The 57,671-nt window shown below is 66.4% G+C and carries 44 protein-coding genes (1 of these 44 cut by a window edge); 32 read left to right on the plus strand and 12 right to left on the minus strand.

Annotation, left to right across the window (positions count from 1 at the left end; translation table 11 throughout):
• Positions 1-57: 57 nt before the first annotated feature.
• The gene (locus tag L0M17_RS06390) at positions 58-735 is read right to left on the minus strand and encodes a DUF1345 domain-containing protein (protein WP_241053011.1); all 678 of its coding nucleotides are present in this window, start codon (positions 733-735) and stop codon (positions 58-60) included.
• Between the two features lie 1,296 nt (positions 736-2,031).
• Between L0M17_RS06390 and mobF the strand changes: the two genes are divergently transcribed.
• Entirely contained in the window at positions 2,032-5,067 is a 3,036-nt protein-coding gene (mobF, locus tag L0M17_RS06395) for a MobF family relaxase (RefSeq protein WP_241053012.1), read from the plus strand.
• A 43-nt stretch (positions 5,068-5,110) separates the two neighbouring features.
• Positions 5,111-5,401 carry a hypothetical protein gene (locus tag L0M17_RS06400; protein ID WP_241053014.1) on the plus strand — a complete coding sequence of 97 codons (291 nt, stop codon included), beginning with the start codon at positions 5,111-5,113 and terminating at the stop codon, positions 5,399-5,401.
• Positions 5,402-5,602: 201 nt separating this feature from the next.
• On the opposite strand, the gene L0M17_RS06405 is transcribed toward L0M17_RS06400, so the two are convergent.
• On the minus strand, positions 5,603-6,403 hold the full coding sequence (locus L0M17_RS06405) for a PspA/IM30 family protein (protein ID WP_241053015.1): 801 nt from the start codon (positions 6,401-6,403) through the stop codon (positions 5,603-5,605).
• A gap of 66 nt (positions 6,404-6,469) precedes the next feature.
• Positions 6,470-8,494, minus strand: coding sequence for a TPM domain-containing protein (locus tag L0M17_RS06410; protein ID WP_372497994.1), 2,025 nt, complete (start codon positions 8,492-8,494; stop codon positions 6,470-6,472).
• Between the two features lie 306 nt (positions 8,495-8,800).
• Between L0M17_RS06410 and L0M17_RS06415 the strand changes: the two genes are divergently transcribed.
• The 4 genes from L0M17_RS06415 (at position 8,801) to L0M17_RS06430 (ending at position 13,394) form a co-directional block, all read left to right on the plus strand.
• Complete coding sequence (locus L0M17_RS06415; RefSeq protein ID WP_241053016.1) at positions 8,801-10,525, plus strand: S1C family serine protease; 1,725 nt, start codon at positions 8,801-8,803, stop codon at positions 10,523-10,525.
• A gap of 334 nt (positions 10,526-10,859) precedes the next feature.
• Positions 10,860-11,660: an electron transfer flavoprotein subunit beta/FixA family protein gene (locus tag L0M17_RS06420; protein WP_241053020.1), complete on the plus strand. Its 801-nt coding sequence runs from the start codon at positions 10,860-10,862 to the stop codon at positions 11,658-11,660.
• A gap of 13 nt (positions 11,661-11,673) precedes the next feature.
• Entirely contained in the window at positions 11,674-12,630 is a 957-nt protein-coding gene (locus L0M17_RS06425) for an electron transfer flavoprotein subunit alpha/FixB family protein (RefSeq protein ID WP_241053023.1), read from the plus strand.
• A gap of 38 nt (positions 12,631-12,668) precedes the next feature.
• A complete protein-coding gene (locus L0M17_RS06430; RefSeq protein ID WP_241053025.1) occupies positions 12,669-13,394 on the plus strand; it encodes a PIG-L deacetylase family protein in 726 nt (241 codons plus the stop codon).
• 33 nt (positions 13,395-13,427) lie between these two features.
• Here the strand turns inward: L0M17_RS06430 and L0M17_RS06435 are convergent, their stop codons facing one another.
• Positions 13,428-13,895, minus strand: coding sequence for a tRNA (cytidine(34)-2'-O)-methyltransferase (locus tag L0M17_RS06435; protein WP_241053028.1), 468 nt, complete (start codon positions 13,893-13,895; stop codon positions 13,428-13,430).
• 31 nt (positions 13,896-13,926) lie between these two features.
• The gene (locus L0M17_RS06440) at positions 13,927-14,898 is read right to left on the minus strand and encodes a J domain-containing protein (protein WP_241053030.1); all 972 of its coding nucleotides are present in this window, start codon (positions 14,896-14,898) and stop codon (positions 13,927-13,929) included.
• An 82-nt stretch (positions 14,899-14,980) separates the two neighbouring features.
• On the opposite strand from L0M17_RS06440, the gene L0M17_RS06445 reads away from it, so the two are divergent.
• Entirely contained in the window at positions 14,981-16,189 is a 1,209-nt protein-coding gene (locus tag L0M17_RS06445) for a cysteine desulfurase family protein (protein ID WP_241053033.1), read from the plus strand.
• Between the two features lie 22 nt (positions 16,190-16,211).
• Here the strand turns inward: L0M17_RS06445 and L0M17_RS06450 are convergent, their stop codons facing one another.
• Entirely contained in the window at positions 16,212-16,349 is a 138-nt protein-coding gene (locus L0M17_RS06450) for a hypothetical protein (protein ID WP_241053034.1), read from the minus strand.
• 107 nt (positions 16,350-16,456) lie between these two features.
• Here L0M17_RS06450 and mnmA point away from each other — a divergent pair, with 107 nt between their 5' ends.
• The 7 genes from mnmA to L0M17_RS06485 all read left to right on the plus strand — a co-directional run bounded on the left by mnmA (position 16,457) and on the right by L0M17_RS06485 (position 25,032).
• Complete coding sequence (gene mnmA / locus L0M17_RS06455) at positions 16,457-17,605, plus strand: tRNA 2-thiouridine(34) synthase MnmA (protein WP_308196823.1); 1,149 nt, start codon at positions 16,457-16,459, stop codon at positions 17,603-17,605.
• Positions 17,606-17,821: 216 nt separating this feature from the next.
• Positions 17,822-19,456, plus strand: a complete 1,635-nt coding sequence (locus tag L0M17_RS06460) for an ABC transporter substrate-binding protein (RefSeq protein WP_241053037.1) — start codon at positions 17,822-17,824, stop codon at positions 19,454-19,456.
• A gap of 118 nt (positions 19,457-19,574) precedes the next feature.
• Positions 19,575-20,663 (plus strand): ABC transporter permease, encoded by a 1,089-nt coding sequence (locus L0M17_RS06465; protein ID WP_241053040.1) that lies wholly within the window; start codon positions 19,575-19,577, stop codon positions 20,661-20,663.
• On the plus strand, positions 20,663-21,727 hold the full coding sequence (locus tag L0M17_RS06470; RefSeq protein ID WP_241053042.1) for an ABC transporter permease: 1,065 nt from the start codon (positions 20,663-20,665) through the stop codon (positions 21,725-21,727). The genes L0M17_RS06465 and L0M17_RS06470 overlap by 1 nt, the downstream gene beginning before the upstream one ends.
• Entirely contained in the window at positions 21,724-23,442 is a 1,719-nt protein-coding gene (locus L0M17_RS06475; RefSeq protein WP_241053044.1) for a dipeptide ABC transporter ATP-binding protein, read from the plus strand. Before L0M17_RS06470 ends, L0M17_RS06475 begins: the two co-directional genes overlap by 4 nt.
• A gap of 93 nt (positions 23,443-23,535) precedes the next feature.
• A complete protein-coding gene (locus L0M17_RS06480; RefSeq protein WP_241053045.1) occupies positions 23,536-23,994 on the plus strand; it encodes a chorismate mutase in 459 nt (152 codons plus the stop codon).
• A gap of 3 nt (positions 23,995-23,997) precedes the next feature.
• Complete coding sequence (locus tag L0M17_RS06485; RefSeq protein ID WP_241053046.1) at positions 23,998-25,032, plus strand: uroporphyrinogen decarboxylase/cobalamine-independent methonine synthase family protein; 1,035 nt, start codon at positions 23,998-24,000, stop codon at positions 25,030-25,032.
• 24 nt (positions 25,033-25,056) lie between these two features.
• Here L0M17_RS06485 and L0M17_RS06490 read toward each other — a convergent pair whose 3' ends face one another.
• Positions 25,057-25,959, minus strand: a complete 903-nt coding sequence (locus tag L0M17_RS06490; protein WP_241053047.1) for a cytochrome c oxidase assembly protein — start codon at positions 25,957-25,959, stop codon at positions 25,057-25,059.
• Between the two features lie 208 nt (positions 25,960-26,167).
• Here L0M17_RS06490 and mtrA point away from each other — a divergent pair, with 208 nt between their 5' ends.
• The 7 genes from mtrA (at position 26,168) to secA (ending at position 36,552) form a co-directional block, all read left to right on the plus strand.
• A complete protein-coding gene (gene mtrA, locus L0M17_RS06495) occupies positions 26,168-26,842 on the plus strand; it encodes an MtrAB system response regulator MtrA (RefSeq protein ID WP_241053048.1) in 675 nt (224 codons plus the stop codon).
• Positions 26,843-26,854: 12 nt separating this feature from the next.
• Positions 26,855-28,693, plus strand: a complete 1,839-nt coding sequence (gene mtrB / locus L0M17_RS06500; RefSeq protein WP_241053050.1) for an MtrAB system histidine kinase MtrB — start codon at positions 26,855-26,857, stop codon at positions 28,691-28,693.
• On the plus strand, positions 28,690-30,450 hold the full coding sequence (locus L0M17_RS06505) for an LpqB family beta-propeller domain-containing protein (protein ID WP_241053053.1): 1,761 nt from the start codon (positions 28,690-28,692) through the stop codon (positions 30,448-30,450). The genes mtrB and L0M17_RS06505 overlap by 4 nt, the downstream gene beginning before the upstream one ends.
• Positions 30,451-31,328: 878 nt before the next feature.
• The gene (locus L0M17_RS06510) at positions 31,329-31,505 is read left to right on the plus strand and encodes a phosphoribosyltransferase family protein (protein ID WP_241053055.1); all 177 of its coding nucleotides are present in this window, start codon (positions 31,329-31,331) and stop codon (positions 31,503-31,505) included.
• Positions 31,506-31,679: 174 nt separating this feature from the next.
• Complete coding sequence (hpf, locus tag L0M17_RS06515; RefSeq protein ID WP_241053056.1) at positions 31,680-32,411, plus strand: ribosome hibernation-promoting factor, HPF/YfiA family; 732 nt, start codon at positions 31,680-31,682, stop codon at positions 32,409-32,411.
• 19 nt (positions 32,412-32,430) lie between these two features.
• Positions 32,431-33,768, plus strand: coding sequence for a winged helix-turn-helix domain-containing protein (locus L0M17_RS06520; protein ID WP_241056337.1), 1,338 nt, complete (start codon positions 32,431-32,433; stop codon positions 33,766-33,768).
• Between the two features lie 60 nt (positions 33,769-33,828).
• Positions 33,829-36,552, plus strand: coding sequence for a preprotein translocase subunit SecA (gene secA / locus L0M17_RS06525; RefSeq protein WP_241053057.1), 2,724 nt, complete (start codon positions 33,829-33,831; stop codon positions 36,550-36,552).
• Between the two features lies 1 nt (position 36,553).
• On the opposite strand, the gene L0M17_RS06530 is transcribed toward secA, so the two are convergent.
• On the minus strand, positions 36,554-37,048 hold the full coding sequence (locus L0M17_RS06530; RefSeq protein WP_241053058.1) for an Rv3235 family protein: 495 nt from the start codon (positions 37,046-37,048) through the stop codon (positions 36,554-36,556).
• A 46-nt stretch (positions 37,049-37,094) separates the two neighbouring features.
• Positions 37,095-37,829 carry a LysM peptidoglycan-binding domain-containing protein gene (locus tag L0M17_RS06535; RefSeq protein ID WP_241053059.1) on the minus strand — a complete coding sequence of 245 codons (735 nt, stop codon included), beginning with the start codon at positions 37,827-37,829 and terminating at the stop codon, positions 37,095-37,097.
• A 349-nt stretch (positions 37,830-38,178) separates the two neighbouring features.
• Here L0M17_RS06535 and L0M17_RS06540 point away from each other — a divergent pair, with 349 nt between their 5' ends.
• Positions 38,179-38,538, plus strand: coding sequence for a hypothetical protein (locus L0M17_RS06540; protein WP_241053060.1), 360 nt, complete (start codon positions 38,179-38,181; stop codon positions 38,536-38,538).
• Between the two features lie 41 nt (positions 38,539-38,579).
• Here L0M17_RS06540 and L0M17_RS06545 read toward each other — a convergent pair whose 3' ends face one another.
• Positions 38,580-38,804: a helix-turn-helix domain-containing protein gene (locus L0M17_RS06545; RefSeq protein WP_241053062.1), complete on the minus strand. Its 225-nt coding sequence runs from the start codon at positions 38,802-38,804 to the stop codon at positions 38,580-38,582.
• A gap of 178 nt (positions 38,805-38,982) precedes the next feature.
• Between L0M17_RS06545 and L0M17_RS06550 the strand changes: the two genes are divergently transcribed.
• From L0M17_RS06550 to L0M17_RS06565, 4 genes are all read left to right on the plus strand, one after another.
• The gene (locus tag L0M17_RS06550) at positions 38,983-39,624 is read left to right on the plus strand and encodes a CpaB family protein (RefSeq protein WP_241053065.1); all 642 of its coding nucleotides are present in this window, start codon (positions 38,983-38,985) and stop codon (positions 39,622-39,624) included.
• A complete protein-coding gene (locus L0M17_RS22665; protein ID WP_241053067.1) occupies positions 39,621-40,964 on the plus strand; it encodes a CpaE/TadZ family protein in 1,344 nt (447 codons plus the stop codon). Before L0M17_RS06550 ends, L0M17_RS22665 begins: the two co-directional genes overlap by 4 nt.
• A gap of 61 nt (positions 40,965-41,025) precedes the next feature.
• Entirely contained in the window at positions 41,026-45,891 is a 4,866-nt protein-coding gene (locus L0M17_RS06560; RefSeq protein WP_372497995.1) for an NAD-glutamate dehydrogenase, read from the plus strand.
• A gap of 75 nt (positions 45,892-45,966) precedes the next feature.
• Positions 45,967-47,439, plus strand: a complete 1,473-nt coding sequence (locus L0M17_RS06565; RefSeq protein WP_241053068.1) for a sensor histidine kinase — start codon at positions 45,967-45,969, stop codon at positions 47,437-47,439.
• 187 nt (positions 47,440-47,626) lie between these two features.
• Here L0M17_RS06565 and L0M17_RS06570 read toward each other — a convergent pair whose 3' ends face one another.
• Positions 47,627-47,875 (minus strand): WhiB family transcriptional regulator, encoded by a 249-nt coding sequence (locus L0M17_RS06570; RefSeq protein ID WP_043127419.1) that lies wholly within the window; start codon positions 47,873-47,875, stop codon positions 47,627-47,629.
• A gap of 245 nt (positions 47,876-48,120) precedes the next feature.
• Here L0M17_RS06570 and L0M17_RS06575 point away from each other — a divergent pair, with 245 nt between their 5' ends.
• A complete protein-coding gene (locus tag L0M17_RS06575; protein WP_241053069.1) occupies positions 48,121-48,549 on the plus strand; it encodes a hypothetical protein in 429 nt (142 codons plus the stop codon).
• Here the strand turns inward: L0M17_RS06575 and L0M17_RS06580 are convergent.
• A complete protein-coding gene (locus tag L0M17_RS06580) occupies positions 48,512-52,540 on the minus strand; it encodes an FtsK/SpoIIIE domain-containing protein (protein ID WP_241053070.1) in 4,029 nt (1,342 codons plus the stop codon). The genes L0M17_RS06575 and L0M17_RS06580 overlap by 38 nt on opposite strands.
• A 182-nt stretch (positions 52,541-52,722) precedes the next feature.
• Between L0M17_RS06580 and glf the strand changes: the two genes are divergently transcribed.
• The 5 genes from glf to L0M17_RS06605 all read left to right on the plus strand — a co-directional run.
• Positions 52,723-53,910 (plus strand): UDP-galactopyranose mutase, encoded by a 1,188-nt coding sequence (gene glf, locus L0M17_RS06585; protein WP_241053071.1) that lies wholly within the window; start codon positions 52,723-52,725, stop codon positions 53,908-53,910.
• Positions 53,907-55,913: a glycosyltransferase gene (locus tag L0M17_RS06590; protein ID WP_241053072.1), complete on the plus strand. Its 2,007-nt coding sequence runs from the start codon at positions 53,907-53,909 to the stop codon at positions 55,911-55,913. The genes glf and L0M17_RS06590 overlap by 4 nt, the downstream gene beginning before the upstream one ends.
• Entirely contained in the window at positions 55,910-56,767 is an 858-nt protein-coding gene (locus L0M17_RS06595; RefSeq protein WP_241053073.1) for an ABC transporter permease, read from the plus strand. Before L0M17_RS06590 ends, L0M17_RS06595 begins: the two co-directional genes overlap by 4 nt.
• A 2-nt stretch (positions 56,768-56,769) precedes the next feature.
• On the plus strand, positions 56,770-57,498 hold the full coding sequence (locus L0M17_RS06600) for an ABC transporter ATP-binding protein (protein ID WP_241053074.1): 729 nt from the start codon (positions 56,770-56,772) through the stop codon (positions 57,496-57,498).
• Between the two features lie 79 nt (positions 57,499-57,577).
• Positions 57,578-57,671, plus strand: the 5' portion of a protein-coding gene (locus tag L0M17_RS06605; protein WP_308196911.1) for a DUF6541 family protein. The gene runs 1,958 nt beyond the window's last position; only the first 94 of its 2,052 coding nucleotides appear in the window; it begins with the start codon at positions 57,578-57,580; the stop codon falls past the right edge of the window.

Below are 57,671 nucleotides of genomic sequence, written 5' to 3' on the forward strand. Positions count from 1 at the left end.
TTGGCTGCGGCGCCTGCTGCAGCAGGCGATGGAGAAGGGGCTCCACTGGCTGCGCGGTCAGTGGATGAGGACGGAGACGAGGTTGATGGTGGTGGCCAGCACGATCGCCCCCAAGAGGTAGGACAGGAGGGCCTGCCGCAGCACCGTCCCGCGAACCGGGTCCGTGTTCAGGTCCGTGTCCGAGACCTGGAAGGTCATGCCCACGGTGAAGGAGAGGTAGGCGAAGTCCATGTACCGCGGCGGCTTGTCCTCGTTGAAGTCCACCCCTGCCCCATCGCGGTAGTAGATCGAGGCGTAGCGGAGGGCGAACAGGGTGTGCACCAGGAGCCAGGACAGGGCGATGCTGCCCAGGGCCAGGGCCACGATAGCGTCCTTGGCATGCGCCTGAGCGCTTGAGGCCTCGAGCAGGATCAGGGCGACCCCGGCGAAGCTGGCCAGGGTGGCGGCCAGGACCAGGGCGTCGGAGAACCCGCGGCCGGGGTCCTCCCGGCGTGCGTGGGCCGCCGTGGCCGAGGCGTCGAGGCGGCCGATGATGGCCCAGACCCAGACCAGGTAGGTGGCCGAGGCGGCTGCCCAGCCCAGCGCGGGCGCGTACGCCCAGTTCTCCAAGACGCCCACTGCCACCGCCGCGGCCAGCCCGACGGCGAGCATCACCGCCAGCCTCAGCCGGGAATGGTGCGGGAGCGAGTCGAAGTTCCGGGTCCGATCCTCGAAAGCCGCAGAAGAAGCGCCCATAGCCCGATCATCGCACGGGTCAGGCCACCGAATCGCCGGCCCCTCCCGGCCCGCTGCCCTCCCGAGCAGCCGGTCCCGGCTCAGTCTCGGTGCTCTGAAGGCCGGCGAGGGAGGGGCCGGCGGAGCCGTACTCGTCCAGGAGGTTGAAGGCTGGGCCATCCAGCGCGCGGCACGGTCCGCCCCAGCAGACCGCCATTTACCGATCGCGGAAAGCCGCCAATGAGCGCTCGAATCTACATGCAGGACGAGGGAACGCTGCCTGTCACACGCTTACGCATCGCCGCATTGAGGTCGCACGGGCGGCGTTCTCGAAACTCATCTGCACTAACCTCGTCGCTCTGCTTGTACGCGAGTCGACCGAGGCCACCTGACACACGCGGGGCTCCCTATGCCGGAGACGGAAGGTGCTGAACGTTGAAGTCTTCGTAAGTCGGCGAGCACCCTCCGGCCCCGGCATATTCACCGCCTCCGGGAATGTGTCTCTGGGAATGTGTTATGTCTCAGGAGATCTCGGACACTCGGGCGTCAACACATCCCGGACAGTTCTGGGGTCTCTGGTGTGGACACTTCTGCGGTCGAATAGACCGAGTGCCCGAAGCCGAATCCACCAGTTGACCCCCGTATCCGACTCGCGATCGCGCGCTGGCCCGATGACGCCCCCAGGGGCACGGTCACGACGTTCTGCGCTGAGCATGACATCGCAAGGAGCACGTTCTACGCGCTCCGCGACCGCGCCAAGGAGGAGGGGCAAGCCGCCGTTCTCGCGCCGAAGTCCAAGCGTCCGAAGACCAGCCCCCGTACCATCGCTGTTGACGTGAGGCAGCAGGCGGTCCAGGTGCGTGCCGCGCTGGAACCAGGAACATCACCGAAGCGCTCCGCTCGAGAGACCAGCAACCGGACGGCGAATACCGCCGCACCGTTCGCACGGACGGCCGCGTGAGCGTCCGCAACGTCGTCTACGGGGATCGGCAATGAACACATCGGCGAAGAACTCCACATCCTCGTAGTCAAGGCGACCGTGACGTTCTGGAGCACACGCACCGGGGAACTCGTTGGCGAGCACCCGCTCCCCGAACCCGGCGTGAAACACGTCGGCTACGTTCGCTGCAACCGCGCAGCCCGCCCCGAAGTGTCCACGATGTCTTGAGACATGAAATGTCCGAGATGTCCTGATGCAGAACTGTCCGGTATGTCCTGAGACATCACAGGCTTCTTCTGAATGGACGCATGCTACCGCCGGTAGGCGCTGCGCACCTGTCCCTCACAGGGGTGAGGGAGGCGGGCGTGAAAGGCGGTGTGACGCTGTTCCGCGGGGACGGGGCGGCGGCGCGCCGGTACGTTGAATCCGATCGCTCGCGCGCCGACGAGTACTACCTCGCCGACGCGAGCGTTGCCGAGTTCGTCCAGCTCGGCCCCGGCGGCGAGGTCACGGCGATCCGTGACCTCGCCCCGGAGGCGTACGCGGCGTGGGTGGACTGGGCGCACCCGCTGACCGGGGAACAGCTGGGGGTCCCGCGCAGGCCGGGCAATGACCGTCAGGGGTCGCCGCGGTTCGCGGAGATGGTGGTCAATGCCCCGAAGTCCCTCTCCATCGCCGCGGCCCTGCACCCCGGGGTGTCGGCCGCACTCGACGTCGCGCAGCGGGACGCCGCCGCGGAGATCCGCCGCTGGCTCGCCATCCATTCGGCGACACGGGTCGGGCCTCGCGGCGCGCAGGAGGTCGTGCCGGTCGAGGAACTGCATACCGTCGCGGTCGCGCACCGCACGAGCCGTGCAGGGGACCCGCACCGGCACATCCACCTCCAGATCGGCGCCCGCGTGCGCGCGGCCGGTGCCTGGCGTGCCCTCGACACGGCGGCGCTGTTCGCGCAGCAGGGCGCAATCCGCGCGCTCGGCACCGCGGTGATCGCCGCTCATCCGGTGCTGGCAGGGGTGCTGGACCGGCACGGGCTGACGCTGGATCCGGTCACCGGCGAGGTCGCCGAGTTGCGGCCGTTCAATGCGGTGATGAGCAAGCGGGCCGCGCAGGTTGAGCGCAACCTCGACCGCCTGACCGCCGAATGGGAGGCCGCGCACCCCGGCGTGACGCCCGGGCCGGTGGTCGCCGCGCGGTTGCAGGCGAAGGCGTGGGCGCACGAGCGGCCCGCGAAGAAACCGGCCAGCCTCGTCGAGGAGGCCGCGTGGGTCGCCGAACTCCGCCAGGCCGGATACGACCCCGCAACCCTGACGCGACCGGCCCGGCCCACGGTGGTTGCGCTCGAGGACCTCTCGATCGAGAAGATCGCAGCCCGCGCCCTCGACCGCTGCGCCGCCCGCGCCTCGGCATGGACCATGCACACGGTCACCGAGCACATCACGCACCTGGTGACCGAGCACGGCGTGCAAGCAGCCGGCGACGAGCTGCGGGAGTTCGTCGGGCTCGCGACCCGGCTCGCCCTGGAGGACTGCTTCTCGCTCCTGCCGCCCGGCGAGCGAGCGCGGGAGCACGTCGCACACCTCACGAGCGTCCGCGTGGTCGGAGCCGAGACGAGGCTCCGCGACCTCCTCGCCGCCCGCGCCGACGCCGAGCCCGAGCGTCCCGACCTCGGCCACCTCGCCCAGGCCGACGGCCTCGATCCGGACCAGCGCGCCGCGGCCGCGGCTGTTGCCTCGGCGGATCCGCTCGTCGTCGTCGAGGGCGCGGCCGGTGCGGGGAAGACGACGATGCTCGCCGCCGCGATCGCCGCCTCCGAGCGTGACGGGCGCCGGGTGCGCGTGCTCGCCCCGACGAAGAAGGCCGCCCAGGTCGTGGCCGAGGAACTCGGCGTGCCCGCGGACTCGGTTGCCGCCCTCGTGCACGCGCACGGCTGGCGGTGGAACGACGACGGCGTCTGGACCCGCCTTGCCCGCGGCGCGATCGACCCCGAGACCGGACGCAGCTACGACGGCCCGTCCACCGCCGCGCGGATCGATCGTGGCGAGCGGATTGTCGTCGACGAGGCCGGGATGCTCGACCAGGACAGCGCCCTCGCCCTGTTCACCGTTGCCAGGGAGTCGGGAGCGAGCGTCGCGCTGGTCGGCGACCGCGCGCAGCTCCCGGCGGTGGGCCGCGGGGGAGTGCTCGACATGGCAGCCCAGCTCCGCGGCCGCATCTGGCAGATGACCAGCGTGCACCGCTTCGCCGATCCCGCCTACGCGGACCTCACGCTCGCGATCCGCGACGGCCACGACCCCGGCGCCGTGTTCGACCAGCTCGCCGTGCTCGGACTCGTCCGCATCCACGCGAGCAAGACCGACGCCCAGGCGCACATCGCCGGCACCGCCCGGGACGGCGAGGCGATCACTGTCGCGACCGTCGAGGAGGCCACCGCCCTCAACGAGCGCATCCGCGCCCGCCTAGTAGAGCAGGGCATCGTCGACGACGCTCGCACAGCCACCGGCAGCGACGGGCTGAGCATCGGCGCCGGCGACCTGGTCCAGACCCGACGCAACGACGCCCGGCTCGGGGTCGCCAACCGGCAGACCTGGACCGTCCAGCAGGTCGACGCCGACGGGTCGCTCTGGGCGCGCGAGGCGGGCACGGGCCGAAGGCACAGCACCAGCGTCCACCTCCCGGCCGGCTACGTGGCCGAGCATGCGCACCTCTCCTACGCGGCGACCGCCTACGGCGTCCAGGGCACGACCGTCGCGGCCTCGCACACGCTGCTCACCGACCAGACCAGCGCGGCGGCCGTCTACGTCGGCATGACCCGCGGCCGCCAGACGAACCTGCTGCACGTCGTCGCCGAGAACCCCGCCGACGCCCGGGAACAGTTCATCGCTGCGATGGAACGCGACCGCGCCGACCGCGGCCTCGCCGTCGCCGGCGAACGTGCGGCGGAGGCGATCCGCGGGCTCGCCGACGACGGCCCAGCCAATCGTGTACGAGACGAAATCGCCGCTCTCGTCGCCCGCGCCGAGGCCGCCGAGCGCACCGCCGCACAATGGGCCGAAGTCACCGACCTTCTCGCCGCGACGGGCACACGCCGCCCGACACTGTTCCTCAGGGAGGAAAGACTGGCCGCCATGGCCCGCGTATTCGGCGTCGAGCACGTCCGCCGGGCAGCCGCGCGGTACGAACGCGCCAACCCCGACCGCGAAGCCCCTCGTTGGACAAAGGCCGCCCAAGACGCGCGAACCGAGGCCGAAGCGCTGAGATCGTTGACCCCTCGCGACGCCGTCGCCCGCATCGAGCGCACCCATGCAGCCGAGGCGCGGAGGGTCGCTGCCAGCAAGGCCCAGCTGGCCGACGCCGGGGGCCCGACCATCCGACGTCAGACACCCGCCAGCGAGGCTGGCGGCCGGAGCCTCTGAGCAAGGCAGCGAACGAGGTGCGGCGAGGTGACCACAAGGGAACGTGGATGTGAGAACTCTCTTCGTAGACGACTCCAACGACAGCACCCTCAAGATCGCCGAGCGGGGCCCTGGAGCGCCGAGCGAGAGACCCTTGGACAACGGCGTCCAAAGCACCACCTTCCAAGACCCAGACGGTCAGAGCGCCCTCGGCCCTGAACTTCAAACGCTCTTGAAACTCACCCCCACAGCCACCCACGAGGACCCCTCCCACGAGGACCCCTCACCCGGCCCCGTGCCGTCATCGAATACTCACCTGATTGACCAGCAGCGAACCACGATCAACCCCATATAATCGAAGGCGTGATCCAACCGGATCACCTAGAAATCACGGGAAAACCGTGAGTATCCAGTCTCACTCGATACAAACCGCAACCTTGTATCAAGGCTTCCAGAGGTCGCAGGTTCAAATCCTGTCCCCGCAACCAAGTAAAAGGCCCGGACCGACAATGTCGGTCCGGGCCTTTTGGCGTTCTTGGGGCAGTTACGAGTCCTGTCAGAGTTTGTCGAAGTCGGCTTCGTCGACGACGGGGTCTGCGGCGTCCGCTGTCTGCGCGTCCTTCCCGGCGGAGAGGGCTCCCTGCGAGGATCCCTGCTTGAGGGCAGCGAGCCTGGCTTCGACCTCGGTCTGCTCGCCAAGATCCTCGAGCTGGTTGAACTGGGCGTCGAGGCTGCTGGCCGCCAACTCCTGCTGCCCGCGGACCTTGGCCTCCTCCCGACGGACCTTCTCCTCGAAACGGCTCACCTCGCTCGTCGGGTCCATGATGTCGATGCTCTTGAGGGCGTCGTTCACCTGAGTCTGGGCGGCCGCAGTCCGGCTCCGGGCCACGAGTTCGTTTCGCTTCGTGGTGAGTTCGTTGAGCTTGCCCTTCATCTGGTCCAGGCCGGTCTTGAGCCGATCGACTACTTCACTCTGGGACGCGATGGTCGGCTCCGCGGCCTTTGCCTCGTTCTCTGAGGAGATCTGGCGCTGTAGGGCCACCTTCGCGAGGTTGTCGAACTTCTGGGCGTCAGCGGCATTTCCCGCAGATCGGAACTCGTCGGCCTTCCGAGATGCGGCGAGCGCTTTGTTGCCCCAGTCCTGGGCGGCCTTGACGTCCTCGGCGTGGTCGTCCTGCAGCATGCGCAGGTTGCCGATGGTCTGGGCGATCGCGGATTCTGCCTCCGCGATGTTGTTGCTGTAGTCGCGGACCATTTGGTCCAGCATTTTCTGGGGGTCCTCCGCCTGGTCGAGCAGCGCATTGATGTTGGCCTTTGCCAACTGTGTGATGCGCCCGAAGATCGACTGCTTTGCCATGGTGTGGTGCTCCCTTCCCTGGCCCGGCATGAACGCCGCGGCCCGTTGTGGTCTGTTCTCTTTCGTTCAGAAGCTTCCGCCGTCGCCGCCGAAGTTGCCCCCGTCCCCGCCGAAGCCCCCGCCTCCGAAGCCTCCGCCGAAGCCGCCGTCACCGCCCCAGCCGCCGCCACCCCAGCCGTCGCCGTGGTGGCCGCCGCGCAGGATGTTGTCGATGAGGATTCCGCCGAGGATCGCCCCTCCGATTCCGCCGCCGTAGCTGCGTCCTCCGCCCATGCCGATCCCTCCGAACCCGGAGAACTGCTCGACGTCCTGCTGGGCAATTTGGGCTGCCTGCTGCGCAAGCGTGGTCGCCTGCTGCGCGTAGGCAAGTGCCGAGGTCGGGTCAGTCTGCGCGATGCTCAGCGCATAGTCGAGGTTGCGCTGCGCCTCTGCGAGCCGCGTGCGCGCCTCCGTGCCGACCCCTCCGCGACGTGCCTCGATGTAGTCGCTGGTGGCTCCGATGGTGTCCTGCGCAGTGCGGATCGCCTGCTGGAGAGCCGCAGCCGCCCGCTGAGCCTGCTGTTCTCGGTTGCGTGCCCCCGCCAGAACATCGTCGAGTTGTTGGTGTGCTTTCTCGATGCGCGTCAAGAGGGAGACAGGGTCGACCTTGGGTCCAGCGAGCTCTTGCTTGGCCTGAGCGAGGGCGGACTCGACGCCAGCGATCGGGCCGGCGAGCTCGGCATGCTGCTGGCCCTGGGCCATGGCTTTGGCTTGGGCGAGGTCGTTCTCGGTGTCGGCGATCGCGCCGTCAAGGCTCGTCCGCGCAGTGTCGAGGGCGGCTGAGGCCTTGTCGATCGCGTCGAGAAGGACACCGCTCTGATGAAGCGCCTCCTCTGCTGCCCGGACGGATACCGCTGCTGGCCCAGTCTCCTTGGCCGCGAGCTGCTGGCGTGCCTGAGCCGAGGCGGACTCGACGAAGGCAAGGCGATCCTTCGCCTGAGTGATGTTGTCGGACACCTGGCGGACGGCGGTCTCCGAGTACTGTGCGCTGAGGGCGGCCAAGGTGTTTTCGGCCCCGGCGAGTCGGGCGGTCGCCTGCTGGACGCCTCCGGAGACGTTGTCGAGGGCGGCAGGAGCCGTGCGCTCAAGTTCACGGAGCGCGTCGAAGTCTGCCTTCTGGTCGGAGAGCGACTGGATAGCAGCCTGTGAGCGGTTGATGATCTCGCCAAGCCAAGCGCGCTGTTGCTGCTCGGTGTCGGGAATGTGGTCATCGAGCTGTTGCTGAAGCTTGAAGGACTCGCTCAGTTGCGCCTTTGCATCAGCGAGTGCCTTCGTGAAGTTTCCCACGGCGTCTGCGCCATAGGAGGCCTCGGCGAAGCCAAGCTCCTGTTCGCTCGACTTGATGATGTCATCCGCCCGGACCAGGAGCGTGCTGGCGCGCTTGCGGAGTTCTTCGACGGGAACGCCGGCGAGCGGGTCGGAGGGGCCGGCTGGCGACGAGGTGCCGAGCGCGCGCGACTTCCTGCGGCGGGAGAGGGCATAGGCCCCGGCGGCTCCGGCGACGACGACGCCGGCGCCCACGAGGAGGGGAGTCGCGTCGATGCCCGACGAGACAGCCCCGCTGCCGCCGCCTGCGGCGTCGCCGACCGCCTTCGCGGTGTCGACGGCGGCCTGCGCGTAGTCCTTCTTGCCGTTGGCGAGGTTGGGTGTGATCGCGTTCTGGGCGATGGTGCTGATCTTCGGGTAGACCTTGGTGTTCGCCGTGCTGGCGACGAGCTCATACTGGCCCGCCTTCGCGACGGCGAGGAGCACATCGGAGGTTCCCATCCCCTTGTTCTTGGCCACGGCCTGTGCCCAGGCCGCACGGTCACTCGGGTTGGTGAACGAGTCGACGATCACGACGTAGAGGTTCAGCTTGTGCTGGGACAGGAGGTCTGAGATCGCCGCCTGCACATCGGATTTGCGTGTCCCAAGTGCGCCGCTCGGATCGACAATGTTGCTCCCGGAAGGAATTGCCACGGGGTCCGTGGCCCACGCGGGGGCGGCGGCCGGCATCAGCGCGAGCATCAAAGCGCCGACGGCAGTCAGGAGAGTCTTCAGCGTGGATCGCACTGCACAGCCCTTCACTCGGCTCCGGGATCGGTTGCCCCGGAAGGCCTCAGCGCCCCCAAACTCGGCCAAGTGCCGCGGGGCCGCTGTGGCGTGTCGTTTCGATTCTAGGGGCGGCTTTCTGCGGGAATCCACCGGTCGCCGGTGCGCCCCGAGCGAACAGGACGAACGGGCGACGACGTAGGATCGTTGGGCCTCTAGGTGGGGCTTCGGCTTTCGGCTGGCTTCCAGATACCTCTCAGAAAACAAATGAGTCGCGCACAGCATCGCGGTCCATAGTTGTAGGCAGGACACGAAAGGATGAGGAGCATGAGCGAAACCCCAGAGAGCCCGGCCCCGGACCGCGGCCAGGCGACAGAGGGCGGAGCGGCGCCGGAGCGTTCTAGCGTTGCCCCGCACGGTGCGGAGGGTCGGCCGGGCGCCGACACTACGCCGACGGCACCGATCCAGGGTTCCGGACAGCATTCGTCGGCGCAGAGCCAGGGCTCCGCGTCGCAGCAGGGCCAGCAGCCCTCATCGGCTTCCGCCCAAGGACAGTACGGCGCCCAAGGACAGTACGGTCAGCCGGCGCCCCGCTACGGCCAGTACGGTCAGCCGGCCCAGCCAGGCCATGCGCCCCAGCAGGGGCAGTACGGCCAGCAGGGACAGCAGGGCCAAGGGCAGCAGGGCCAGTACGGGCAGGGACAGCCGGGACAATCGCCGTATGGACGCCCGACGAATCCCTATGGGCAGCCGTCCGGCCCTTACGGCCAGCAGTACCCCTACGGGCAGGGCGGCCAGGGAGGCTCTTCCTTCGCCCCGCCCACGTCAGGTCGCTCGGGACAGCCGCGCCGGTGGGGCACGGGAGTGCTCGTCGCTGGCATGCTCGTGGCGGGGCTCGTCGGCGGCGGCGTCGCGGCTGGCGGTTACTCTCTTGTCGCCCCGCGTGCTGCGTCTGTCGGGACGACCCAGAACAGCCCCGTCATCGTCAACAACCAGAACAGCGTCAATGCTGTGACAGCGGCTGCTGCCAAGGCATCACCGAGCGTTGTCACGATCGGTGTCACGTCTGGCAACTCGCAGGGCACCGGGTCAGGAGTGGTCCTCGACAACGCGGGGCACATCCTGACCAACACCCATGTCGTGACGCTCGACGGGCAGGTGGCGAACCCGACCATCGAGGTTCGTACGAATGACGGCAACGTCTACTCGGCGACCGTCGTCGGCACCGACCCGCTCTCGGACCTCGCAGTCATCCAGATCAAGGGCGCGAACCTGACGCCGATCACGATGGGCGACTCGAGCAAGATCAACGTCGGCGACACGGTCGTGGCCATCGGCGCGCCACTCGGCCTCGACAACACCGTGACGGACGGCATCGTCTCGACGCTCAACCGGACAATCTCGGTCGCGTCGTCGGCCGCTCCGCAGGGCGGAAGCGACCAGTCGCAGGGCCAGGGCCAGGGGCAGGGCGGGCAGGGCTTCCAGTTTGCGCCTCCGTTCGGCCAGTCTCAGCAGTCGCAGGCTCAGAGCACGATCAGCATCAACGTGATCCAGACTGACGCGGCGATCAACCCGGGCAACTCGGGCGGTGCGCTCGTCAACACCAACGGTCAGCTTGTCGGGATCAACGTCGCGATCGCCTCGACTGGCAGCAGCACGAGCAGCACGAGCCAGAGCGGCAATATCGGCGTCGGATTCAGCATTCCGATCGACTTCGCCCAGCGCATCGCCCAGGAGCTGATCTCGACCGGCAAGGCGACGCACGGCCAGCTCGGCGTGTCCGTGCAGCCGGCCGCACCGAGCGGCAACTCGAACTCGACGTTCTCCGTCGGCGCCCAGGTCGCCCAGGTTACGAGCGGTTCGCCGGCCGACAAGGCCGGCATCAAGGCCGGCGATGTGATCACCCACTTCGGTGACTTCGCGATCAGCGATGCGAGTGGCCTCACTGCTGCGGTCCGTCAGACCGCGCCAGGCACAACTGTGAAGGTCACGCTGAACCGCAGCGGGCAGAGCAGGACTGTCGATGTCACGGTCGGCACCGCCTCGTCCTGATCACCGGGACCGAAGGTGCTGAGTAGCACCAAGAAGGCTCCGCTCGCGTTCCTCACAAGGACCGCGAGCGGAGCCTTCTGCCGTTGACGACGGTCCGGTTCTGCCGAAACGGGGAACCGTACCGCGTCGTTTCATGACATTTCGTGGCGTTCCGTGACGCTTCCGCGGGTTCGGGCAGTCCGCTTGGCCCTTCGCGTGTCACTGCCAACGCGTATGGTTAGCTAAGGTTCCGGGAGCGCGATGCGTGCCGGAGCCAATCGCGGTCTGACCGCGAAAACCAGCGCCATCGGGCGCCACCAAGCGACGGACGCAACACTACGGAAGGTCCTCAACCGTGGGAGACACCCTCAAGATCGTCGTGCTCGTCAAGCACGTCCCTGACGCGCAGTTCGACCGTCATATCGGTCCGGACCGCACGCTAGAGCGCTCGGAGAGCATTCTGTCGGAGCTTGACGAGTACGCGCTCGAAGCCGCGCTCCAACTGAGCGAGGCCCGCGGCGGCGAGAAGGCCGGCAACCAGGTCATCGCCCTCACCATGGGAACCCCGGACGCAGCCAACGCCCTCAAGAAGGCGCTCCAGATCGGTGCGTCGTCCGGTGTTCACGTGACGGATGAAGCTCTGGCGGCTTCGGATGCATGGGCAACGTCGCTCGTGCTCGCTGCGGCGCTCCGCGAGATCGGCGACATCGACCTAGTGCTCGCGGGCATGGCCTCGACGGATGGCGAGACGTCGCTCGTCCCGGCTCAGCTTGCCGAACGGCTCGGCCTCCCGCAGCTCACGTTCGCGTCGAGCCTCGAGATCGAGGGGCGAACGGCCGTAATCCGCCGGGACGGCGGGACGACCTCCGACACCGTCGAGGCGGACCTTCCGGCGGTCGTGTCGGTCACCGACCAGATCAACGAGCCGCGCTATCCGAACTTCAAGGGCATCCTCGCCGCGAAGAAGAAGAAGATAGCGACGTTCAGCCTCGCGGACCTCGGACTCGACGCGGGGCAGACCGGCTCCGCGGGTGCGCTCACTCGGGTTGAGCAGGCCGAGCCCCGGCCCGCGCGCACGGCGGGAACCATCATCACCGACGAGGGAGACGCCGGCATGAAGCTCGTCGACTTCCTGGCCGCCCAGAAGCTCGTCTAGAGGAGAGATGACCATGACTTCAACACTCGTCTACCTCGACGTCATTCCTGCCGAGGGCCTTGGGAAGCCGCAGCTCGAGCTCCTCGCCGCGGGCCGCATACTCGGCCCGATCTCCGCTGCGGTCGTCACGCAGCCGAGCGACGCCGTCGTGCGCGAGCTCGGCGAGCACGGCGTAGAGACCGTGTACACGCCCGGTGACGCGGATCTCTCGGGGTATCTTGTCGCCCCACAGGCCGCTTGGCTCGCAGCGGTCGCGTCGGCCGCTCAGCCGGGCGCCGTCGTCCTCGACAACTCCTTCGAGGGCAAGGAGATCGCGGGGCGCCTCGGCGTGCGGCTGGACGCGGGCGTCATCACCGACGTGGTCGCCCTTGAAGGGGACGGGACTGCCCACAAGACGGTTCTCGCCGGCTCCTACGAGGTCAGCGCAAAGGTTACGAGCCCGGTCGCCGTGTTCGCCGTCAAGCCAGGCGCAGCTGAGGCTGCTCCAGCGCCCGTCGCGGCGTCCCCTGCCGTGAAGGCGATTGAGGTCCCGGAAGGTGCGTTCGCCCGCGCCGCACGGATCACCGCCCGCACGGATCGGCCTCGAAGCGGCCGTCCTGAACTGACGGAGGCAGCGATCGTCGTTGCCGGTGGGCGGGGGACCGACGGCGACTTCGGGCCGATCGAGGATCTCGCCGACGCTCTCGGTGCCGCGGTGGGCGCCTCCCGCGCAGCGACCGACGCCGGGTGGATCAGCCACGACTTCCAGGTCGGGCAAACGGGCAAGACTGTCTCCCCCCAGCTCTATATCTCGGCTGGCATCTCCGGGGCGATCCAGCAGAAGGCTGGCATGCAGACCGCGAAGGTCATCGTCGCCGTCAACTCTGATCCCGAATCGCCTGTCTTCGAGATCGCGGACTTCGGGGTCGTCGGCGATCTGTTCAAGGTCCTTCCTCAGGCCACTGAAGAGATCAAGCGGCGTCGAGCCTAGTGGCCACTCCTCGGGTCGGCCTGCCCGGACCACAGGACGTGCGGAAGGTCCTGGCCTTCGGTGCGCATCCGGACGATCTGGACTTCGGCGTGGCCGGGACAGTCTCGGCGTGGGCGGCCCAGGGCGTCGAGGTGCACTACGGCATCATGACCGACGGCGACGCCGGCGGTTTCGACCCGGCTCACCGTGCTGAGATCGTCGCGATGCGCCGCGACGAACAGCGCGCGGCAGCCGCTCGCGTCGGGGTGAGCGAGGTGCATTTCCTCGGTTACCCCGACGGCTACCTCGAGCCCACGCACGAGGTGCAGCGCGACGTCGTACGCCTCATCAGGATGCTGCGCCCCGACATCGTCGTCGCCCAGCATCCCGAGCGCAACTGGTCGAGCCTCCAGATGTCCCACCCGGATCACCTCGCGAGCGGCGAGGCCGTGACGCGGGCCATCTATCCCGCTACCGAGAACCCGTACGCGTACCCGGAGCTCGAGGAAGCGGGATTCGCTGCCTACCGCGTCCCATGGCTGTGGCTGTACGGAGCCCCGGACGAGCGCATCAACCACGTCGTCGACATCACGCAGCAGGTGGAGGCGAAGCTCGAGGCGATTCGCGTTCATCTGAGCCAGCATCCCGATATCACGGCCACGGAACGCTTTGTCCGCGCCAAACTCGCGGCTACTGCGGCTGCCGGGGACCTTGAACCGGGCGCACTGGCCGAGGCCTTTCACATCGTCGCGGTTAATTCCCCGGAGACCATCGCTGGATTCTGACGCGCCTGCAGCGCCCGGGAGGCCGCGGGCCGCCTAGAGCTGCGCGCCGGCGTAGCCGTTCTGCCGCCACGCCTCGTACACGGCGATCGAGGCGGAGTTCGCAAGATTGAGGGAACGTCGCGCCGGGACCATGGGCAACCGGACGCACGCTGTGACTCTGGAGTCCGCGAGGACGTCCTCGGGAAGGCCCACGGATTCGGGGCCGAAGAACAGGACGTCGCCGGGGGCATATTGGACGTCGGCGAAGGGCGTGTCACCGTGCGAGGTGAACGCGAACACCCGCGAGGGCAGGAGGGCCGCGAACGCGTCGTCGAGGTTCTTGTGCACGGTCACCACGGCGAGGTCGTGGTAGTCGAGTCCCGCACGCCGCAGCTTCGTGTCCTCGAAGTCGAAGCCGAGTGGTTCGACGAGGTGGAGCTCTGACCCGGTCACAGCGGCGAGGCGAATGGCGTTGCCGGTGTTGCCCGGAATCTCGGGGGTGTAGAAGAGGATGCGGAACACGCCCTCCATCCTAGGCGCCGCAGGTTCCCGGCTAGTGCAGGCCTGTCAGCAGCCGGGCGAGAGCCGGCACGTAGACGACGTTCGGCTGTGGCCCCGAGGCGAGGAAGAACTTGAGTTCGCGCACGAACTTCGAGGCGTTGAGGGGCTTGATCCCGCCCGTCACGCTTCGGTGCACGTCGATGACGGGCTGGTGCAGGCTGGGGTCCGGAGTCTGGACGAGCACGAACCCGTGCACGTTGAGCTCGGAAAACACCTCCTGGAAGTACCGCACCTGGCTCGCGAGCAGAGGGGGAGCCGCGGCTCGGCCTCCATGGAGGAGATGAGTGCCGTCCCACGCGTAGTTGCCGACGGGGACGAGCATCGAGTCGACGAGCGCGAGCCGGTACCCCGCAAGCACTGCGTGCGCTACATACGAGCTTCCGTCGGGCGAACGGAGACCGTTGACGAGCCGGGCCGAGGGGATCTCCGCGAGGATGTTGCGTCGTATGAGGGCCGCCGTCCGCTGCTCTCGCTCGATCCTCGCCCCCGCGCCGAAGATCCCGCGTCGCCGCGGTTCGCCATGTTCGGGCCGCCGAGCCAGGTCGCGCGGCACCAGCGGCACGGCTCCCTCCGAGAACGGCGGCTCGTACACGGCCGGTTCGCCGGCGAGGTTTCGCTGGGGGCGGCTTCCAGGAGACCTGCGGTGGGCGGCGAATCCTGGGGTGGCGTACGACGGCGGGCGGGCGCCGCCGTCGTCCGTCCCACCTGGCCCCGCGCTCCAGGCGGGGGCCGCGGGCTCCTGTTGGGGGGACGCCGCGAAGTAGCTACGGTTGTATGACTCCCGACGCTGGGCGTCCGAGAGCACCTCGTAGGCGAGGGTGACGCGTCGGAATTCCGCCGGATCGCCACCATGGTCGGGGTGATGCACGCGGGCCGCGCGGCGGTAGGCGGCCTTGATCTCCTGGAGCGAGGCAGTGACCGGGACGCCGAGCACCTCGTAGTGGGAGGGCAGGCCAGGCGTCATGAGTCAATCCTAGGCGGCGCACTCGGCCGCTGTTCCCACACGGGCGCAGGGGCATCCTCGTGCGCGGGCCTACAGTTGAAGGGTGCCCGTGTATCTTGACCACGCTGCCACGACTCCCGTGACACCCCATGCCCTCGCTGCCTTCACCGAGGAGGCTGCCCGCGGAGGCAATCCGTCCTCTCTTCATGCAGCCGGCCAGCGGGCACGGCGCGCGCTCGAGGACGCGCGAGAGTCACTCGCGGCGTCGCTTGGTGCCCACCCGTCCGAAGTGATCTTCACGTCCGGAGGCACCGAAGCGGACAACCTCGGGGTCAAGGGAGTCTTCTGGTCGCGCCGAGACACAGATCCGCGGCGAAAGCGCATTCTGTGCTCCAGCATTGAGCATCACGCGGTCATGGACACGGTCGAGTGGCTCGAGCGGCACGAGGGGGCCGAAGCCGTCTGGCTTCCGTGCGATGCGAGCGGTACCACGAGCGTCGGCGCGGTCCGCGCCGAGCTCGAGCGTGACGCCGAGAGCATTGCCCTCATCGCAGTCATGTGGGCCAACAACGAGGTCGGCACTCTCCAGCCGGTGGCCGAGATCTCGGCGCTCGCGGCCGAATACGGTGTTCCCATGCACTCGGACGCCGTCCAGGCGTTCGGCCACGTGCCACTCGATTTCGCTTCATCGGGCCTCGCGACGATGGCGGTCAGCGGGCACAAGGTCGGCGCACCGGTCGGCGTGGGGGCCCTCGTTGTCCGCCGGGACGCGACGGTCACTCCGGTTCAGCACGGTGGCGGCCAGCAGCGGGGGCTCCGCTCAGGGACCCTCGACGCTGCGGGTGCTTCGGGGTTCGCCGCCGCGGCCACCGATGCCGTTGGGCGGGTCGAGCAGGAGGGTCCGCGCCTGGCGGCGCTTCGGGACAGACTCGTCGAAGGAGTGCGCGCCGCCGTCCCCGAGGCCCGTTTGAGCGGCCCGTCCGACGGCGCACTGCGGCTTCCCGGCATCGCCCACTTCACGTTCCCCGGGTGCGAGGGGGATTCGCTCCTCTTCCTCCTCGACATGATGGGCGTCGAGGCGTCGACAGGTTCGGCCTGTACCGCGGGGGTCCCGCGGCCCTCGCACGTCCTGCTCGCGATGGGGCTCGCCGAAGAGGAAGCGCGGGGTGCTCAGCGCTTCAGCCTCGGCTGGTCGTCCATCGACGACGACGTCGATGCGCTCCTCGCCGTCATCGGCCGGGCCTTCGAGCAGGCGCGCCAGGCCGGGATGGCCGGGCACGAGAGCACGATCAGGACGGCGTCGGTTCGTTAGGACTTCACGGCACGAACGGGCTTCACGCGAGGAGAGGGCCTCGCGCCGCGAGCTCAGCGAGCGGAACCGTCGGGTCGGCGAGGCGGGCCTCGTCGACGGCTGCCCTCGACGCGATGAGCGCTTTGAGGGCCTTCTGGGAACGCTGAGTGGTGACGTTCATGACAGCAATGTCTTCCTCAGTGGCCTTGCCCGCCGCCAACGATCACCATGCCATGTTCGTCCATGACCCGCCTCCGCATGGCCCGCCCCCGCCGCTAGAATAGACCGGTGCGAGTTCTGGCAGCCATGAGCGGGGGAGTTGATTCGGCGGTCGCCGCGGCCCGTGCCGTAGAGGCGGGGCACGACGTCGTCGGTGTCCATCTTGCCCTGTCCCGTATGCCGGGAACGCTGCGGACGGGCAGCCGCGGCTGCTGCACTATCGAGGACTCGAACGACGCGTGGCGCGCGTGCGACAAGCTCGGAATCCCCTTCTATGTGTGGGACTTCTCCGAGCGGTTCAAGGCGGATGTCGTCGACGACTTCGTCGCGGAGTACGCAGCGGGCAGGACGCCGAATCCGTGTATGCGCTGCAATGAGCGCATCAAGTTCGCAGCCCTCCTCGAGAAGGCACTGGCCCTCGGCTTCGACGCGGTCTGCACTGGCCATTACGCCAAGGTGATCCGCGACGCCGAGGGGAATCCCGAGCTGCACCGTGCTGCCGACTGGGCCAAGGACCAGTCCTACGTCCTCGGCGTGCTGACGCGCGAGCAGCTAGAGCACTGCCTCTTCCCGCTCGCTGACACCCCCACAAAGGCAGAGGTGCGCGCGGAGGCCGAGCGGCGCGGGCTCTCTGTCGCCAAGAAGCCGGACAGCCACGACATCTGCTTCATCTCCGATGGCGACACGCGCGGCTGGCTTGCCGACAAGATCGAGATGGTCTCGGGCGACATCCTTGACGAGAACGGGCAGAAGGTCGGCGAGCACAGCGGCGCCAACGCCTTCACGGTGGGGCAGCGTCGCGGACTCCGACTCGGCCGGCCCGCTCCCGACGGAAAGCCAAGGTTCGTCCTTGAGGTGCGCCCCAAGGACAACGCCGTCGTCGTAGGGCCCGAACAGCTCCTTGCAGTCGATGAGATCCGGGGGATCCGCATCTCCTGGGCGGGTGTTCCGCTCGCCGAGGCCGCGTCGGGGGAGGAGTTCGCGTGCGCGGCCCAAGTGCGCGCACACGGAGAGCCTCTGCCGGCCAAGGCGCGGGTGGTTCCTCGCGAGGAAGCGGGCGGCGTTGATGGGGCGGACGACGGCGTGCTCGTCGTCACGCTCGAATCGCCCCTCCGCGGGGTCGCACCCGGGCAGACCATTGTGCTGTATCAGGGCACGAGGGTGCTCGGCCAGGCGACGATCGACGCCGCGCGCTCGCTCTCGCGCCCCGCTCTCTGAGGCCGCTTCCCTTCCCGCTCTGAGCGCCGTCGTCGTCCTCCTCCACGGGGTTCTTGTCGCTGGTTGACCAGCAAGATGTGAATCTATCGTTTCAATCTCCTCAAACGAGGCTTTCAGATCGCCGAAAACGTGATTGAATGCTGTGTGCACTCGGGCTGTGCCCTGTATCACAGGCGACGCGAGCCCAGAACTTCGAAGAGAAGGTCACCAAACCCCATGCGCAAGACCACCTCAGCCGTACGGAGCACCCTAGCGCTCCTCGGCATCTCTGCGCTGGCTCTGACGGGCTGCACCGGCCCGTCCGGAGGCAGCTCGGCCCAGAGCGGCTCCTCGAGCGGCGGCTCGATCACCGTCGGAACGACCGACAAGGTCACGTTCCTCGATCCCGCCGGCTCTTACGACAACGGCTCGTTCATGATCATGAACCAGATCTACCCGTTCGTCATGAACTCGAAGCCCGGCAGCGCGGACCCCCAGCCCGACATCGCGACCTCGGCCTCGTTCACGTCCCCGACGGTCTACACGGTCAAGCTCAAGAGCGGGCTCAAGTGGGCCAACGGCGACACGCTCGATTCGACGGACGTGAAGTTCTCGTTCGACCGCCAGCTCAAGATCAACGACCCCAACGGCCCCGCCTCGCTCCTGGGCAACCTCGCGAGCGTGGACGCGCCGGATCCGACAACGGTGGTCTTCCACCTCAAGCAGGGCAACGATCAGACCTTCCCGCAGGTCCTCACGAGCCCGGCAGGCCCGATCGTCGACCACAAGGTGTTCCCGGCCGACAAGGTGATGAGCGACGACGACATCGTCTCGAAGAAGGCCTTCGCCGGTCAGTACACGATCACGACCTACCAGAAGAACCAGCTGGTGTCCTTCAAGGCGAACCCGGACTACCAGGGCTTGCTCGGAAAGCCCGCGACGGACACGGTCAACCTCAAGTACTATGCGGACTCGAACAACCTCAAGCTCGACGTCCAGCAGGGCAACATCGACGTCGCGTCGCGCTCGCTGACCGCGACCGACGTCGACAGCCTCGCCAAGGACTCCAAGGTCAAGGTCTACAAGGGCCCGGGCGGCGAGATCCGCTACATCGTGTTCAACTTCGACACCATGCCGTACGGCGCGAAGACCCCCAACGCCGATCCCACCAAGGCCCTCGCGGTCCGTCAGGCGATGGCCGATCTCGTCGACCGCGAAGCGATCGCGCAGCAGGTCTACAAGGGCACCTACACGCCGCTCTACTCGTACGTCCCGGACGGCTTCCCGGGCGCGACGACGCCGCTCAAGAGCATGTACGGGGACGGCAACGGCAAGCCGAGCATGGACAAGGCCAAGCAGGCCCTTCAGGCAGCTGGCGTCCAGACGCCCGTGAGCATCAACCTCCAGTACAACCCGGACCACTACGGCACGTCCTCTGGTGACGAGTACGCGCTCGTCAAGCAGCAGCTCGAGGCCTCCGGCCTGTTCAAGGTCAACCTCCAGTCCACGGAGTGGGTGACCTACTCGAAGGACCGCACGAAGGACGTCTACCCGATGTACCAGCTCGGGTGGTTCCCGGACTACTCGGATGCGGACGACTACCTCACGCCGTTCTTCACGGAGAACAACTTCCTGAAGAACCACTACTCGAACACCACTGTCCAGGACCTCATCTCCAAGGAGGCCACCAACCCGGACAAGTCGTCCCGAGAGCAGCAGATCGGACAGATCCAGGACGACGTCGCGAAGGACCTTGCGACGCTGCCGCTCCTCCAGGGCGCGCAGATTGCCGTGGCCGGAACGAGCGTCAAGGGCGTCGACACGACGCTCGATCCGTCGTTCAAGTTCCGCCTCGGCGTGCTCAGCAAGTAACCGGCCTTCGGCCCAGCCAAAGCAGCGGCGGGATGCCACAGCGTCCCGCCGCTGCTGTGCGGAGGAACCACCCTTCGGAACCACCCGCCAAGGAACCACCCGCTAAGGAAACACCCCCGTGACTGCACTCATAGAGACGCCCCCAGAGGCCGCGGGCGTACCCGCCCCGGCCGCCAAGCGCAAGGGCGGCGGACTCGCGACCTACCTCATCATCCGCTTCCTGCTGATCTTCCCCACGATCCTGATCCTCGTGACCATGGTCTTCTTCCTCATGCGGATCACGGGCGATCCGATCACGGCGGCCCTCGGCGGCCGCCTCCCCGCGGACCAGCTCGCCCAGCGCATCCATGAGGCCGGCTACGACCGTCCGATCATGGTCCAGTACTTCCAATACCTCGGCCAGATCTTCACCGGCAACTTCGGCCGCACCATCTCGGACAATCGCGCCGTGACCGAGATGCTCGCCACGTTCGGCTCGGCCACGCTCGAGCTGGCCATCAACGCCGTCGTCGTCGCCCTCATCGTCGGCATCCCGCTCGGAATGATCGCGGCGCACCGCCGCGACAAGACCCCGGACGCGGTGCTCCGCATCTTCGCGATCCTCAGCTACGCGACCCCGGTGTTCTTCGCGGGTTTGCTGCTCAAGCTGGTCTTCTCGGTGTGGCTCGGCTGGCTCCCGGTCGCAGGCCGCGCCTCGACCTCGACCGAGATCGCCCTGACAAGCCTCGCCCAGCCGACCGGCATCTACTGGCTCGACGCCCTCCGAAGCGGGAACATGGCTGCCTTCTGGGACGTCGAGTCGCACGCCATCCTCCCCGCGCTCGCGCTCGGCCTCCTCACGGCTGGCGTGTTCCTGCGTCTCGTGCGCACCAATCTGATCGGCACACTGGGCAGGGACTATGTCGAGGCAGGCCGCTCGCGTGGCGTGAGCGAGTTCCGTCTCGTCACGCGGCACGCGTACAAGCCCGCGCTCATCCCGATCATCACCGTCATGGGTCTGCAGATCGCGCTCCTGCTCGGCGGCGCCGTCCTGACCGAGACGACATTCGAGTGGAAGGGCCTGGGCTTCCAGCTCGCCCAGTACCTCACGGCCCGCGACTTCGTCGCGGTGCAGGGCATCGTCGTCCTGCTCGCCGTGATCGTGGCCGTGACCAACTTCATCGTGGACGTCGTCGCCGCGCTGATCGACCCGAGGGTGAGGTACTGATGACCACGCAGACCCTTCCGCAGCTCGAGCGGCGCGAGCCGCTCTGGACACGACTGCCCGTTCTCTCCCACGTCCGCAACAGCGTGGGCCTGCAGCGCGGGATGCTCATCGCGGGCCTGGTGCTCACGGTGGTCTTCCTGCTGATGGCGCTCCTCGCACCGTTCATCGCCCCCTACGGCTTCTCCCAGATCTCGGACGCCAAGGGTGATTTCCCCACGCAGGACCCGCCGAGCGCCCAGCACATCTGGGGCACCACTGTCGGCGGATTCGACGTGTTCTCCCGCGTCGTGTGGGGCGCTCAGACGGCGGTGCTCGTCATCGTTGTCGCGGTGGCCCTGTCGATCTTCGCCGGCGTCGCCCTCGGCCTCGCCTCCGGGTACATCGGCGGATGGCTCGATCGCGTCCTCGTTGTCGTCGCCGACGCCGTCTACGCGTTCCCGTCGCTTCTCGTCGCGATCGTCATGTCGATCGTCATCAGCCACGGGCAGTCGAGCCTGTGGGGCGGCATTCTTGCGGCCGCGATCTCGATCACGGTCGTCTTCATTCCGCAGTACTTCCGCGTCGTGCGCGCGGAAGCCATTCGCCTCAAAGCCGAGCCGTTCGTGGAGTCGGCGAAGGTCCTGGGTGCGTCGAGCTGGCGGATCATGGCGCGGCACATCTTCCGCAACGCGACACGGAGCATCCCGCTCATCTTCACGCTCAACGCCTCCGAGGCGATCCTGACTCTCGCAGGCCTGGGCTTCCTCGGCTTCGGCATCGAGCCTACGAGCGCCGCCGAATGGGGCTTCGACCTCAACAAGGCGATCAGCGACGTCACCGCCGGCATCTGGTGGACCGGCGTGTTCCCTGGCCTTGCAATCGTGCTGACGGTGCTCGGCCTCACGCTCGTGGGCGAGAGCATGAATGACCTCGCCGACTCGCGGCTGCGCACGCGCGGCCGCGGCCGCAGACAGCGCACGACGACGGCGGGCACCTCCGAGTCTGGGGCGCCGCAGACAGGTGCCGTACCGGGCTATGCGGCGAGCACCGAAGCATCAAGCGGCCAAGAAGGAGGCCAGGCGTGAGCGAACAGCTTGACGTGCGTCCCGCGGCACAGCCGGAGACCGTGCTGGACATCGATGACCTCGAGGTCTCGTTCGCAACGGATGCGGGGGAAGTCCGCGCCGTGCGCGGTGTGAGCCTGGACGTGAAGGCGGGCGAGGTCGTCGCCGTCGTCGGCGAGTCCGGCTCGGGCAAGACCGTGACCGCGAAGACGATCCTCGGCCTCCTGCCCGAGACCGCCACGAGCTCGGGCGCGGTGGTGATCAAGGGCCAGAACGTCGTCTCGATCACCGCCGCGAAGCTGCGCGAGCTGCGTGGCCGGGACGTGGCCATGGTGTTCCAGGAGCCCTCGACAGCGCTCAATCCCGTCTTCACCGTGGGCTGGCAGATCATGGAGGGCATCCGCGCCCACAGGGCGCGGCAGGGCGGGGGCGGAGAGGGCCACCGGGTGGGCCGCAAGGAGGCCCGAGAGCGGGCCATCGAGGCGCTGCGGAAGGTGGGCATCCCGGATCCGGAGAAGCGGGTGGACTACTACCCCCACCAGTTCTCGGGCGGCCAGAAGCAGCGCGTGGTCATCGCGGCCGCGCTCGCGCTCGATCCCGAGCTCATCGTCGCCGACGAGCCGACGACGGCGCTCGATGTCACCGTCCAGGCGGAGATCCTCGAGCTCCTGCGGGACCTGAGGGACCTGTACGGGACCTCGATCGTGCTCATCACCCACAACATGGGCGTCGTGGCGGACCTGGCCGACCGGGTCGTGGTCATGTACCAGGGCGAGGTGGTCGAGGAGGCGCCGGTCCGGAAGCTCTTCGCCGAGCCGCGCGAGGACTACACCCGCCAGCTCCTGGCCGCCGTGCCGCATCTCGGGCGCGACTCCGCCTCCGAGGGCGCGACCGAGCGGCTGCACCAGGGCGGGGAGGTCCTCGTCGAGGCCAAGGGGCTCGAGATCGTCTACCCGGGCCGGCTCGGCTCCCCCGCCTTCCGTGCCGTCGAAGGGGTTTCGTTCACGGTCTCCGCCGGCGAGGTGTTCGGACTCGTGGGCGAGTCCGGGTCGGGCAAGACGACGATCGGGCGCACGATCGCCGGGCTCAACCGGGCCACGGGCGGGAGCCTGAAGGTCCTCGGGCACGAGATGGTCGGGTTCCGCGAGCGGTCTTTCCGGCCGCTGCGGAAGGAGATCGGGTTCGTGTTCCAGGATCCGGCGGCCTCGTTCAACCCGCAGCTGACGATCGGCGAATGCGTCGCTGAGCCGCTCGTCGTGCACCTGCGCCCCCAGCCGGCCCAGCTGCGTCGGCGGGTCGGCGAGCTCCTCGAATCGGTGCAGCTCCCGGCGTCGTACGCGTCGCGGTACCCGCACGAGCTCTCCGGTGGGCAGCGCCAGCGCGCCTCGCTCGCCCGTGCGCTCGCGCTCGAGCCGCGCCTGCTCGTGGCGGACGAGCCGACCTCGGCTCTGGACGTCTCGGTCCAGGCCAAGGTGCTCGAGCTTTTCCGAGAGATCCAGGCCGAGCTCGGCTTCGCTGCCCTGTTCATCAGCCACGACCTCGCGGTCGTGGACCAGCTGAGCCACTGGGTTGGGGTGCTCTATAAGGGCAGGCTCGTCGAGCAGGGGATCGGCAGCCGCGTCATGAACAATCCGCAGGACGCGTACACGAAGCGGCTCATCGCCTCGCTGCCCGTCCCCGACCCCGTTCAGCAGGCAGAACGCCGCGTCGCGCACCGCGCACTGCTGGGCGGCTGATCCGAGCGGGAAACGGAGCGCGAGGACGACGACGGCGGCTGGCTAGCGCCGTCGTCGTCCTCGCGCGCCTGCTCGGCAACCTAGACTTGCACCATGACCGAGCAGCCCCGTGATGACGCCCGCCTCGACTCGGATGAGATCGAAGCCGGCGACGAATACGACCCGACCGCGAGTTCCCTCAAAGGCAACGTCGATCCCGCCGTCATGAAGGAGCTGCTCTCCATCCGTTCCAGCATCGACAATTTCGATGCGACACTTGTCTTCCTTCTCGCGGAGCGGTTCAAGGTTACCCAGCGGGTCGGCTGGCTCAAGGCCAAGCACCACTTGCCGCCTGCTGACCCCGACCGGGAAGCGGCGCAGATCGCGCGCCTCCGGCGCCTCGCAGAGGACGCCCAGCTGGACCCGGCCTTCGCGGAGAAGTTCCTCAACTTCATCATCAGCGAGGTCATCCGGCATCATCAGGCGATCTCGGAGGACCATCACGCGCGGCAGAGCCCTGCGGGCCCGGTGGACAGTCCCGCCGACGAGACTGGCCCGACGGATCAGGCCTGAGGAATGTCGTCAGAGGCGACCGCGCCGGCTCAGGTCACGGCCACTGCTCTCGGCGAGTGGCCCGGGACGGACCCCGTCGAAGCAGAGAAGGCCATTCGCGGCGAGCTCGGCAGCCCGCATCTGCCGTTCCTCGCCGAACTGCCCGAGCGTGGCGTAGGCTCCGACGCGGTGGGGCGCACCGCGAGCCTCCTCGTGGACCTCTATGCCGACGTGCAGCCGCATGGGTGGCGGCTCGTCGAACGTCCTGGGCGTGACGCTTCGAGGGCCGCGTCGGCGCTAGCGACCGATCTCAACGTGCTGGCCGATGTGGCTGGCGCCGAAGAGTCTCACGCCGAGGGGCTGCAGGTCCGAATACTGGGGCCGCTGAGCCTCATGGCGGGCCTGTACCTCCGCAACGGAGAGCGAGTTCTCGTCGACTCGGGGGCGCGACGGGACGTCGCCGAGTCGCTTGCGGCGGGGGTTGCGGCATTTCTTGCACGTGTCCGCGCCGCGGCGCCGGGCGCGCAGCTCACGGTGCAGGTTGCCGAGCCCGACGCAGCTCAAGTCCTCGCGGGCCTGCTCCCGACCGCGAGCGGCTACCAGACCCTGCGCGCCGTGCCCGCAGCCGAGGCGAGGGGCGCTTGGTCCCAGCTCGTGGACGCTTTGCGCGATAGCGGGGCCGAGCAGGTCATTGTCCAGACGCCGGCGTGGGAGGCGCCGATCGAGCGCATCCTCGAATCGGGCGCGGACGGCCTCGCGCTCCCCGCCGAGTCGCTGAGCGTCGCACAATGGGAGGCTCTCGCGGGGGCCGTCGAAGGCGAGGCGAGGGTCTGGCTCGGCGTTCTTCCGCTCGACGTTCCGCCAGCGGCAACCACCCACGATATCGCGGACCGGCTGCTCCGGCCCTGGCGGCAGCTCGGACTGCCCGAGAGCGCACTCGGGGCCGTTCGGGTGACCCCCGGCGGAAGCCTGAGCGGTGTGTCACCGGAACGGGCGACGGCGGCTCTCACCCGGCTCGTGAAGCTCGCCGACGCCGTCAACCAGCTGGCCTTCGGCTGACCGCTGCAGGCCTTCTTCCCGGGCCTAGCCGCCGCTGGCCTGCTCGCCGCGTCGGCGGAGATGCGCCTCGGTCAGTGCGTCCATCTCTTCGTCGCTCAACTCGTCGAAGCTGCGAGCCTCGCGCCGGTCGCTGCGGCTGAACCGCACGAACATGAGGATGATGAGCGGGAGATCCACGATCTCGGCAATGAACCACAGAAGATCGCCCGCGAGCTGCTGGTCGCGGATGGGGGAGGGGAACCAGCTCGGCGCGCCAGCCGACCACTGGGTGACGCCGTCGAGCACTGTGTCGTTGAGTCGCAGCGCGATCCCGGGAACGGCGTCTGCCAGGAGCTCGATGAACACGTAGACGAACTCGAGCATGATGAAGCTCGAGGTCCGCTGGAAACCCTCGGCCTCGGTGATGGGCAGTGCGAGCAGGAGTCCAAGCAGCGGGACGGCGACGCTCAGGGCTCCGCTCACGACCCCATTGGCTCGGTACGTGTACAGGAGCGGCGTGAGGAACGTGCCGAAGAATGCGAGACCGAGAATCGGCGCGACGAAGGCGTTTCCGAGGATCCGCATCGAGCGACTGCCCATGACTGCATCGAGCCGCTCACGGCCTCGGTCGGCGAGGGCTGCCCGTGCGAGGCTGAGAGGCCTCCCGAGCCCTGCGAGCGGCGGGAGCACGAAGAACACGAGCGCGAGCTTGAGCGTGAAGGCCCAGCGGAGCTCGCGGCCGTAGGCACCCGTGAAGCCGCAGGTGAGGACAAGATATGCGGCGATGCCGAAGATGTAGAAGCAGAGGATCCGCCAGAGAGGCCAACTCACACCGCGGCGGTGGGCCGAACGGAGCCCAATGCCGTAGAGCACCGCAGCGACCACCGCAAGGGCCAGAGCAGCGGGATCGAGCGTAACGGTGGTCAGGAGGGTGGAGACGGGCGGCACTCTGACGATTGTAGGCCACGTGGCTGGGACGCCACGTGGCTGGGACGCCGCCGAATGGCCGGCCTGCCGGACGGACCGTCGCGGCAACGCGCGAGTCGCCAGCGCTAACGCGGGAGACGGCTGCATTGATGCCCAGATTAGAATGGAACAGCGCACGCGCGGGCGTGCCTGAACGGCCCGCAGTGGATTGTGCGGGAAAGTGGAAAGCATGAAGGCACGCATTCTGGTTATAGACGACGACGAGGCCCTCGCCGAGATGATCGGCATCGTGTTGCGCAATGACGGGTTCGAGCCCGTCTTCTGCGCGGACGGGGGAGAGGCTCTCGACGTCTACCGTGCCCAGAAGCCCGACCTCGTGCTGCTCGACCTCATGCTTCCCGGCCTCGATGGGATTGAGGTGTGCCGCCGGATCCGTGCAGAGTCCGATGTTCCCATCGTCATGCTCACCGCCAAGTCGGACACGTCTGACGTCGTGCGTGGGCTGGAATCGGGTGCAGACGACTACGTGCCGAAGCCCTTCAAACCCGCCGAGCTCGTCGCTCGGGTCCGCGCACGGCTGCGACCGGGCGAAGCCAAGACGCCGGAGACGCTTCGGATCGGCGACGTCTCGATAGACGTCGCGGGTCACACGGTGAGGCGCGGTGACGCGCCGATCGCCCTCACGCCGCTCGAGTTCGACCTGCTTGTAGCGCTCGCCCGCAAGCCGTGGCAGGTGTTCACGCGCGAGCTTCTGCTCGAGCAGGTCTGGGGATACCGGCATGCAGCCGACACCCGGCTCGTTAACGTCCATGTACAGCGTCTTCGTTCGAAGATCGAACGTGACCCCGAGGCCCCGGAAATCGTCCTGACTGTCCGGGGCGTCGGCTACAAGGCCGGGACGTAGACCGAGGCGGAGATGGAACAGCAGGAGGACCGCCGGGCACAGGCCCGCGAGTTCGCGCGCCGTGCGCAGCGCCGCGGAGCTCTCGCCGCCCGTCGCGCCCGGATCTCCTCCGCACGTCTGCGGCGAGGCGGCCGGGGGTACCTCCGGCGTGTGCTCCGCGTCCCGGGCCGGATCCGTTCGGCTCTCGCCCGGCGGTGGCGGCGCTCCCTGCAGTTTCGCACCGTCTTCATCACGCTCGTCCTCGCGTGCGCCTCGATCTTCGGCGTCGGGATCTATCTGTCCAACCAGATAGCCAACAGCCTCTTCCAAGAACGGCTCACGCAGGCTGAGGTCCAGACCCGCCAAAGCGTGACGCAGGTCCAGGAGACGTTCGACGGTGCCCAGGTGAGCGACCAGCAGGGCGTCCTGAAGCTCGTCAACGACACGTTGGCCACCCTTGAAGCACGGGAGTCGGGCACCCCACGCCAGTACGTGTTCCTTGCTGTCCCGAACCAGGACCAGCCGCGCAACCAGTGGGTGGACAGCCGTGCGTCGTACCTCAGAACCGAGAACGACATCCCCCAGTCGCTGCGCCAAGCCGTCGAAGGGTCCCAGCGGTCGGAGCAATTCTGGGAGTCGATTCCGCTCACGGTCGACAACACGATCCACCCGGCGATCGCGGTGGGCAACAAGGTCACCTTCGGCGGCACAGTCTATGAGCTCTACCTGCTGTATGACATCCAGTCCGCGCAGGAAACGCTCGACGAGATGCAGAACGTCCTGTGGTTCGGCGGCGTCTTCCTCCTCCTGCTCATCGGCGCGATCGTGTGGATCGTGACCCGCAGCCTCGTCAGCCCCGTGAGCCACGCGGCTGCCGTTTCAGAGAAGCTAGCGGCGGGCCAGCTCGAGGAGCGCATGGCGGTCGAAGGAGAGGACGAGGTCGCTCGTCTCGCGAAATCCTTCAACCACATGGCGACGAGTCTCCAGGAGCAGATCAACCAGCTTGCAGCGTTGTCGCAGATGCAGCAGCGGTTCGTCTCCGACGTCTCCCACGAGCTGAGGACCCCGCTCACGACAGTGCGCATGGCTGCCGAGGTGCTCTATGACGCACGCGAGCAGTTCGACCCTGTGAACAAGCGGTCTGCCGAGCTTCTCTACAACCAGGTCGAGCGCTTTCAGGCGCTTCTCAATGACCTTCTCGAGATCTCGAGATTCGATGCGGGAGCAGCCCGCCTCGACGTCGAACCACAGGACATCGTCGCCGTCGTGCGAGCTGTCATCGAGACCGCCGCACCGATTGCCGTCTCCTGCGGCTCCGAGGTTCGGCTGTATACGAGGGCCGGGAGCATCGTCGTCGACATGGACGCGCGGCGTATCGAGCGCGTGCTCCGCAATCTCCTCCTCAATGCGCTCGAGCACGGCGAGGGCAAGCCGGTCGAGATCTTCGTCGCGGCCAACGCCGACGCGGTCGGGGTTTCCGTGCGCGATCATGGCATCGGGATGTCGCCGTCAGAGGCAGCGCGCGTCTTCGACCGGTTCTGGCGCGCGGATCCCGCCCGGGCACGCAAGACGGGCGGCTCGGGCCTCGGGCTGTCCATCGCCACGGAAGACGTGAAGCTGCACAACGGTTGGCTGCAGGCTTGGGGACGGCGACGCGAAGGTTCGTGCTTCCGGCTCACGCTGCCCCTGCACGCTGGTGGGACGATCGTCGAATCGCCTGTCGCCCTCGACCCGGGCGGCGCGCTTCCCCTCGTCCGCGGGGCCACCCGCGATGTGGTCGTGGGGACCACCGCACTGCTGAATGCCGGACCGCCATCCGCCAGCCCGCCATCCGCCGATGTACCCCGCGAATTCGGAGGCCGAACGCCGTGAAGGACCCTTCGTCGTCGTCCGTTTCGGCGCACTCCACGCGCTTCGGGCGCGTGCTTCGTTGGGCAGCCCTTGCCTTGGTCGCCCTCCTGACCGTGGCCGCCTGCGCCCAGATCCCGACGGCAGGACCGGTCGGCACAAGCAACGACGGCGGTTCGGCGATCGGAAACGCGCCGCAGTACATCCCACCGGGGCCTCAGACGGGGGCCTCGCCCCAGTCGATCATCGAGGGCTTCTTCAATGCGGGCTCGGGCTATCAGAACGACTTCACTGTCGCGCGGCAGTTCCTGGCGCCGGCCAATGCCGTCTCGTGGAAGCCGAGCCAGCGGACGCTCGTCTACCGGGGCAGTGCGACAGTCGTTCCAGCAGGGCGCCCGAACGCTTATCGCTATGAGCTCGATGTCGCGTATTCGGTGGACCAAGACGGGATCATGACGCAGTACCCGCCGGGGACCAAGCAGGCGATCGACGTGGAGCTCACGCAAGTCGACGGGCAGTGGCGGCTCTCCAAGATTCCAGACGGCACGGCCATTCCCGAGGAGACATTCAAGGTCTTGTACCGAGCCTTCTCGATCTACTTCTTCGACCCGACGTTCAGCGTCCTCGTTCCCGATGCGCGCTGGTTCATCGACAATTCCGGCATCGCGAAGTCCCTCGTGAGCGCACTCATTGCGGGCCCCGCGCCGTATCTCAAGCCAGCGGTCGCGAGCGCGTTCCCACCGGGGATCCAGCTCGAGCGCGAGTCCGTGCCCATTGTCAGCGGCGTCGCCCAGGTCGACCTGACGCCTGAGCTGCGGGACGCGTCCTTCACGGATCGGCAGCGCATGCACAGCCAGCTGGTGCGCACGTTCGCGGCGCTCCCATCGGTCGGGGACGTGTCGCTGAGGACCAACCAGACCGAGGTCGCGATCCAGGATCCCTCAGCGCCGCGGCCACCAGACCCGCTCGTGGATCCGAAGGTCCCGGCCTGGCAGGTCGGCATCGCCGACGGCCAGCTCGTGCAGTATGGTTCGAAACAGGCCTCCAAGATCGATGGCGTCGCCTCGGTCTCACAGCTGGATCCATCGGATCCCGCCGCCGCCGCGTCCCTGCACGTCTACGCGTTCCTCGGCGACGATGGCAGGAGCCTGTATTCGATCATCCCGGGCCAGCCGGCGCGGCTCCTGGACTCGGGGCAATCTCTCGTGCCGCCGTCGATCGCGCCTGACGATTGGGTATGGTCAGCGCTGCCGGACTCCGGCAGTCCCGGGCAGATCGTTGCCTTCAAGCCGATCGGAACCGGTCAGAATGCGACGGTTCCGCACGCGACAGTGTCGGCGCCGTGGCTTGCGGGGCGGACGGTGAAGTCCCTGCGCGTCTCCCGCGACGGTGTCCGCGCGCTGGTTCTCTCCGAGGCAAACGGCCAGACCCTTCTTCAGGTCTCGGGCATCGTCCGCGGGGCCGACGGCACGCCCCAGGCGCTCACGAACCCCATCACCCTGCCGGTCACGGCAAAGAACCCCGACGTCGCGCTCTGGGTGGACGAATCCACCATTGTCGTCTCCGAAACCTCTTCCACCGCTCAGGTCGCCCCTGAACTCGTGAGCCTTCAGGGCGGCGAGCCGCGCCAGATCTCCCCGCTCACCGGAATTCAATCGCTCTCGGCCGGAAACGGGGACACGGCGATTTACGCGATGACTCCGAACGGCATCTATCTCCTGGTCCGCACCTCGTGGACCGAGCAGGGCAAGGGCGCCACGGAGCTCTCCTTCGCGGGATGATTTTCTGCTCTGACGACGGGTTCTGTCGTCTCCGCAGCTTTCCATTGCCCCTCCACAGAGCCAGCCGGGGCGTTTCGTCCACACGGCCATGAGGGCCGCCTGGAGCGAAATCGCGGCCGGGGCAGCATAGAGCGATGTCCAGTCCCTCGCGGCACGTCGCTCCGGTGACCGGTGTCCTCCGCCGGGTTCTTGCGATGGTCGGAGGGGGCGCATCTGCCCTCCTTTCGCTTGTTGTGCCGGTCGAGTGCGCCGCCTGCCGAGCGCCCGACACCGTTCTCTGTGCGCCTTGCGCTCGGAGGCTTCGGCGGGCGACGTCGGTTCCCGCCCGGTGCGAGGACCTCGCCCCCGCGCTTCTTGAGTACGACGGCGGCATCCTGGTCGCCGCGGTGGCGGCGGGGCTCTATCGGGGCGAACTCGCGCATGCTCTGCTGGCCTACAAGCGTCGTGGATCGCCGGACCTTCGCGCCGAACTGGCCGCAGCCCTGGGCCGTGCGTTGCGAGCGGCCGTTCCGGAGTCTCGTCCGGGGGCTGCGGTCTGGCTGGTCCCTGTGCCCACGAGCACTGCGGCTTTCATCCGCAGGGGATTCGACCCCGTCCAGGAGCTACTGCGGTGGCTTTCGCGACACAGCCTGTTGCCGCACGGTGTGCGATGCGTGGCAGCGCTCGGGATGCGTCGCACGGGGGTGGCCGCAAGCCTCCGAAACATGCTGAGTGCGAGGCTTTCGGGCTCGGGAGGGGGCCAGAAGGGCCTAGGGCGGAGGGACAGAAGGGCTCGTCTGGCGGGGAGCTTTCGCGTGCGGACGCCCCTGAGGGCGCGATACGGGGGAATGGGTCTGGCGCTGGCGCTGGCGCGTCGGGCGGGCCCCGTGTCTCGATGCATGGCGGGCGAAGCCGTCGTCATCGTCGACGATGTGCTCACCACCGGCGCCACGCTTCGGGAGGCCGCCCGGGCTCTCGAGGACATCGGCGCCGTCGTGCTTGGCGCAGTTGTCGTGGCGGTCGTTCCCGGAGCGGGACGCACCGACCCGCCTCTTTCGCGCTCTGAGCGGACATGAAGTGAATTTCAGGGCAAGAAGGGGTGTGCAAACGGTGACGATCAACTAACGTCGGTACTAGGTTCCAGGCTGAGGGGAACCTCTCGATAGCGGCTCAGGAAAGGGGCTCGACTGTCAAGCAGCGGCCCCCACGAGCCCCCGTCGGGCTGACCGAGTAGTCTTCTGGAGGGCACCATGGAGTTCAAGATCAGCGGGCGCAACCTGACTGTGTCGGACCGGTTCCGCGAGTACGCCACCGAGAAGCTCGAGAAGATCGAGAACCTTGCAGACAAGGTGCAGCGTGTCGACGCCAAGTGCTCGAAGCAAACCAGCACCCGATCAGGTGGAGATCAGCTCACTGTCGAACTCACCGTCACAGGACGTGGGCCGGTGATCCGAGCGGAGGCGACTGCCCCGGACAAGTTCGCGGCCTTCGATCTAGCGTACGGAAAGCTCCTTGAACGCTTAAGGCGGGTGAAGGACAGGCGCAAGGTGCACCACGGCAAGCACACTCCGATCGCCGTGAAGACGGCGACCGCGTCCCTCCCCGTTGTCAGTGGGAGCGCCCCGATCTATGTTGGCGAGCCTATTCAGACTCAGGACCATCAAACTGAGCCCGACAGCCAGTCGCCGTATGAGGTGGAGAACGACATTCCAGCAGGCGATTCGCCCGTTCTGATCCGCCGCAAGGTCTTTCCCGCGGCAACACTGACCCTCGATGACGCGGTTGACAACATGGAGCTGGTCGGCCACGACTTCTATCTGTTCATCGATGCCGAAACCAATACACCGTCGGTCGTGTACCGTCGTCGGGGGTGGACATATGGCGTGATCAGCCTTGACCAGGCGTGCGAGCCGGGCAAGGCCGCGGTCGAGGACCGCATCCTCGCCTATCGTTCCGACGATGAAGGAGCGGTCGTCCACTGACGGCGCGGAAGGAGAGCTGGTGGGCGCTGCCCTGAGCCTTTCACAGGCCCGACGCATCGCCCTCTCCGCACAAGGACTTGTAGGACCACGGCCCAAGGCCCCCGTCACGGCGAGGGCCTTGGGCCGGACCTTTGACAGGCTCCAGCTCGTACAGATCGACTCGGTCAACGTGCTGGTCCGCAGCCACTACCTGCCATTCTTCTCTCGGCTCGGTCCCTATGAGAGGGAGAGCCTCGACCGCATGTCGTCGCGAAGCCCCCGGCGAATGGTGGAGTACTGGGCGCACGAGGCTAGCTTCATCAAGCCCGAACACTTCGAGGCGCTCCGACTCTGGCAGAAGCGTGACTGGGTCGGCGCCTCGAACCTCGACCCCGGAGTGCGGGACGAATTGACCGAGCGGATTCTGAGCACGTTGGCGTCGAGCCGGCCGCTCACGGCAGCGCAGCTCACCCAGCGTCTCGGGCACGTCGAGGAACGGCGGACCGACAACTGGGGCTGGAATTGGAATGCCGTCAAGCGCGTCGTCAGCCATCTGTTCGAGCAGGGCGTCGTGAGCTCGGCGGGCCGCACGGCGTCGTTCGAGCGACGCTACGCGCTCACCGCAGCGGTCATGCCGCCCGTGAATTCGGGAGGCTGGTCGCAGCCCGATCGGACTGGTGCCCTCGGTCAGGACGAGGCAGCGCTCATCCTGACGCGCGCCGCGCTCCGTGCCCACGGCATCGGCACTGTCAGATGCTTCGCCGATTACTTTCGCCTTCCCGTCAAGGCCACCGAGGCCGCGCTCGCGGAACTCGTGCGCACGCGCGAGGCTGAGTTGGTACAGGTCCAGGACTGGGGCCATCGGCTCTTTAAAGACACGGCGGCGAGCATTCCGAGAAGCGCTACGGCACGAGCCCTCTTGAGTCCGTTCGATTCACTGGTATTTGAGCGGCGCCGGCTCGAGAAGCTCTACGGCTTTCACTATCGGATTGAGATCTACACTCCCGCCGACCGTCGACGATACGGCTACTACGTGCTGCCGTTCCTGCTGGGCGAGACGATGGTGGCAAGAGTCGATCTGAAGGCCGACCGCGCTGGCGGAGCCCTCCTTGTCCACGCTGTCCATGGCGAGGCGGACGCCCCGGCGGAGACCGCCGTCGAACTCGCACAGGAGCTGCGCCTCCTTGCCGACTGGCTCCAGCTCTCGGAGATCGTGGTGGGTGCCGAGGGAAGTCTCGCGACGGCAGTAGCCCAGTCCCTCCACGTACGGACGGTCGAAGCGTCGGCAGTCGAGGTGAGGGAAATGGCGGCGTTCGCAGCGGAGGTTCGAGCGGTGGGGAACCCGGATACGCCGATGCGCGTGTCTCCCGTAGACTGATAGCCGCCCGCAATACACGGCGTTGCGGGCTCACGCCATTGACAAGGGAGCGAAAGCCACGTGGCAAACCTTCTCGAGAAACTCCTCCGGAGCGGCGATCGCCGGATCCTGAAGCAGCTTCGCGTCTATGTCGACGCGACCAATGCTCTCGAGGAAGAGTTCAAGGGATTCACGGATGCCGAGCTCCGTGAGGAGACCGACCGGCTCAAGGCACGCTACGAGGACGGCGAGAAGCTCGACGACCTCATTCCCGAGGCGTTCGCCGCTGTGCGAGAGGCGGCGGGCCGTACCCTCGGCATGAGGCACTTCGATGTTCAGCTCATGGGTGGCGCCGCCCTGCACCTCGGCAACATCGCCGAGATGAAGACCGGTGAAGGCAAGACCCTCGTGGCCACCGCGCCCGCCTACCTGAATGCGCTCACCGGCAAGGGCGTCCACGTTGTCACCGTCAACGACTACCTCGCCGAGTACCAGTCCGAGCTCATGGGACGCGTCTACCGCTTCCTGGGCATCTCGAGCGGCTGCATCCTGGCGAACATGGACCCGGCGGCGCGCCGGAAGCAGTACGAAGCCGAAATCACGTACGGCACCAACAACGAGTTCGGCTTCGATTACCTCCGTGACAACATGGCGTGGGACAAGAACGAGCTCGTCCAACGCGGGCACCACTTCGCGATCGTCGACGAGGTCGACTCGATCCTGATCGATGAGGCTCGTACCCCGCTCATCATCTCGGGGCCTGCCCAGGGGGATGCGAACCGCTGGTACTCGGAGTTCGCGAAGATCGCGCTGCGCCTCTCGGAAGGTGACTACGAGGTCGACGAGAAGAAGCGCACGGTCGGCGTGCTCGAGCCGGGCATCGAGAAGGTCGAGGACTACCTCGGCATCCACAATCTCTACGAGTCCGCCAATACGCCCCTGATCGGCTTCCTCAACAACGCCATCAAGGCGAAGGAGCTCTTCAAGCGGGACAAGGACTACGTCGTGCTCGACGGCGAGGTTCTCATTGTCGACGAGCACACCGGGCGCATCCTTCCCGGGCGCCGGTACAACGAGGGCATGCACCAGGCGATCGAGGCCAAGGAAGGCGTCGAGATCAAGGCCGAGAACCAGACGCTCGCGACGATCACGCTTCAGAACTACTTCCGCCTCTACGAGAAGCTCTCGGGCATGACCGGTACGGCAGAGACCGAGGCCGCCGAGTTCATGAGCACCTACAAGCTTGGTGTCGTGCCGATTCCGACCAACAAGCCGATGGCGCGCGCCGACCAGTCCGACCTCGTCTACAAGAACGAAGTCGTGAAGTTCGACGCGGTCGTGAAGGACATCTCGCGCCGCAACGCGAAGGGCCAGCCCGTCCTCGTCGGCACGACGAGCGTGGAGAAGAGCGAGTACCTCTCACAGGCTCTTGCCAAGGCCGGGGTGCGCCACGAGGTGCTCAACGCGAAGAACCATGCCCGGGAAGCGGCGATTGTCGCGCAGGCAGGCCGGAAGGGCGCCGTAACTGTCGCGACCAACATGGCAGGCCGAGGCACCGACATCATGCTCGGTGGCAATGCGGAGTTCATGGCCGTCGCGGAGCTGGCCTCTCGCGGACTCGACCCCGAGGAGGACTCGGAGGCCTACGAGACCGCGTGGCCGGGGGCCCTCGAGGAGGCCCAGAAGGCCGTCAAGGAGGAGCACGACGAGGTTCTTGAGCTTGGTGGACTCTACGTGCTCGGCACCGAAAGGCATGAGTCCCGGCGCATCGACAACCAGCTCCGAGGCCGTTCTGGCCGTCAGGGCGATCCTGGGGAGTCACGCTTCTACCTTTCGCTCACGGACGACCTCATGCGTCTCTTCGGCACCGGCGGAGCCGAGCGGCTCATGGCGAGCAGCCTCCCCGACGACACGCCCCTCGAGTCCAAGCTCGTCTCGCGGGCCATCCAGTCGGCTCAGGCGCAGGTCGAGGGCCGAAATGCCGAGCAGCGCAAGAACGTCCTCAAATACGACGACGTCCTGAACCGCCAGCGTGAGGCCATCTACGGCGACCGGCGGCGAATCCTTGAGGGTGACGACCTGCACGAAAAGGTCCAGTTCTTCATCGAGGACACCCTCACGGCGATGATCGAATCGTCGACTGCCGAGGGCAACGGCGACGACTGGGACTTCCACGCCCTGTGGAACAACCTCCGCACGCTGTTCCCCGTCACGATCACACCGCAGGACATCATCGAGGAAGCGGGCGGCAAGGCTCGCGTGACCGTCGAGATGCTCAAGGAGGAGATCCTCTCGGACGCGAAGCTGGTTTACCAGCGGCGAGAACAGGAAGTCGGCTCCGACAACATGCGCGAGCTCGAACGACGCGTTGTCCTGTCCGTCATCGGGCGGAAGTGGCAGGAGCACCTCTACGAGATGGATTACCTCAAGGAGGGCATCGGGCTTCGCGCCATGGCCCAGCGCGATCCGCTCGTCGAGTACCAGCGCGAGGGTTTCGCGATGTTCCAGACGATGATGGAGGGCATCCGCGAGGAGTCCGTCAGCTTCCTGTACAACCTCGAGGTCCAGGCCGCGCAGGCTGTTCCTGAGGGAGCGCCTACAGAGGCATCGCCGGTCGAAGCTCCCGAGCGGCCGGCTCAGCTGCAGTACAGTGCTCCCGCGGAGGACGGTTCAACCGAAACTCACGTCGAGCAGGCCCGCTCAGGTAAGGCATCCCAGAACGGTTCACGCGGCAACCGGTCGGGCGCCACGGGGCCCTCATCCGATCAGCAGGCACCGAGGCGGGCGAAGAATCGCCGTCGCTGATTCAGCCGATTTCGAGAGCTGTAACGCGCCACCCGCCTCCGCTGACGTTTTCGAGCCGAAGCGCAACTGCACGGCTGCGCAACCGGTCCGAGACGACAGCCGAGGCTTCATAGACACCGGGAGACACGAGGGCAGCCCGAGCCGAGGTCACGGTCGAGGCGCGATGAGCCCGCGCCGCTCTGGACCGGGGCGTCTCCGTGTCGATGCGACCGAGATTCGCCCGGAGCTGGAGCCTCGCCAGCAGGTCCCGTGGCAGCCAAGGCGCAAGCTGCTGGACCGGTCGTTGCCCGGCGAGGACTTCCACTGCCGCACCCGTGATGCGCGCCGCAAGCTGTTCCACGGAGTGACGTTCGGTGCTCGAACCGACCGCATGGAGCGCGCGTGGGGGCAGCGGCGCCGGCGGGCCTGCGAGGGCTGAAGTTCCATCGACGCCGACGCTGGCGCGGGGAGGCGCAGCGATTGCCGCGCCAGGTCGAGTTACGTCTCTGCTCATCATGATTCCTTCGTTCTGACACGCGGCGGCTGGAAAGTGGTTCGACGTATCAATTCGGTGGGACGAGCAGCTGGCCTGGACGGAGCAGGTCTGGATTGTCGCCGATCACTGCTCGGTTCGCCTCGAACCAGCGAGGCCAAGCCTCGGCGACGTCGACGGCGTTAGCCCCCGGGCCCAGATGGCGGGCCGCGATGCTCCAGAGCGAGTCCCCCGGGCGCACCTCGACAGCGGACGGAGGACGCGCCGTCGTCCGCAGCTCGGGGCGCGCCAGCGGACCTGGTGCCGTGGGCTCGATCCGTGGCGCCCATGCTTCTGGCTGGACGGTCGATTCATGATCCTGCACGTCGTCGCGAGTGTCGGCTGGAGCCGCGGAAGGTGCGACGTTGTCCGAAGAGACCTCGAGCGGAGCGGTGGCCTGCCACGCAGGGTCGAGCGGTGGCTCAGCCGCGTGGGCCGCGGGACCCACGGCGAGCGTCGCCCCCAGAACGGCCAATGCGAGTCTCCGCATGAAGGCGGGAGCTGCAGCCCCTGCCCACCGGGCTGCACGCTGCTGTCCAGCAGCGTGCAGCAGGGCGGCCACCGCCGCGAGCGTCATGGTGAGAAGCCACCAGGCCACGATGACCAAGCCGAGGGCGCTTGCGCCTAGCCCCACCAGGGCCTCGGCGTTGGAAGTGCTCCCGTTCGAAGCGATCGCCTGCCCGCTCGCCGCGAGGACGAACCCCATCATGAGAATGACCCCTGCTGCTGCGGCGTCGCTGGCCACAGGCGCTATTTCCGGCTTCATCGTTCTCCCCCCACCTCGGATGTCGCCTTCGATCAAGTTTGATGCCTTTTGACATCGTTTGGCGCGATGGGGCAAGTCTGACCATTTTCGACAAGTACTGTCCACCCGCGCCCCGCCGGCGATTGCTCGGGATGCCTGCCACGCCTAGGGTGAGGCCATGCGTTGGGGGAGCCTTTTCGATGACCTGGAAGCACAAGTAACGGCGGCCGAACGGGCCGCTTTCGAGTCAGGTGTCAACGAGCTGGTCCGGGCTGAGCAGGGGGCAGTCCCTCTGGTCGACCGTCTGCGTGCGCAGTCGGCTCCCGTCGAATTCACCCTTCGGAGCGGGCTTCGCTTCCAAGGGCGGATCATGGAGCTGGCGGAGGAATGGTGTGTGCTCGAGGCAGGCCACCGCAGTGTTCTCGTGCCCATGGCGGCGGTCGCCGCGGTGAGGGGAGTCGGCAGGGAGACGGTAGGGGAAAGCTCTGCTGTCAGGCGCTCGCTCAGCATTCGTACGGCATTGAGGGCCCTCGCCCGCGACCGCTCGCGCGTGGTCTGCCACCTTGCCGCGTCTTCAGGCGAGCCGCTGGCCGAGAACGGCGTGATCGACGTGGTGGGGCGCGACTACTTGGAACTCTTCAGCCTCGGAGAATTTTCGTCACTTAGGGGTAGGCGCAGCCGCACGCTTGTCCCGTTAGACTCGCTCGTCGCAGTGGTTTCGCAGGCGTGAGGTCAGGCCTCGAACCTGGGGCTCGAACCCGGGCCGGTAATTCATGGTTGGGGCGACCGAGAGCCCTGCTGCTCGGCGACCATGCGTTCGGTCCTCGCGTAGCTCTCTTGGATGTACTCCTCGAGCTTTACCTCTTCGACTCGCCACTGGCCACGACCGCCAACCTGTATGGCCTTGAGCTCCCCGCTGCGCACTAGGGCATAGGCCTGAGCGGCGCTGATCTGCAGCTGTTCGCAGACGTCCGCGAGAGTGAGGAAGCGAGGCATAGGCCTATCCTGCCAGCTAGAGACGCGGTTTGACCGATATGCCCACGATTTGGCGTGGTTTGACCCGTCCTGTTGGAGCTTGGAGACCGAGGTCGGACGATGGTCTTGGGGCCCGGCATGGGCGGCCAAAAAGCCGACATTGGCGGCCGAAAGAGTGGGCTGTCTGGGGGAATGACGCATGAGCAATACTGGAACGCCGTCCGGCCTGCGACTGCGAAGGCCGTCCTGGAAGGATCCGAGGCTTCTTCTGGGCGTCATTCTGGTTCTTGCCTCGATCGCGGGAGTGGTAGGTCTCGTAAGGGCTACTGAGACGACTATCGTCGTCTACGCGGCCAAGGATGACATTCCCGTAGGGCAGTCGGTGAGCTTGGAGCAGCTCATGCCGGTCGAGGTGAAGCTCGGTGCAATAGCCTCCCGGTACCTGGCGGAGGGAAGCGTCCAGAGCGGACGAGTCGCCGTCCAGCGCGTTTCCAAGGGCGACCTTGTCCCGGCTTCGAGTCTGGGATCGGCCGATCTCCTCGGCCGGAGTCCCGTTGCCATCAGCCTCCAAGAACCACTTCCCGCCGAGGCGGTGGCGGGCACGCGCGTCGATGTCTGGATTGCACTGCCGGACGGCCGAAATGGGTTTGCGGAACCGAGACTCATCATTCCGGCAGCGGAGATAGCCCACCTGCAGACGTCTGCTTCAGGTCTCGGCGGTCCTAGGGAAACGCTGGTCCATGTGCTCGTCGACGCCGAGAAGCTGCCTCAGCTGCTCGGAGCGCAGGCCAACAAGGCCAAGGTTTCGGTTGTCTGGAATCCTTCAGGACGCGCACGGTGAAGGTTCCCATCGCCGTCATCGGTCCTGACTTCGGAGATGTCGGCGAGCGGCTTGGTCGGAGGGGACATTCTGTTGTCGTCGTCAGGGAGTGCGATGAGCTCGCGGAGCTGATCGCTGCATGCCAGAGCGGCGCGGCTCGCGTCGCGGTGGTGGCTGGCGGTACAGCCGATGTCACCATGACGCTCGTCGACCGGCTCCTCGCCGTCGGGGTGGGGATCGTCTGCCTCACGGACGACGACGGTGAGAGACGTCGCCTTGATGGTCTGGGAGCGTTCGCCGCTTCCGTCGATGTACCGGCAGAGGGATTCGAGGAGCTCGTCGCCGCCGCGGCAGATCATGCGACCGGCCCGGATGCGATGCGAGCCTCGTCTTTTTCCTTTGTGGGCGCGCTCCCGGCGGCCACTGCCGTCGGCAGGCCTCGCTCAGAGGTCCAGAGCCGAGCCGCGCACGGGGAAGGAACCGGCGAAGAACCGAGCGAGCCGCGGGGCCGGATTATGGCGTTCTGGGGACCCGTCGGATCTCCCGGGCGCACGACACTCGCTGTGAATGCGGCGGCGGAGCTGGTCGCCCAGAACCGGAAGGTGTTCCTCATCGACGCTGACACCTATGGACCAAGCGTCGCGCCGCACCTAGGACTGCTCGACGAATCGGCGGGCCTCGCACAGGCGTGTCGGGTGGCAGACCAAGGCCAGCTCGATTCTCAAGCACTCGACCGGCTTGCCGTTCCCGTCGTCACCCAGGGTGGAGAGCTCCGCGTGCTCACCGGCATCACGAGAGCCGACCGATGGAACGAGCTGCGGGCGGCATCCCTCTCAGCCGTCCTCGACGCCGCTCGCCGCACGGCGGATGACGTGGTGGTGGATGTCGGTTTCTGCGTCGAGGCGGACGAGGAGCTCTCCTTCGACACGATGGCACCCCGGCGCAATGCCGCGACCCTTAGGGTGCTGGAGATGGCGGATCGACTCGTGGCCGTTGGCTCAGCCGACGCAATCGGCATGCCACGACTTGTCCGGTCCATCGACGAACTCGCTGCCGCTGTGCCTAGCGCGAATCCGGACATCGTTTTCAACAAGGTGAGGAGGAGCGCTTTGGGCCGATTCCCCGACAGGGCTCTGCGCGACGCCTGGGAGCGCTTTGGGCCCGCTCGGCCGATCGTCGGGCTCGTTCCCTTCGAAGAAGAGACGGTGGATGCAGCTCTCCTTTCCGGCCAGACTCTGCTGGAAGCTGCCCCTCAGAGCCCGGTGCGACGAGCGATCGCAGACCTCGTCTGTTCGCCCGTCCAGCGAAAACGAAGATTTGCTGTACCAAGTGCTAGGGCAGGCGTACGGAGACCGCGCTAGGCTCGATTCAGCGTTGCAACGCGGCAGCGCAGAACTCGTTCCTCTGGAGGCGATTTTCACCGTGTCGACCGGTACCGCGCAGGAGACACCGTTCCCAACGGCCGAGCAGGAAGCCCGCTTCCTGGCGGACTATTACGAGCATCTCGCCGAAGAAGACAGGCAATCGTACCCGGCAAGCACCCTTGCCCAGCGTGCACGTCATCACCGGGCCCTCGCCGAGGAGAGGAAGCCGGGCGAGGCCAAGGTCGAGGTGATCGACGAGGGCGGACGCAGCATCGTCTACATCGTGACGGATGACATGCCGTTCCTCGTTGACTCGGTGAGCGCCGAACTCGTGCGCGAACGCTGCGCTATCCATCTGGTAGTGCACCCCATGTTCGTCGTCACCCGCCAGCGGAACGGGGGCTCTCTGGTCGAGGTGCAGCGTGTCCCGGCCCAGTGGGGGCTCACGAGCGGTGACACGGCTGCTCTCCCGAAACTGAGCCATCTCGTGGCTGACAGTGATCTCACGACCCACATGGAGTCATGGATCGCCATCGAGATCGACCGCGTTCCGGGCGCTCGCAAGGCTGAGCTCACCGAGGGCCTCCTCCGTGTCCTCGCAGACGTGCGCGCAGCGGTGGACGACTGGCAAGCCATGCGTTCGAAGGCTCTCGAGATCGCCCGTGGCCTCGACAATGTTGTCGGCGGCGAGGACATCCCGGACCTCAAGCCGACTCAAGAGCTTCTGCAGTGGCTTGAGGCGGGGAACTTCACCTTCCTCGGATATCGCGAATACGACCTCAAGAAGGAGAACGGCGAGGACGTCCTCGAGCTCGTCGACGGCAGCGGCCTGGGTCTGCTGCGGGGCGATGGCGCCCACGCGCTTCAGCACCTCACCGCCGAAGGTCAGGCGCACGCCCGCGAGCGCCGGGCGCTTGTGATCACGAAGGCGAACTCGCGCAGCACAGTCCATCGGCCTGCATACCTCGACTACATCGGCATCAAGCGCTTTGATGCCCAGGGCAAGGTCGACGGCGAGCGTCGCTTCATCGGCCTCTTCGCATCATCGGCTTACACGCAGTCCGCGAGCAGCGTCCCGATCGTCAAGGACAAGATCGAAGCGGTCATGCGTCGCTCCGGGTTCCCGGCGGATTCGCACTCCGGCAAGGACCTCCTCGCGATCCTCGAGACCTACCCGCGTGACGAGCTGTTCCAGATGAACGCGGACCTTCTCTTCGACACCGTCACCCGTATCCAGCTCCTTCAGGAAAGGCGCCGCACTCGGCTCTTCCTCCGTCCGGATGTCTACGGGCGGTTCATGAACGCCGTCGTTTACCTCCCGAAGGATCGGTACAACACGGCGGTCCGGCGCCGGATCGAGGCCGAGCTCGAGCGGGAGTTCCACTCGGACCAGATCGACTACGACGCTCACCTCAGCGATTCGGCCTTGGCTCGCCTCTACTTCCGCATTCGCCTTCCCAAGAATGCGGACGTGGCCTCCGCTGACGCTGTGGCGCTCGAGCAGCGACTCGTCACGGCTACGCGATCGTGGGCCGAGGGGATCGCCGAGGCCCTTCACGAGAATCGGCCCCTCGACGAGGCTGAGCACCTCGCGGCGGTGTGGCAGGACGCGTTCCCCGCCTCGTACCGGGTCGACTACAGCATCGAGGACGCGCTCGAGGACATCGAGCGGTTCGAAAGGTACGCGGAGGAGCGGGCCGCGGCGGAGAAGGAGGAGGGCGAGGAAGTCGCTGAGCGTCCTTCCGTCCGCGTCTACGTTCCCGCCGGGGTGGGGGCAGAGCTCGAAGAGGACGCACGCGTCAAGCTGTACCTCCTCGAGCCGAAGAGCCTGAGCCAGATCCTGCCGTTCTTCCACAATCTGGGCCTCGAGGTGCTCGACGAGAAGCCCTTCGAGATCGAGACGGCAGATGCGAGGGACTTCTTCCTCTATGACTTGGGGCTCAAGTACCCAGCCGGGATCGATCCCCTCGCCACCGGTCAGCTCCTCGCCGATTCGTTCAGCTTGGCGCTTTCAGGGGAGACCGAGTCCGATTCATTGGACCGCCTCGTGCTCCGCGAAGGAATGCGGTCCCGGCAGGTAGTCATTCTGCGCAGCTATGCGAAGTACATGCGCCAGATGGGGAACACGAACTCGCTGGGCTTCATCTCGGACACCCTCCTGGCCAATCCCGCCGTGACCCGCCGGCTCGTCGCACTCTTCGAGGCTCGGTTTGACCCGAGCCTGGACGAGGAAGCACGTGGGGCGTCGATTGAGCGGCTCCGCGAAGAGCTCTCCGAAGCTCTCGACCAGGTGCCGACGCTCGACGCTGACCGCCTTCTTCGCACGTTCATCAACCTCATCGAAGCGTCGCTCAGGACCAACTACTACCTCGGCAAGTCCTACCTCAGCATCAAGCTCCGCCCGTCGGAGATCGAGGGCTTGCCGTCGCCGAAGCCCATGTTCGAGATCTGGGTCTACTCGCCTCGGGTTGAGGGCGTCCACCTCCGCTTCGGCAAGGTGGCGCGTGGAGGCCTCCGCTGGTCGGATCGCCGGGAGGACTTCCGGACCGAGATCTTGGGTCTCGTCAAGGCCCAGGTGGTCAAGAACGCTGTCATCGTGCCGACCGGCGCCAAGGGAGGCTTCTTCGCGAAGCGACTGCCGAACCCGTCGCTTGACCGGGCCGCCTGGCTCGCCGAGGGCATCGAAAGCTACAAGACCTTCATCCGCGGACTCCTCGATCTCACCGACAATCGGGTGTCGACGCCGGAGGAAGGCGAGAGCATCATCCCACCCTTGGGCATCGTCCGGCACGACGACGACGATCCCTACCTCGTCGTCGCGGCCGACAAGGGAACGGCGAGCTTCTCCGATATTGCGAATGGGATTTCGGCCGAGTACGGCTTCTGGCTCGGCGATGCTTTCGCCTCCGGCGGTTCTGTCGGCTACGACCACAAGGCGATGGGCATCACTGCGCGTGGTGCGTGGGAGTCCGTCAAGCGACACTTCAGCGAACTAGACGTCGATACCCAGAACGAAGACTTCACCGTCGTCGGCGTGGGGGACATGTCGGGCGATGTGTTCGGCAACGGGATGCTGCTTTCGGAACACATCCGGTTGGTCGCGGCGTTCGACCACCGCCACGTGTTCCTGGACCCGAACCCCGACCCGGCTTCGTCCTTCGCGGAACGGGAACGGCTCTTCAAACTTCCCCGCTCGTCTTGGGACGACTACAACAAGGAGCTCATCAGCACCGGTGGCGGCGTCTACCCGCGCACCGCGAAGTGGATCCCCGTCTCCGAGGAAGTCAGGGAAGCGCTGGGCCTCGCCGAGGGAACGAAGCAGCTGAGCGTCAACGAACTGCTGCGGTCCATCCTCCTTGCGCCGGTCGACCTGCTCTACAACGGCGGTATCGGCACGTACGTCAAGGCGAGCAGCGAGACAAATGCTCAGGTCGGGGACAAGGCCAACGACGCGATCCGCGTCGACGGACGGGACCTACGGGTCAAGGTCGTCGGTGAAGGTGGGAACCTCGGCTTCACCCAGCGCGGCCGCATCGAGGCGGCGCTGCAGGGGGTCATCCTCAACACGGACGCGATTGACAATTCCGCCGGCGTCGACTGCTCGGACCATGAGGTCAACATCAAGATCTTCGTCGACCGCATGGTCGCCGCCGGTAAACTCGCCTCCGACGAACGGGCAGAGTTCCTGGCCTCGATGACGGACGAAGTCGGTCAGCTGGTTCTGCGCGACAACATCGATCAGAACATCCTCCTCGTGAACGATCGAGCCCTTGTCGCTCCTTTGAGTCCGGCACTCGAGCGGCTGATGGACTGGCTCGAAGTGCATGCGGACCTCAACCGCGAGCTCGAGGCGCTTCCGACAACGGCCGAGCTTCATCGACGACTCGATCAGGGCCAGGGCCTCACTTCGCCGGAACTGTCTGTGCTGGCGGCCTACGCGAAGATCGAGCTCACCGAGTCGCTGCGGGAAAGCGACCTTGCCGACGATCCGTGGTTCAGAGCGACACTCCGGAACTACTTCCCGGCTGAACTTCGTGAGCGGTTCGGGGACGAGCTTGACCTCCATCCACTGCGTCGCGAGATCATCGCGACGATCATTGCGAATGACATGGTCAATATCGGCGGCATCACCTTCGCGTTCCGTGCGATCGAAGAGACCAGTGCAACGGACGCTACCGTTGCGAAGGTCTTCGTGGCCCTCCGCGAGGTCTACAAGCTCGACGAACTGATCGAGTCCGTCAACAGCCTCCCGGCGTCGTTCCCGACAGAGCATTGGACCACGATCCATCACGACATCCGGCGACTGCTAGACCGCGCCGTCCGATGGCTCATTCATCAGGGGACGGGCAACCACACCATCGGCGAGGTCGTCGAACTCTATGGCCCGACGATGAACGCTCTGCGCTCGCGGCTCCTCGATTTCCTGCGCGGACAGGACGCGGATCGGGTGCGGGAGTGGCTCGAACGGGGTCTGTCCTGGGGTCTCCCCGAGCAATTCGCGCACCGCTGGGCCGAGCTCTTCGAGAGCTACGCCCTCTTGGACATCGCACGGCTGTCCCAGACCTCCTCCGAATCGGTCGAGGAAATCGCAGGCGTCTACTACACAGTGTTCGATCGATTCAACGTGGATGCGTTGCTTGAACGAATCACGGCGCTCCCGCGAAAGGACCGCTGGCAGGCGCTCGCTCGGGCAGCCCTCCGTGATGACCTCTACAGCACCGTCGCGGACATGACGAGATCGATCATGGAGATGTCCCCGGCAGGGGAATCGCCCGAGGAGCGGCTCGCTGCTTGGGAAGCCGAGAACGCCGAATCGCTCAGCCGCGCGTCCACCATGTTCCAAGAGGTCAATGCGCTCGAGAGCGACGACATGGCTTCGCTCTCGGTAGCATTGAGGCTGCTCCGGTCGATCGTTCGCCACTAGGCACAAACGCGTCGGAGGCCGCGCGGGTGGCAACACCCGCGTGGCTGGCTCTTTCTCTAGTGACAAGGCGGTAGCGTGGCGCTCTTCACGGACACGATCCGGGAGCAGGCTGATTTCGGTCCGGGCGACGCCGAGTGGCTCCATCTGCTGGTCGGCGATTGGCAGCTTGTGGCCGACTTGGCGTTTGCGGACCTGGCCCTGTGGTTCCCGGATCCAAGCGAGGGCTACACCGCCTTGGCGCACGTGCGCCCGTCGACGACGCACACCGTGTTCCACGAGGACATCGTGGGGGAGCGTATCCGAGGCGACCTCAGGCCTCTCGTCGACCGAGCATGGAACACGCAGTCAATCGAGCGCAGCCACGAGACGAGCTTCAATTCGGAGATGGCTCTGCGCGTCGAGGCCGTCCCGTTCGTCCGCAATGGGCGTACCCTCGCGGTGGTCACCTCGCACATGGACCTCTCGAGTTCGCGCATGCCGTCGCGCCTTGAACTGACGTACCGTCAGTGCGCGTATGACCTCCTCCGAATGGGAACGCTAGGGCTCTGGCCCGACTTTGCGTCCCCGACGGGTTCACGGCGAGGCGCGCCTCGGGTGGGGGATGGTCTCATCCGCCTCGACGCCGAGGGGATCGTCCAATACGCGAGCCCGAACGGTGTTTCGGCGTTCCGTCGGCTGGGCGGTTTCGACTCGCTTGAGGGGCGTTCGCTGGCCGAACTCACGACCAATCTGCTCAAGGACCGTCGGCTCGTCGACGAGACGCTTCCGCTCGTCGTGACGGGGCGAATGCCGTGGAGGAGCGAGATTGAATCACGCGGGGTGAGCCTCTCCCTGCGTGCCATTCCACTCCGCGATGAGCGCGAGCGATTCGGCGCGCTCGTCTTGTGCCGCGACGTTTCCGAGTTGCGTCGGCGCGAGATGGAGCTTGTCACCAAGGACGCTACGATCCGCGAAATTCACCACCGCGTGAAGAACAACCTGCAGACCGTCGCGGCCCTCCTGCGGATGCAGTCGCGGCGCATGAAGAGCGAGGAAGGGCGCCAGGGTCTCGAGCAGGCGATGCGACGTGTGGCGACGATTGCCCTAGTCCACGAGACCCTCTCCCAGGGGCTCGCGCAGAACGTCGACTTCGACGAGCTCATCGACCGCCAGTTCCGACTCTCGGCTGAAGTCGCCACGGGAAATCAGCACGTTGCAACCGAGCGCGAGGGAGAGTTCGGCGGTCTGCCGAGTGATCTCGCCACTCCGCTTGCCCTCGTCATCAACGAACTCGTCACAAATGCCGTCGAGCACGGTCTCGAGGACCGTTCCGGCACCGTATGGCTCATAGCGCGGCGTGGGGTCGACAGCTCAGGTGAGGAGACCCTGCAGGTCACCGTCGCGGACGACGGCGTGGGCATGCCTGAGCAGCAGAACCGCCACGAAGGCTTGGGCCTCCAGATTGTCCGTACCCTCGTGACGAGTGAGCTCGGGGGATCCATCCATTGGGGGCCGAGGGCTGGCGGCGGAACAGAAGTGACGATTACACTCCGGCCTGGCCGCAGCTGATCTTCTGCCCAGCAGACGGTGCCTTAATGCGAAACCGCCCGCCGAGCATTCAGCGCGGCGGGCGGGAACGTGTTCTGCCAGAGGCTCTGGTTCGCTCAGTTGGCTCTGGCTCTATGGGCTAGTTCTGGCTCTATGGGCTAGTTCTGGCTCTATAGGCTAGGTCTGGCCCGAGGGGTTACTCGATGGGTTAGGAGGCGCGGCGAGCCCGCGCAGCGCGACGCTTGAGGGCGCGGCGCTCGTCTTCGCTCATTCCGCCCCAAACGCCTGCGTCCTGACCCGACTCGAGGGCCCACTGAAGGCAGGTGTCGATCACCGGGCATCGACGGCAGACGCTCTTGGCCTCCTCGATCTGAAGGAGTGCCGGACCGGTATTCCCAACGGGGAAGAACAGCTCGGGATCCTTGTCGAGGCATGCAGCACGATCACGCCAATCCATGGTTCTTGAAGTACTCCATTCCGGGGGAACGCGACCTTTGTGAACTTTTTCACGAGGCGTCCCAAAGCAAAGGGGCCTTATCTGGGCCCCGCGGTCAACTTCAATAAGGTTGTCACGTTAACTGTGTGTAAACAAGGGGGGAGAGGGAGGATTTGGGCCTGCAGAGCGAGGGATGCATCACATCTGAACCGTTCTTCGACGACCACTTCACGCCGCTCATCCGCCGTCCCCGGTAGTCTCAGCCTGTGCAGTCTTCCAGCTCTTCGGACCAGCGCCCATCCAAACCTGTCCAGCTCAGGATCCTCGTGGCGCTCGTGCTCATCGAAGCACTTGCTCTCTTGGTCATCGCCGGGATGTACGCGGTCGAACTCGCCTCCGGCCAGGCGCACGTCTCTCCCGGCGGGGCGATCTTCACTATGGTTCTCCTCATCCTCCTCGGCGCGGGTATTGGCACAGCCGCCATCTTGCTGTGGCGCGGCTACCGGTGGACGCGTTCCGTTGCCCTGGTCGTCCAGCTCTTCGCCGGGACTATCGGGCTGCCAACGATGTCCGGCGGTTACGTCCTCTATGGGCTCCTCATCCTCGTCCCGGCCGCCGCGGCGCTCTACCTGCTTTTCTCACGCCCGGTCTTCGCCGTCACGCAGCGGCCCGTTCACGAGAACGACGACCGCTGAGGAGAGGCCGGCCATTCGGCCTGTCGCGATCGTTGAGCAGGGATTGGCCGCTTGCTGCTGCGCCGAGCCAACCAAGTTGAACCTCGGCCTGATGTCCACGGACCACGGCGATCGCGCGACCTGGCACGAACTGTTCCAAGGGTTCGAGCCGCACGCCGAAGAGGTCTCCATCCGCCGGTGATCGCGGTCCGATGGCGATGCCCGTCGCGGTTCCGATCGCCTGCGCGCGGAGAGCGGGTGGCAGACGGCCGGCGATTGAGGTCCCATATCCCGCGGTGGCAATCACTGAGACACCTTCCTCAAGCGCGAGACGGATCGCTTGGTCCTCGAGCGCGCCCATACCGTCTGCGTTATCAAGGAGGAGTAGGGGGCCCTCACCGGCTCTGGCGGACCTGATCGCGTCCGTAAGCGCCTGCTGGGTGTTTCTTCCTGAGAACCAAGGGCCAACGGCCGGATTCATGCTCGGAAGCGCTTCAAGGAATGCCGTCTTCCCCGCGCCTGGCCTCCCGAGTGCCAAGAGGATCTCGCCGGGTCCAAGGGCGACTGAGAGGGGATCACCGCGGTCCCCATGGAGGCCGATCGCCAAACGGCGCTGCTTTCCTTGGGCTTGGGGTTCGGGGCCACTGCGCTCCCTCGCCGTCTCTGCCATCTCCGTCGCCATCACGGACACAGGAAGGGGCAGAATGCGCAACGCCGGTGTGGAGGGGCCAGACGCCCACGATGCTGGGCGGACGGGTGAAGGGCCGGTGAAGCATTCAACAAGCACGGGCTCTTCGCACTCCAGAAGGCCTGTTGCTATACCTCGCATTCGGCCGCCGGGTCCAGAGGAGAGCCGCGGCCAGCCCAGCCGCGCGTCGTCGGGCATCCCGTGGGGGAGGAAGAGCCGGCAGCGGAGTTCGCTGAAGATGCGCGAGGCGACGAGGTCTCCCTCGCCCGCAATGAGCACTACAGGACCAGAGGAACGATCGGCACGAACAAGGTCGAAGAGCTCTCCCTCGGCCTGCGCGTGTGGGCTGTTCCGGAAGGCCGAGATCCAACGGCCCCAACCGGAGGCGATGAGAATGAGGCTCGACCGCTCTCGGCCGATGGCCGCCGTCGGACGTTGTTTCGACGCCGCTTCCGCGAGCCGTGAAATGATCCGTGCTGCATGGCCGAGGTCATCAGGGCAAGCGTAGGCGCCGGTTCGCTCATGATGTTCGAGGTGGGGGAGTGTGTTATCAGCATCGAGAATGTACAAGTGCCGTACGCGCAGGCCATCCGCGAGCTGGGAAGCGACGTTCGCGAGAATTGGGCCAGCTCCGGGGGATCCTCCGATGATGGCAAGATGCCCTCGCTCCTCCGGTGCCCAGCGCAACGTCGTCAGGCGCTGCTCATGCGGCAGATCCGCAATTCCCAACGAAACGTGGCGCCCCGGCCTAGGCGCTGGCCCTGCGTCAGCGGGAAGGGGATCGGCCACTGGTCGCCGAGGAGGTCGGTCGCCGAGGGAAGCCCAAGCCTCACGGACAGTCCGCACAAGATGGCTCATCGAGCTGTCGGGCTTCTCGCTTTGAGGCTGGGTCCGGGAGCTGCCGCGAAGCCATTCGGCTGCAGATTCGAGGGACGCCGCCGCAAGGCTGGGATCAAGCGCGAGTGAGAGGCACGCGGTCTGGAACTCGATGGGCTCGTCACCTCCGAGGGCAAGATATCCACGGCCAGGAAGAGCCGTCGGCACTCTAGCGGCCAAGTCTGAGCCGATCACATCACGAGATTCAGCGGCTCCGCTGACGCGCAGGGCAATTGCACACCCAACGTTTGCACGTATATCGCCCGAAATCGCTCCGTGGGGCCGTTGGGTCGCCATGATGAGGTGAACCCCGAGGGACCGTCCGACGCTGGCAATGCGCAGGAGCTCGCGAAGCGAGTCTGGCTCCTCCTCCACGAGGACTCGGAACTCGTCGACGACTATAGCCAACCGGGGCAGCGGCTCGGCCGGATTGGATCCGGCGTAGGCGCTCAGATCCTCGCAGCCCACTTCTGCCAGCAGTTGTTCGCGCCGTACGACCTCGGCTCGCAGTGAGACGAGGACACGCCTCAGGCCTCCGCTCAGATCGGTCACGACGCCCACGCAATGAGGAAGCGACTTGAGCGGAGCGAGCCCCGCACCCCCTTTGAAATCTACAAGAAGGAACGTGAGCTCATCCGGTGACTGCAGCGCGGCTCCACCAGCAATCATGGTGCGCAAGAGCTCCGACTTGCCCGAGCCCGTTGTGCCTGCCACGAGAACGTGGGGACTGTCGGCGACGAGGTCGATTCCGAGCCGTCCGGTTTCCGCGACTCCCAGCGGAAGCCAGCAGCCCCTTCCTTTCTTCCTTTCGCTCCATGTTTTGACGAGTTCCGCCCGTGTCGTGGGGACGAGCACGTCGAGGCTGCACGAGTCCGGCAGCGGTCCGCCCGCCGGGTTGCCAGCCGAGGCGCACGAGCGGCGCAAAGCCCATTCGCGTGCTACCCGCTCGAAGGGAACGTGACCGAGCAAGTCGGGGGTGAACTCGGAGCGAAGAATTCCTGAGACGAGGTGGCCGGAGGACTCACCGACCTGAATCACTGCATCGTGGCTGCCCAGCGCTCCGACTCCGTCCACGACGCAACCGCCGCCCCTCCGCAACGCCTCTGCCATGACACGGGCAGTCGAGGGCGGTGTGCCTGGCATGGTGATCGTCACGTCTCGACCTTCTCCCGCCTGTGCGGAAGAAGCGGCGAGCGCCTCGAGGTCCCCGTCCCTCGCAACGCTCACGCTGGGCAGGAATCGCGCGGCCAGCCTGAGCCGGTCGGAACCTCCTATGAGGTGGACGCGGAGCTGCTGAGCCGCAGGCAGGACGGCGAGCTGCACCAGCAAGAAGCGTGCGGTTCCCTCGATCTCGGCGTCTCGTCCATCAAGTCGGACCATTCCCTTGAGGGCCAGGACGAGCGGTGCTCGGCGGTGCCGCGGAGGTGATGAATCGAGGGGAGGATCGACGGTCACGTCGGCTGGTAGGTCTGCCGTGCCCAGACGGATCAGGATTGGGCCGTCGTAGTCCCGCAGAAACCGCCGCCCGGCGGCCGAGGCGCCCCGCGACGCCAGGCACAGCTGCGCGGCATCCGGCGCCGCAGCGGTCCTGCGTTCCAGATCCTGCTCGACGGCGGCCGCTAGTTCGCGTTTGAAGCTGCGCCGCTCTCTCCGTCCTTCAGCGAGCGGGAAGGCCAGGGAGAGGAGTGACATGCTCGAGAACGCAAGGAACATCCATTGGCCGAAGAACAGTGCGAGCCCGAGGCCCATGGCGAGGGGTGCCAAGCCCAAGGCGAGCATCGTCGTCGTCCGTTGCGCCGGCGTGCGGCGCGTGACGCGGAGGGGCTCTCCGTGAAGCGATCCGGCCCGCGGGTCGATCACGGCCTCACCCTCGAACTCGAGACTGCAGACGTTTCCGCCCATCCGGAACTCTTGCCCCGCCTCGAGGACGATGTCGCGGACTCGACGATCGCCGAGCCACGTCCCATTGGAGCTTCCGCAGTCGACCAGACGGACAAGCGTGTCGGTCACGTGTAGCTCGGCGTGACGGCGGGAGAGCTCTGGGTCCGGAAGTCCAACGATCCCGGGCACATCCAGAGCGTTGCCTTCACACCGCCCTAGGCGGTGAAGTCCTCGCTCGAGGGGGATGAGCAGGCCCGCACCAGGTCCACTGCGGACAGCGAGGAGGAGACGCTCGGCCCCCTCCGCCGTCGCCCTAGAATTCGCCTGGCCGCCCAGCAAGAGGGCCCCGTTCGTCAACGGCGGACGGCCGGCCACGAGCGAGTTGAGAGGCACGCCCTCCACCGTGATTCCCATCACCCCATAGCGCTCTTCGATGAGCGCGGCGAGCTCACCCCCGGCGGCGCCGTCGGGGAGTGACGCCACCAGCTCCTCGCTCCCGCGCAGCCTCCGGCCTGCCCCCGGAGCTATCAGCGTGACGTGCAGTTCCATGCGCCCCCCAAAGCTCATTCCTTCTACGAGGCTACGCAGACGAAGAGGGGCGGGGGCGTCGCTGAGGGCCGTATGTGGACAACTGCTGAATGAGGGGAACTCCCCGCCGCTGGAAAGGGGCTCCAGCGTAGTCCGGTAGTCTTGGACCGCAGGAAGGCCGGTGCCCGTGGCATCGGCGTGCCCCGAATACAGGAGAATTTGTGGACGCTGATCTCGTCGTCGTCGGATCCGGCTTCTTCGGCCTCACAGTGGCCGAGCGCGCAGCCAAGGAGCTCGGACTCAAGGTCACGGTGATCGACCGCCGCCATCACATCGGGGGCAACGCGTATAGCGAGGATGACGCCCAGACGGGCATTGAAGTGCACCGCTACGGTGCCCACCTCTTCCATACCTCGAACAAGCGGGTGTGGGACTACGTCAACCAGTTCACGACCTTCACCAACTATGTGCACCGCGTCTACGGTGTCCACAAGGGTGAGGTGTTCCCGCTGCCGATCAACCTCGGCACGATCAACCAGTTCTTCCGGGCGAATTACTCGCCGTCAGAAGCGCGTTCCCTCATTGAGGAGCAGGCCGGCGAGCTTGCGGGAACGGACCCGCAGAACCTCAATGACAAGGGCATTCAGCTCATCGGACGCCCGCTGTACGAGGCGTTCATCAAGCACTACACGGGCAAGCAGTGGCAGACGGATCCAAAGGATCTGCCGGCCGGGATCATCTCGCGGCTTCCCGTCCGCTACACGTACGACAACCGCTACTTCAACGACACGTACGAAGGGCTGCCCACCAACGGATACACGGCGTGGATCGAGCGCATGGCCGACCACCCGAACATCACGGTGCAGCTCAACGCAGACTTCTTCGACGAGTCGCAGCCTGTCAGTAAGGGCAATGCCGTCGGCAACGTTCCCGTTGTCTACACGGGCCCCGTCGATCGCTATTTCGACTACAAAGAGGGCGACCTCTCGTGGCGCACCATCGACTTCGAGGAAGAGGTGCTGGACGTCGGCGACTTCCAGGGGACGTCAGTCGTGAACTACAACGACGCCGATGTGCCTTTCACACGCATCATCGAGCCGCGCCACTTCCATCCTGAGCGCAACTACCAGACCGAGAAGACGCTCATCATGCGCGAATTCTCGCGTTTCGCCGAGAAGGGCGACGAGCCGTACTACCCGATCAACACCGAGGCCGATCGCGCGAAGCTTCTTGCATACCGCGATTTGGCGAAGTCCGAGAACTCGGTCCTGTTCGGCGGTCGTCTGGGCACCTACAAGTACCTCGACATGCACATGGCGATCGGTTCGGCCCTGAGCATGTTCGAGAACAAGATCAAGCCGCATTTTGCGGGCGGCGAAGCACTCGTCAGCGGAGGCGTGGACGAATGACGGCGGTCGACGTTAAAGAGATTGTGAGCGAGGAGTCCCAGCAGGAGTGGCAGACCCTCCAGCGGGTCATTCTGCCGCCCCAGGCGCAGATGGACACCGTCCCGCTGTATGTGGACATGGGTACGGCCACCGGGGTCCAGCTCCCGACGACGGGTGATGCGAGCGATCGCGAGCGCAGGCCGCGCACCATCAGCAGTCCGGCGCGCGAGGCACATTCCGAGGACTTCGTGTCGCGCTTCTCGATGATGGTCCGGCCCGGCGACCGGGTCTCCTTCGGCACGTATTTCAATGCCTTTCCGGCCAGCTATTGGCGACGCTGGACCAATGTCGATTCGGTGCGGCTGAGCGTCACAACGGCCGGTGCGGGCGCGATCGTGGTCTACAAGTCCAATTCCCGCGGTTCGCTCCAGCGCGTCGACTCCCAGCGTGTCGAGGGGGAGACGACGACGACGTTCGACCTCTCGCTCAAGCCCTTCGGCGACGGCGGGTGGTACTGGTTCGATCTCGTCGCTGGTTCCGAGCCCGTCGAGATCAACCGGGCCGAGTGGCAGGCCGCCGGCCCAGCGCCGGAGCGCGGTACAGTCACGCTCCAGATCACGACGCTCAACAAGACCGACTTCTGCCTGAACAACCTTCGGCTCCTCGCGCAGGACCGGGAGGCACTCGATGCGCTCCAGGAAATCCTCATCGTGGATCAGGGCACCCAGAAGGTCGCCCAGGCGGAGGGATTCGACGAGGTCAAGGCTGAGCTTGGAGGCAAGCTTCGGATCATCGAGCAGAGCAACCTCGGCGGTTCGGGAGGCTTCTCCCGCGGCATGTACGAGGCTGTGGCCAATGGCAGTGACTACGCGCTGCTCATGGACGACGACATCGTCGTCGAGACGGAGAGCATCCTCCGCCTCGTGACCTTCGGCGACCGCTGCAAGACTCCCACGCTCGTGGGCGGCCACATGTTCGACCTTTTCAACCGCACTGTGCTCCACACATTCGGTGAGATCGTCAACCCATACCGCATCCAGCCCGCCCTCCCGAGCGACGAAATGGAGCTCGGCCACGATTTCCTCGTCTCCAACCTCCGCCAGACGCCGTGGCTGCACCGTCGCTGCGACGTCGACTACAACGGCTGGTGGATGTGCCTCATCCCGACCTCCGTCATTCGTGAGATCGGGCTCTCCCTCCCCATCTTCATCAAGTGGGACGACGCCGAGTACGGGCTCCGGGCAAAAGAACGTGGCTTCCCCACGGTGTCTATGCCGGGCGCCGCAGTGTGGCACGTTTCGTGGATCGACAAGGACGATCTGGTTGGGTGGCAGGCTTACTTCCACACACGGAACCGCGCCCTCACTGCCTTGTTGCACAGCCCGTACGAGCTCGGCGGCCGAGTGATCCGGGAGCTCCAGCAGGACGACGTCAAGCACCTGGTCTCGATGCAGTACGCCACGGTGCAAGGCCGGGAGTGGGCAATTCGTGATCTGCTCAAGGGGCCGGGGTCGCTGCGGGGGCTTCTCGAGTCGAAGCTTCCTGAGATCCGAAAGATGCTCTCGGAGCATACGGATTCGGTGTTCAAGCCTGACCCCGACGAGTTCCCCGCGCCGCGTATGGCCAAGCCGCCGAGGCATGGCCAGGGCTTCAGCCGGCCCGGCAAAGTCGTGCTCATACCGTGGGCGCTCAAGACCGTTGCGCGGCAGCTCGTCAAGCCCGTTGTCGATACGAGCAGGGAGCGCCCGCAGGCGAACGTTCCCCACATGGACAACAAGTGGTGGCGCATGTCGCAGTACGATTCGGCCGTGGTCTCGAACGCCGAGGGGACTGGTGCGTCTTGGTACAAGCGCGATCCGCGTGCAATGCGTCGCATGCTTGCTGAGAGCGCCAAGCTGCACGGAGAGCTTCTGGCTCGCTGGCGCTCTCTGGCCGCCGAGTACAAGGGTGCCCTGCACGATCTAACTTCAATGGAATCGTGGAAGAAGACGTTCGACGAACACACGCTGAGCGACTCCCGGTGAGCGCTGCTCAGCCGTTGGTCAGGCCCGGAGTTGGAGCGGGCCTGGCCGACACGTTCCGTGCGCGATTCCTGCTCAAGCTTCTTGTGCGCAAGGAGTTGAAGGTGCGGTACCGCGGGTCAGTTCTGGGCCTGCTGTGGTCGTACGTGAAGCCCGGCGTCCAGTTCATCGTGTTCTATCTGGCCATGGGTGTATTTCTCGGCCTCAACAAGGGCACCGAGAACTATGCGGTCTACCTCTTCTCCGGAATTGTCCTCATCAACTTCTTCACGGAGGCCCTCGGGAATGCTGCCCGTTCGATCGTCGGCAACGGGAATCTGATCAAGAAGATCTATCTGCCTCGTGAGTTGTTTCCGGTGGCTTCGGTGTGGGTCTCGGGAGTGCACTTCTTCCCCCAGCTCGTCGTCCTCGTCGTTGCATGCGTGTTCTCGGGATGGCACCCGTCCGTGCTCCAGTTGGCGGCCGCCGTCGCCGGATTCATCCTTGTTGCGCTGCTGGCGACGGGTCTCGGCCTCTTCTTCGGCGCTGTCAACGTGTACTTCCGCGACTTCGAGAACATCGTGGACCTCCTCCTGATGGTCGTGACGTGGGCTTCGCCCGTGCTCTACGTCTGGACGCAGGTTCGCAATACGTTAGGGGCGGGATTCTTCGCCGTGTATCAGGCGAACCCGATAACCATCGCGGTCGAGATCTTCCACTACGCGTTCTGGTACCCGACAACAGGCGGAACCGCCCAGCTTCCCCCGCACCTCGTGACCATTTGGCTCCCAGTGGGCCTCGCGGTATCTATCGTCGTAGTGCTGATCGGACAGTTCACGTTCAGGCGGCTCGAGGGCCGTTTCGCGCAGGAGCTCTGAGCGTGGCGACCGCAATAGAAGTCAGCAAGATCAGCAAGCAGTTCGTGCTCCGCCACACGCGGTCGCTCAAAGAGGCCCTCGTTTGGCTGCTCAAGGGACGGCGTGGAGATCTGAGCCAGAAGTTCTTCGCACTGCACGACGTATCTCTGACAGTGGAGCAGGGAGAGAGCGTCGCGCTCCTGGGCTTCAACGGGTCAGGGAAGTCCACCCTCCTTAAGCACATCTCCGGCGTGATGACTCCCGACTCCGGAACCGTGCGGACGCGGGGCCGCGTGGCAGGCCTCATCGAGGTTGGCGCAGGCTTTCACCACGATCTCACCGGGCGGGACAACGTGTACCTGAACGGCGCAATCCTCGGCATGAGCGAGGAGCAGATCAACGAGCGCTTCGACTCGATTGTCGACTTCTCGGAGATCGGGGAGTTCATCGACACCGAGGTGAAGTTCTATTCGTCGGGCATGTATCTGCGTCTGGCATTCTCAGTGGCCGTTCACACCGATCCCGAGGTCTTCCTCGTTGATGAGATTCTGGCGGTCGGGGACGAGCCGTTCCAGCGGAAGTGCATCGCCAAGATCAAGGAGCTTTCAGCCGAGGGTAAGACGCTTGTGGTTGTGAGCCATGATCTGAACCTGATCCCGGAGATCTGCCAGCGGGGCGTTCTTCTGGAGAAGGGAAATGTCGTGCTTGACGGCCCGGTCGAGGAAGTGGTCGGCGAGCTGCGACGACGCTGAATGCATCCTTCTGACCGAGGCAATAGATACAAGGGAGAATACTGTGTGGCTCGAGGCGCTAGTGCCAGCAGTGGCAGCAATGCTGCTTTCTGTTGGACCCGGTCTCGTCGTAGCCCTTTTCGGAGGGTTCCGTAGCTATGCGGCTGTGGGAGTGTCCCCGCTCCTGAGCGCGG

The organism is Sinomonas terrae (assembly GCF_022539255.1).
Taxonomy (GTDB): domain Bacteria; phylum Actinomycetota; class Actinomycetes; order Actinomycetales; family Micrococcaceae; genus Sinomonas; species Sinomonas terrae.

What these genes read in the sequence shown, in the direction of transcription:
- L0M17_RS06545 (WP_241053062.1), bottom strand. Translation starts at nt 38,804, where the DNA reads ATGCCTCGCTTCCTCACTCTCGCGGACGTCTGCGAACAGCTGCAGATC.
- L0M17_RS06460 (WP_241053037.1), top strand. Translation starts at nt 17,822, where the DNA reads ATGCGCAAGACCACCTCAGCCGTACGGAGCACCCTAGCGCTCCTCGGC.
- L0M17_RS06590 (WP_241053072.1), top strand. Translation starts at nt 53,907, where the DNA reads ATGACGGCGGTCGACGTTAAAGAGATTGTGAGCGAGGAGTCCCAGCAG.
- L0M17_RS06570 (WP_043127419.1), bottom strand. Translation starts at nt 47,875, where the DNA reads ATGGATTGGCGTGATCGTGCTGCATGCCTCGACAAGGATCCCGAGCTG.
- L0M17_RS06530 (WP_241053058.1), bottom strand. Translation starts at nt 37,048, where the DNA reads ATGATGAGCAGAGACGTAACTCGACCTGGCGCGGCAATCGCTGCGCCT.
- L0M17_RS06510 (WP_241053055.1), top strand. Translation starts at nt 31,329, where the DNA reads ATGGCGGGCGAAGCCGTCGTCATCGTCGACGATGTGCTCACCACCGGC.
- L0M17_RS06390 (WP_241053011.1), bottom strand. Translation starts at nt 735, where the DNA reads ATGGGCGCTTCTTCTGCGGCTTTCGAGGATCGGACCCGGAACTTCGAC.
- L0M17_RS06405 (WP_241053015.1), bottom strand. Translation starts at nt 6,403, where the DNA reads ATGGCAAAGCAGTCGATCTTCGGGCGCATCACACAGTTGGCAAAGGCC.
- hpf (WP_241053056.1), top strand. Translation starts at nt 31,680, where the DNA reads ATGGAGTTCAAGATCAGCGGGCGCAACCTGACTGTGTCGGACCGGTTC.
- L0M17_RS06550 (WP_241053065.1), top strand. Translation starts at nt 38,983, where the DNA reads ATGAGCAATACTGGAACGCCGTCCGGCCTGCGACTGCGAAGGCCGTCC.
- L0M17_RS06580 (WP_241053070.1), bottom strand. Translation starts at nt 52,540, where the DNA reads ATGAGCTTTGGGGGGCGCATGGAACTGCACGTCACGCTGATAGCTCCG.
- L0M17_RS06440 (WP_241053030.1), bottom strand. Translation starts at nt 14,898, where the DNA reads ATGACGCCTGGCCTGCCCTCCCACTACGAGGTGCTCGGCGTCCCGGTC.
- L0M17_RS06415 (WP_241053016.1), top strand. Translation starts at nt 8,801, where the DNA reads ATGAGCGAAACCCCAGAGAGCCCGGCCCCGGACCGCGGCCAGGCGACA.
- L0M17_RS06470 (WP_241053042.1), top strand. Translation starts at nt 20,663, where the DNA reads ATGACCACGCAGACCCTTCCGCAGCTCGAGCGGCGCGAGCCGCTCTGG.
- mtrB (WP_241053050.1), top strand. Translation starts at nt 26,855, where the DNA reads ATGGAACAGCAGGAGGACCGCCGGGCACAGGCCCGCGAGTTCGCGCGC.
- L0M17_RS06480 (WP_241053045.1), top strand. Translation starts at nt 23,536, where the DNA reads ATGACCGAGCAGCCCCGTGATGACGCCCGCCTCGACTCGGATGAGATC.
- L0M17_RS06485 (WP_241053046.1), top strand. Translation starts at nt 23,998, where the DNA reads ATGTCGTCAGAGGCGACCGCGCCGGCTCAGGTCACGGCCACTGCTCTC.
- mtrA (WP_241053048.1), top strand. Translation starts at nt 26,168, where the DNA reads ATGAAGGCACGCATTCTGGTTATAGACGACGACGAGGCCCTCGCCGAG.
- L0M17_RS06450 (WP_241053034.1), bottom strand. Translation starts at nt 16,349, where the DNA reads ATGAACGTCACCACTCAGCGTTCCCAGAAGGCCCTCAAAGCGCTCATC.
- L0M17_RS06535 (WP_241053059.1), bottom strand. Translation starts at nt 37,829, where the DNA reads ATGAAGCCGGAAATAGCGCCTGTGGCCAGCGACGCCGCAGCAGCAGGG.
- L0M17_RS06425 (WP_241053023.1), top strand. Translation starts at nt 11,674, where the DNA reads ATGACTTCAACACTCGTCTACCTCGACGTCATTCCTGCCGAGGGCCTT.
- L0M17_RS06540 (WP_241053060.1), top strand. Translation starts at nt 38,179, where the DNA reads ATGGAGCTGGCGGAGGAATGGTGTGTGCTCGAGGCAGGCCACCGCAGT.